The 57,671-nt window shown below is 39.2% G+C and carries 61 protein-coding genes and 1 riboswitch (2 of these 62 only partly in view); of the genes, 20 read left to right on the top strand and 41 right to left on the bottom strand.

All coding sequences use genetic code 11. The features are described 5' to 3' along the window. Positions 1 to 107: the 3' end of a hypothetical protein gene (locus V514_RS0113205; protein ID WP_029500395.1), read on the top strand. 334 nt of this gene lie to the left of the window's left edge; only the last 107 of its 441 coding nucleotides appear in the window; the start codon falls outside the window, past its left edge; its stop codon occupies positions 105 to 107. 149 nt (positions 108 to 256) lie between these two features. Here V514_RS0113205 and V514_RS0113200 read toward each other — a convergent pair whose 3' ends face one another. The 4 genes from V514_RS0113200 to V514_RS0113185 form a co-directional block, all read right to left on the bottom strand. Continuing rightward, a complete protein-coding gene (locus V514_RS0113200; RefSeq protein WP_029500394.1) occupies positions 257 to 550 on the bottom strand; it encodes a GAF domain-containing protein in 294 nt (97 codons plus the stop codon). Between the two features lie 23 nt (positions 551 to 573). Next, the gene (locus V514_RS0113195; protein WP_029500393.1) at positions 574 to 801 is read right to left on the bottom strand and encodes a hypothetical protein; all 228 of its coding nucleotides are present in this window, start codon (positions 799 to 801) and stop codon (positions 574 to 576) included. 284 nt (positions 802 to 1,085) lie between these two features. After that, the gene (locus tag V514_RS0113190; RefSeq protein ID WP_029500392.1) at positions 1,086 to 1,442 is read right to left on the bottom strand and encodes a CHASE3 domain-containing protein; all 357 of its coding nucleotides are present in this window, start codon (positions 1,440 to 1,442) and stop codon (positions 1,086 to 1,088) included. 72 nt (positions 1,443 to 1,514) lie between these two features. Further along, the gene (locus tag V514_RS0113185) at positions 1,515 to 2,309 is read right to left on the bottom strand and encodes a SigB/SigF/SigG family RNA polymerase sigma factor (RefSeq protein WP_029500391.1); all 795 of its coding nucleotides are present in this window, start codon (positions 2,307 to 2,309) and stop codon (positions 1,515 to 1,517) included. Between the two features lie 508 nt (positions 2,310 to 2,817). Between V514_RS0113185 and V514_RS0113180 the strand changes: the two genes are divergently transcribed. Beyond that, positions 2,818 to 3,945: an IS4 family transposase gene (locus V514_RS0113180; RefSeq protein ID WP_029499779.1), complete on the top strand. Its 1,128-nt coding sequence runs from the start codon at positions 2,818 to 2,820 to the stop codon at positions 3,943 to 3,945. Positions 3,946 to 4,018: 73 nt separating this feature from the next. On the opposite strand, the gene V514_RS0113175 is transcribed toward V514_RS0113180, so the two are convergent. The 10 genes from V514_RS0113175 to V514_RS0113125 form a co-directional block, all read right to left on the bottom strand. Next, the gene (locus V514_RS0113175; protein ID WP_029500390.1) at positions 4,019 to 4,270 is read right to left on the bottom strand and encodes a hypothetical protein; all 252 of its coding nucleotides are present in this window, start codon (positions 4,268 to 4,270) and stop codon (positions 4,019 to 4,021) included. A gap of 382 nt (positions 4,271 to 4,652) precedes the next feature. Next, complete coding sequence (mnhG, locus tag V514_RS0113165; protein ID WP_029500389.1) at positions 4,653 to 5,015, bottom strand: monovalent cation/H(+) antiporter subunit G; 363 nt, start codon at positions 5,013 to 5,015, stop codon at positions 4,653 to 4,655. Continuing rightward, on the bottom strand, positions 4,996 to 5,292 hold the full coding sequence (locus V514_RS0113160) for a Na(+)/H(+) antiporter subunit F1 (RefSeq protein ID WP_029500388.1): 297 nt from the start codon (positions 5,290 to 5,292) through the stop codon (positions 4,996 to 4,998). Before V514_RS0113160 ends, mnhG begins: the two co-directional genes overlap by 20 nt. After that, positions 5,289 to 5,768, bottom strand: coding sequence for a Na+/H+ antiporter subunit E (locus V514_RS0113155; RefSeq protein WP_029500387.1), 480 nt, complete (start codon positions 5,766 to 5,768; stop codon positions 5,289 to 5,291). The genes V514_RS0113160 and V514_RS0113155 overlap by 4 nt, the downstream gene beginning before the upstream one ends. Before the next feature lies 1 nt (position 5,769). Beyond that, the gene (locus V514_RS0113150) at positions 5,770 to 7,251 is read right to left on the bottom strand and encodes a Na+/H+ antiporter subunit D (RefSeq protein ID WP_029500386.1); all 1,482 of its coding nucleotides are present in this window, start codon (positions 7,249 to 7,251) and stop codon (positions 5,770 to 5,772) included. Then, entirely contained in the window at positions 7,244 to 7,591 is a 348-nt protein-coding gene (locus V514_RS0113145; RefSeq protein WP_029500385.1) for a Na(+)/H(+) antiporter subunit C, read from the bottom strand. The genes V514_RS0113150 and V514_RS0113145 overlap by 8 nt, the downstream gene beginning before the upstream one ends. Beyond that, a complete protein-coding gene (locus tag V514_RS0113140; protein ID WP_029500384.1) occupies positions 7,591 to 8,013 on the bottom strand; it encodes a Na(+)/H(+) antiporter subunit B in 423 nt (140 codons plus the stop codon). Before V514_RS0113140 ends, V514_RS0113145 begins: the two co-directional genes overlap by 1 nt. Beyond that, entirely contained in the window at positions 8,000 to 10,381 is a 2,382-nt protein-coding gene (locus V514_RS0113135; RefSeq protein ID WP_029500383.1) for a Na+/H+ antiporter subunit A, read from the bottom strand. The genes V514_RS0113140 and V514_RS0113135 overlap by 14 nt, the downstream gene beginning before the upstream one ends. Positions 10,382 to 10,565: 184 nt before the next feature. Further along, positions 10,566 to 11,543 (bottom strand): diaminopimelate dehydrogenase, encoded by a 978-nt coding sequence (locus tag V514_RS0113130; protein ID WP_029500382.1) that lies wholly within the window; start codon positions 11,541 to 11,543, stop codon positions 10,566 to 10,568. 182 nt (positions 11,544 to 11,725) lie between these two features. Continuing rightward, positions 11,726 to 11,986, bottom strand: a complete 261-nt coding sequence (locus V514_RS0113125) for a GlsB/YeaQ/YmgE family stress response membrane protein (RefSeq protein ID WP_029500381.1) — start codon at positions 11,984 to 11,986, stop codon at positions 11,726 to 11,728. Positions 11,987 to 12,147: 161 nt separating this feature from the next. On the opposite strand from V514_RS0113125, the gene V514_RS0113120 reads away from it, so the two are divergent. After that, on the top strand, positions 12,148 to 13,644 hold the full coding sequence (locus V514_RS0113120; RefSeq protein WP_029500380.1) for a PucR family transcriptional regulator: 1,497 nt from the start codon (positions 12,148 to 12,150) through the stop codon (positions 13,642 to 13,644). 93 nt (positions 13,645 to 13,737) lie between these two features. Further along, positions 13,738 to 14,706 (top strand): NAD(P)H-dependent flavin oxidoreductase, encoded by a 969-nt coding sequence (locus V514_RS0113115; protein ID WP_029500379.1) that lies wholly within the window; start codon positions 13,738 to 13,740, stop codon positions 14,704 to 14,706. A gap of 77 nt (positions 14,707 to 14,783) precedes the next feature. On the opposite strand, the gene V514_RS0113110 is transcribed toward V514_RS0113115, so the two are convergent. Further along, positions 14,784 to 15,983: an iron-containing alcohol dehydrogenase gene (locus V514_RS0113110; protein WP_029500378.1), complete on the bottom strand. Its 1,200-nt coding sequence runs from the start codon at positions 15,981 to 15,983 to the stop codon at positions 14,784 to 14,786. 160 nt (positions 15,984 to 16,143) lie between these two features. On the opposite strand from V514_RS0113110, the gene V514_RS0113105 reads away from it, so the two are divergent. After that, positions 16,144 to 17,637 carry a succinate CoA transferase gene (locus tag V514_RS0113105; RefSeq protein ID WP_029500377.1) on the top strand — a complete coding sequence of 498 codons (1,494 nt, stop codon included), beginning with the start codon at positions 16,144 to 16,146 and terminating at the stop codon, positions 17,635 to 17,637. Between the two features lie 52 nt (positions 17,638 to 17,689). Here V514_RS0113105 and V514_RS0113100 read toward each other — a convergent pair whose 3' ends face one another. From V514_RS0113100 to V514_RS0113085, 4 genes are all read right to left on the bottom strand, one after another. Further along, positions 17,690 to 20,233 carry a YfhO family protein gene (locus V514_RS0113100; protein WP_029500376.1) on the bottom strand — a complete coding sequence of 848 codons (2,544 nt, stop codon included), beginning with the start codon at positions 20,231 to 20,233 and terminating at the stop codon, positions 17,690 to 17,692. Further along, positions 20,217 to 20,597 (bottom strand): GtrA family protein, encoded by a 381-nt coding sequence (locus V514_RS0113095; protein ID WP_029500375.1) that lies wholly within the window; start codon positions 20,595 to 20,597, stop codon positions 20,217 to 20,219. Before V514_RS0113095 ends, V514_RS0113100 begins: the two co-directional genes overlap by 17 nt. A gap of 2 nt (positions 20,598 to 20,599) precedes the next feature. Beyond that, positions 20,600 to 21,586, bottom strand: a complete 987-nt coding sequence (locus V514_RS0113090; protein ID WP_029500374.1) for a glycosyltransferase family 2 protein — start codon at positions 21,584 to 21,586, stop codon at positions 20,600 to 20,602. Between the two features lie 231 nt (positions 21,587 to 21,817). After that, complete coding sequence (locus V514_RS0113085) at positions 21,818 to 23,092, bottom strand: GGDEF domain-containing phosphodiesterase (protein ID WP_029500373.1); 1,275 nt, start codon at positions 23,090 to 23,092, stop codon at positions 21,818 to 21,820. Positions 23,093 to 23,390: 298 nt separating this feature from the next. On the opposite strand from V514_RS0113085, the gene V514_RS0113080 reads away from it, so the two are divergent. Beyond that, a complete protein-coding gene (locus V514_RS0113080) occupies positions 23,391 to 24,473 on the top strand; it encodes a GGDEF domain-containing protein (protein WP_029500372.1) in 1,083 nt (360 codons plus the stop codon). Between the two features lie 116 nt (positions 24,474 to 24,589). Here V514_RS0113080 and V514_RS0113075 read toward each other — a convergent pair whose 3' ends face one another. The 3 genes from V514_RS0113075 to V514_RS0113065 are packed head-to-tail and all read right to left on the bottom strand — an operon-like array spanning position 24,590 to position 26,836. Continuing rightward, a complete protein-coding gene (locus V514_RS0113075) occupies positions 24,590 to 24,808 on the bottom strand; it encodes a hypothetical protein (protein WP_029500371.1) in 219 nt (72 codons plus the stop codon). Positions 24,809 to 24,848: 40 nt separating this feature from the next. After that, entirely contained in the window at positions 24,849 to 26,495 is a 1,647-nt protein-coding gene (locus tag V514_RS0113070; RefSeq protein WP_029500370.1) for a SulP family inorganic anion transporter, read from the bottom strand. Next, a complete protein-coding gene (locus V514_RS0113065) occupies positions 26,492 to 26,836 on the bottom strand; it encodes an ArsR/SmtB family transcription factor (RefSeq protein WP_029500369.1) in 345 nt (114 codons plus the stop codon). The genes V514_RS0113070 and V514_RS0113065 overlap by 4 nt, the downstream gene beginning before the upstream one ends. A gap of 179 nt (positions 26,837 to 27,015) precedes the next feature. Here V514_RS0113065 and V514_RS0113060 point away from each other — a divergent pair, with 179 nt between their 5' ends. Next, complete coding sequence (locus V514_RS0113060; protein ID WP_029500368.1) at positions 27,016 to 28,110, top strand: metallophosphoesterase; 1,095 nt, start codon at positions 27,016 to 27,018, stop codon at positions 28,108 to 28,110. A 56-nt stretch (positions 28,111 to 28,166) separates the two neighbouring features. On the opposite strand, the gene V514_RS0113055 is transcribed toward V514_RS0113060, so the two are convergent. Together V514_RS0113055 and trhO are read right to left on the bottom strand one after the other, a co-directional pair. Further along, positions 28,167 to 28,577 (bottom strand): acyl-CoA thioesterase, encoded by a 411-nt coding sequence (locus V514_RS0113055; RefSeq protein ID WP_029500367.1) that lies wholly within the window; start codon positions 28,575 to 28,577, stop codon positions 28,167 to 28,169. Positions 28,578 to 28,788: 211 nt separating this feature from the next. After that, positions 28,789 to 29,742: an oxygen-dependent tRNA uridine(34) hydroxylase TrhO gene (trhO, locus tag V514_RS0113050; RefSeq protein ID WP_029500366.1), complete on the bottom strand. Its 954-nt coding sequence runs from the start codon at positions 29,740 to 29,742 to the stop codon at positions 28,789 to 28,791. 339 nt (positions 29,743 to 30,081) lie between these two features. Here trhO and V514_RS0113045 point away from each other — a divergent pair, with 339 nt between their 5' ends. After that, the gene (locus V514_RS0113045; RefSeq protein ID WP_029500365.1) at positions 30,082 to 30,951 is read left to right on the top strand and encodes a hypothetical protein; all 870 of its coding nucleotides are present in this window, start codon (positions 30,082 to 30,084) and stop codon (positions 30,949 to 30,951) included. Positions 30,952 to 31,155: 204 nt separating this feature from the next. Here V514_RS0113045 and V514_RS0113040 read toward each other — a convergent pair whose 3' ends face one another. From V514_RS0113040 to V514_RS0113015, 6 genes are all read right to left on the bottom strand, one after another. Further along, positions 31,156 to 31,932: an acetoin reductase gene (locus V514_RS0113040; protein ID WP_029500364.1), complete on the bottom strand. Its 777-nt coding sequence runs from the start codon at positions 31,930 to 31,932 to the stop codon at positions 31,156 to 31,158. Positions 31,933 to 31,950: 18 nt separating this feature from the next. Beyond that, positions 31,951 to 33,132, bottom strand: coding sequence for a dihydrolipoamide acetyltransferase family protein (locus tag V514_RS0113035; protein ID WP_029500363.1), 1,182 nt, complete (start codon positions 33,130 to 33,132; stop codon positions 31,951 to 31,953). A 12-nt stretch (positions 33,133 to 33,144) separates the two neighbouring features. Continuing rightward, entirely contained in the window at positions 33,145 to 34,179 is a 1,035-nt protein-coding gene (locus V514_RS0113030; RefSeq protein WP_456073049.1) for an alpha-ketoacid dehydrogenase subunit beta, read from the bottom strand. A 12-nt stretch (positions 34,180 to 34,191) separates the two neighbouring features. After that, positions 34,192 to 35,160, bottom strand: coding sequence for a thiamine pyrophosphate-dependent dehydrogenase E1 component subunit alpha (locus V514_RS0113025; RefSeq protein WP_029500361.1), 969 nt, complete (start codon positions 35,158 to 35,160; stop codon positions 34,192 to 34,194). A gap of 18 nt (positions 35,161 to 35,178) precedes the next feature. Next, positions 35,179 to 36,537 (bottom strand): dihydrolipoyl dehydrogenase, encoded by a 1,359-nt coding sequence (gene lpdA, locus V514_RS0113020; RefSeq protein WP_035944822.1) that lies wholly within the window; start codon positions 36,535 to 36,537, stop codon positions 35,179 to 35,181. 121 nt (positions 36,538 to 36,658) lie between these two features. Further along, positions 36,659 to 38,458 (bottom strand): sigma-54-dependent Fis family transcriptional regulator, encoded by a 1,800-nt coding sequence (locus V514_RS0113015; RefSeq protein WP_029500359.1) that lies wholly within the window; start codon positions 38,456 to 38,458, stop codon positions 36,659 to 36,661. Positions 38,459 to 38,654: 196 nt separating this feature from the next. Here V514_RS0113015 and V514_RS0113010 point away from each other — a divergent pair, with 196 nt between their 5' ends. The 5 genes from V514_RS0113010 (at position 38,655) to V514_RS0112990 (ending at position 42,248) form a co-directional block, all read left to right on the top strand. After that, positions 38,655 to 39,113, top strand: a complete 459-nt coding sequence (locus V514_RS0113010; RefSeq protein WP_029500358.1) for a GNAT family N-acetyltransferase — start codon at positions 38,655 to 38,657, stop codon at positions 39,111 to 39,113. Between the two features lie 52 nt (positions 39,114 to 39,165). Further along, positions 39,166 to 39,213, top strand: a riboswitch (PreQ1 riboswitch). 80 nt (positions 39,214 to 39,293) lie between these two features. Next, positions 39,294 to 39,794, top strand: coding sequence for a preQ(1) synthase (gene queF / locus V514_RS0113005; RefSeq protein WP_029500357.1), 501 nt, complete (start codon positions 39,294 to 39,296; stop codon positions 39,792 to 39,794). Positions 39,795 to 39,884: 90 nt separating this feature from the next. Next, positions 39,885 to 40,547 carry a 7-cyano-7-deazaguanine synthase QueC gene (gene queC, locus V514_RS0113000; protein WP_029500356.1) on the top strand — a complete coding sequence of 221 codons (663 nt, stop codon included), beginning with the start codon at positions 39,885 to 39,887 and terminating at the stop codon, positions 40,545 to 40,547. Further along, entirely contained in the window at positions 40,547 to 41,080 is a 534-nt protein-coding gene (locus tag V514_RS0112995) for a VUT family protein (RefSeq protein WP_029500355.1), read from the top strand. The genes queC and V514_RS0112995 overlap by 1 nt, the downstream gene beginning before the upstream one ends. A 103-nt stretch (positions 41,081 to 41,183) precedes the next feature. Continuing rightward, the gene (locus V514_RS0112990; RefSeq protein WP_029500354.1) at positions 41,184 to 42,248 is read left to right on the top strand and encodes a serine hydrolase; all 1,065 of its coding nucleotides are present in this window, start codon (positions 41,184 to 41,186) and stop codon (positions 42,246 to 42,248) included. Between the two features lie 38 nt (positions 42,249 to 42,286). Here V514_RS0112990 and V514_RS0112985 read toward each other — a convergent pair whose 3' ends face one another. Genes V514_RS0112985 through V514_RS0112975 form a run of 3 tightly spaced genes read right to left on the bottom strand, consistent with a single transcriptional unit; the run spans position 42,287 to position 44,890 of the window. Then, the gene (locus V514_RS0112985) at positions 42,287 to 43,309 is read right to left on the bottom strand and encodes an aliphatic sulfonate ABC transporter substrate-binding protein (protein ID WP_029500353.1); all 1,023 of its coding nucleotides are present in this window, start codon (positions 43,307 to 43,309) and stop codon (positions 42,287 to 42,289) included. Between the two features lie 11 nt (positions 43,310 to 43,320). Further along, complete coding sequence (locus V514_RS0112980) at positions 43,321 to 44,076, bottom strand: ABC transporter permease (RefSeq protein WP_029500352.1); 756 nt, start codon at positions 44,074 to 44,076, stop codon at positions 43,321 to 43,323. Beyond that, positions 44,039 to 44,890, bottom strand: coding sequence for an ABC transporter ATP-binding protein (locus tag V514_RS0112975; protein WP_035944818.1), 852 nt, complete (start codon positions 44,888 to 44,890; stop codon positions 44,039 to 44,041). The genes V514_RS0112980 and V514_RS0112975 overlap by 38 nt, the downstream gene beginning before the upstream one ends. A 143-nt stretch (positions 44,891 to 45,033) precedes the next feature. Between V514_RS0112975 and V514_RS0112970 the strand changes: the two genes are divergently transcribed. Continuing rightward, the gene (locus V514_RS0112970; RefSeq protein WP_029500350.1) at positions 45,034 to 45,645 is read left to right on the top strand and encodes a Crp/Fnr family transcriptional regulator; all 612 of its coding nucleotides are present in this window, start codon (positions 45,034 to 45,036) and stop codon (positions 45,643 to 45,645) included. 258 nt (positions 45,646 to 45,903) lie between these two features. On the opposite strand, the gene V514_RS0112965 is transcribed toward V514_RS0112970, so the two are convergent. Then, the gene (locus V514_RS0112965) at positions 45,904 to 46,890 is read right to left on the bottom strand and encodes a VOC family protein (RefSeq protein WP_029500349.1); all 987 of its coding nucleotides are present in this window, start codon (positions 46,888 to 46,890) and stop codon (positions 45,904 to 45,906) included. 17 nt (positions 46,891 to 46,907) lie between these two features. On the opposite strand from V514_RS0112965, the gene V514_RS19270 reads away from it, so the two are divergent. Next, complete coding sequence (locus V514_RS19270; RefSeq protein ID WP_051392476.1) at positions 46,908 to 47,402, top strand: alpha/beta hydrolase; 495 nt, start codon at positions 46,908 to 46,910, stop codon at positions 47,400 to 47,402. Between the two features lie 83 nt (positions 47,403 to 47,485). After that, positions 47,486 to 48,526 (top strand): serine hydrolase, encoded by a 1,041-nt coding sequence (locus tag V514_RS0112955; RefSeq protein ID WP_029500348.1) that lies wholly within the window; start codon positions 47,486 to 47,488, stop codon positions 48,524 to 48,526. Between the two features lie 124 nt (positions 48,527 to 48,650). On the opposite strand, the gene V514_RS0112950 is transcribed toward V514_RS0112955, so the two are convergent. Beyond that, positions 48,651 to 48,890 (bottom strand): hypothetical protein, encoded by a 240-nt coding sequence (locus tag V514_RS0112950; RefSeq protein ID WP_235073360.1) that lies wholly within the window; start codon positions 48,888 to 48,890, stop codon positions 48,651 to 48,653. A gap of 30 nt (positions 48,891 to 48,920) precedes the next feature. After that, entirely contained in the window at positions 48,921 to 49,124 is a 204-nt protein-coding gene (locus tag V514_RS0112945; protein ID WP_029500346.1) for a DUF4017 family protein, read from the bottom strand. 95 nt (positions 49,125 to 49,219) lie between these two features. Here V514_RS0112945 and trxA point away from each other — a divergent pair, with 95 nt between their 5' ends. Next, positions 49,220 to 49,528: a thioredoxin gene (gene trxA / locus V514_RS0112940; RefSeq protein WP_029500345.1), complete on the top strand. Its 309-nt coding sequence runs from the start codon at positions 49,220 to 49,222 to the stop codon at positions 49,526 to 49,528. Positions 49,529 to 49,572: 44 nt separating this feature from the next. On the opposite strand, the gene V514_RS0112935 is transcribed toward trxA, so the two are convergent. Beyond that, entirely contained in the window at positions 49,573 to 50,043 is a 471-nt protein-coding gene (locus tag V514_RS0112935) for a hypothetical protein (RefSeq protein WP_029500344.1), read from the bottom strand. A 594-nt stretch (positions 50,044 to 50,637) separates the two neighbouring features. Here V514_RS0112935 and V514_RS19265 point away from each other — a divergent pair. After that, complete coding sequence (locus tag V514_RS19265) at positions 50,638 to 52,134, top strand: methyl-accepting chemotaxis protein (protein WP_029500343.1); 1,497 nt, start codon at positions 50,638 to 50,640, stop codon at positions 52,132 to 52,134. Positions 52,135 to 52,172: 38 nt separating this feature from the next. Here V514_RS19265 and V514_RS0112925 read toward each other — a convergent pair whose 3' ends face one another. Further along, positions 52,173 to 53,063, bottom strand: a complete 891-nt coding sequence (locus tag V514_RS0112925; protein ID WP_029500342.1) for a LysR family transcriptional regulator — start codon at positions 53,061 to 53,063, stop codon at positions 52,173 to 52,175. A gap of 248 nt (positions 53,064 to 53,311) precedes the next feature. On the opposite strand from V514_RS0112925, the gene V514_RS0112920 reads away from it, so the two are divergent. Next, positions 53,312 to 53,632: an SCP2 sterol-binding domain-containing protein gene (locus V514_RS0112920; protein ID WP_029500341.1), complete on the top strand. Its 321-nt coding sequence runs from the start codon at positions 53,312 to 53,314 to the stop codon at positions 53,630 to 53,632. 147 nt (positions 53,633 to 53,779) lie between these two features. Here the strand turns inward: V514_RS0112920 and V514_RS0112915 are convergent, their stop codons facing one another. Together V514_RS0112915 and V514_RS0112910 are read right to left on the bottom strand one after the other, a co-directional pair. Then, positions 53,780 to 54,940, bottom strand: a complete 1,161-nt coding sequence (locus V514_RS0112915; RefSeq protein ID WP_029500340.1) for an iron-containing alcohol dehydrogenase — start codon at positions 54,938 to 54,940, stop codon at positions 53,780 to 53,782. Between the two features lie 12 nt (positions 54,941 to 54,952). Then, positions 54,953 to 56,467 (bottom strand): CoA-acylating methylmalonate-semialdehyde dehydrogenase, encoded by a 1,515-nt coding sequence (locus tag V514_RS0112910; RefSeq protein WP_029500339.1) that lies wholly within the window; start codon positions 56,465 to 56,467, stop codon positions 54,953 to 54,955. Positions 56,468 to 56,632: 165 nt separating this feature from the next. Between V514_RS0112910 and V514_RS0112905 the strand changes: the two genes are divergently transcribed. Continuing rightward, positions 56,633 to 57,232, top strand: a complete 600-nt coding sequence (locus tag V514_RS0112905) for a TetR/AcrR family transcriptional regulator (RefSeq protein ID WP_029500338.1) — start codon at positions 56,633 to 56,635, stop codon at positions 57,230 to 57,232. A gap of 46 nt (positions 57,233 to 57,278) precedes the next feature. Here the strand turns inward: V514_RS0112905 and V514_RS0112900 are convergent, their stop codons facing one another. Next, on the bottom strand, positions 57,279 to 57,671 hold the 3' portion of the coding sequence (locus V514_RS0112900) for an amino acid ABC transporter permease (RefSeq protein WP_029500337.1). The gene runs 315 nt beyond the window's last position; 393 of the gene's 708 nt are visible here — the last part of the coding sequence; the start codon falls outside the window, past its right edge; its stop codon occupies positions 57,279 to 57,281.

Below are 57,671 nucleotides of genomic sequence, written 5' to 3'. Positions count from 1 at the left end.
ATTGCTACCTGTCAAAGCAAGCGTTATTAGCGGAAATTGAACGTGGACTTCAATTCGTACAACTATTAAAAACAGGCCAATATGCTATGTGGTCAACTGGCGTATAACAAATTAACAAAAAAGAGGCTGGGACAAAACAGTTCATTTTCTTTTTTAGCGTTCGCAACAAAAAACCGGAATTGCGCTTTAGCGCGGTTCCGGTTTTTCTTATGCTCATCTGAGATGGTGTTTTTACACTTATGTCCTAGCCTCTTTTTTAGTGTGATATTGAACGAGAATCATTTAAAAGTTGCACAATACGCATACGGCTTAATACGCTATTCACAGTCGCACCAAAAGTATCCACAGCATTTTGCATAAGCTGTAATTCCATTTTTGTAAATGTTGTTGTCGTTGCTAACTCTAATACGGCAATTGTTTCATTTTCAAAAAGAATGGGAATCAACTGCACCATGTTTGGAGGCATTTCACCTAGTCCTGTATTTATTACTTGATACTGTTCGAGCGCATCTAGCGACATCATTTTTTTGTCTAATGCACATTGCCCCATGAGTCCTTCACATAAAAAGCGCCCTATGAAGCTTTTGTTACATGCGACAATTCAGTTAAAAACAATTCGGACAAGCGCAAAATCCCATTAACACCTTGATAAGATTTTACGATTTGTGTTTCTTTCGTTTGGAGCCATATGCGTTTTTCAAAATCATCTAACAAATCGTTTGTCGCTTCACTTAACGCACGTATTTCATCATGCCCTTTTACACGCAACCTATCTTTGAAATTATTTTTTGAATGCACCATATGATTGAGCGCATTGATTGTGAGATATTTTTAGAAAGTATATTTGAGATCACAATAGCAACCACAATGGCGATTACTAGAAATGCGCCTAACATGACTACTATTCGTTTATTCATCTGATCCAAACGTTTCATCTCTGAAGTCACATCATTTTTTTCACACTCTTTCATTTGTTAAATTGCTGTAAGTGCAGCACTCTTATGCCTATCATTCAGCAGTGGCTGCATCTCTGCGTCACGTTGTTGCTTTGTTGTATTCATTGAAGGTTCGACAACTTGTATCAATCATTTTTCTATATTGCTGTTGATTGTACGAAGATGAGCTTGTTGTGTTTTACGATTATCCATACGCAAGTAAAGCTGTTGCCACATGTTTTCAAAGTCTTTTTTCGCTGCATTGTAAGTTGCAAGTTCACTTTCTTTCCCAGCTATCAACAAATTTTGCTGCGCACGTTCAATTGCCACAATATCATTTTCTAACATATCAATGAGTGTCTGAACTTGCATGTTTTTTGTGATTAGCTCATTTCGAGTTTCTTTTAAGGTATTCATGTGACTTCCTATTAAAATAAGAGCACTCACAAAGCATAGTAATAATGCCACATAACTCCCGTTAATTTTCATGCGTATCGTTGTTTTCATCAATGGTAACCTTCTTTCTACACATAGAAAAGACTTCCTAACTTTAAAAATTAGAAAGTCTCATGCGAACATTTAAGCTTTTTTTGAGAAATATTGTGCTGAATACATTCCATCGTGCACATGGATCATGTTTTTTAATTTCATTAAAATCTTTCGGCGCATACGCGAAATATGCATTTGAGATACGCCAAATTTATGAGCAACTTCCATTTGCGTCCAATTTTCAAAAAATAGCAACTCGACAATTTCTCGTTCTTGCGTCGATAAATACTGCAAGGATTGCTTTAACACTAAGTGATTTTCAAATTTCTCATAATTACTATCTACCACACCTTGATAATCGTAGTATGTAGATGGTGCTCCCACAGCTCCCGAATCTACAGTTGCTTCTAATGATAATGTATTGTAGCCGTTCATTAGCTCCATCGTTTCCAACACAATATCTTCTTTTACTTGTAAATGTTCTGCAATTTCATTTACATTTGGTGAACGTTGCAAATGTTCATTCAAATCATTGATTGCTCTATTGACATGCATATAAAATTCTTTAACGCGACGCGGAACATGAACATCCCATGTGCAATCTCGGAAATAACGTTTGATTTCTCCAGCAATTGTAGGAACCGCATAAGAAATAAATTTACGATCCACACTTAAATCAAATTTTTGAATCGCCTTCGTCAAGCCGACCATTCCTACTTGTACAACATCTTCACGCTCAGAAACTTTGCGCGAATATTTATTTACAATTGATAAAACTAGTGGTTTAAACCTTTCAACAAGCTTAGTTGCCGCTTCTTTATCATCATTCTGCGCAGCAAAAAGTAATGTTTGAACTTCCTTCTCATCAAATGTTTTCTTCTCCATGTATAAGTTCCTCCTAAATCTAGTTTGAACTCTCAACTTGAACCATACTAAGCTTTACCTCACACTATAAATGTCAAACATTTTTAAATAAAAGTTGTACTAATTATTCATCTCTATTAGTTACTTCGAAACGTTTATTTTTTTAAAAAAGGGTATAGTTATCATAGCATCCATATTTATACCTTATTTTAAATATATTTTTTCATCAAAAAAATTTTTTAGTTAAAAAATCATATAACACAGTATTCTTTTTTCTGAAAATCTATCTTCTTTGTATAGTATTTTATTTTTTAAATTAGACAAATTGAAGCAACGATACTTTGATTGAAAGGGTTATGATTTTTATGATAAATAAACCAAATTATTACTACACAATTGCACAAACTGAACAGAATTCGATTTTCACGTCTGTTGATTAACTAATTTTTACCAATAAAATGCAATAAAAAAGAGAGATTCCATGTAAAATGTAAGTTACCACACCAACATTTACGAGGAGGAATCTCTCATGGCTAAGAATACCACGATTTTCATGTTACTTCAAAACTTTATTTCACAGGAAGAAATCAACGAAATTCTTGTTGAATATGGTTTTGAAGATACAGCTCGTAAATGCGATGTACCTACACTTTTAGCTTATTTAGTTGGTGCAGCGGCTTTCGAATGGAAACGTTTACGTCACGCAGCGGATGTGGCTTCAGCACAGGGTTTGAAATCTGTGGATTATTCTACGCTTTCGAAACGCTTAGGCGAGCTGAATCACCATATTGTGAAGCGTATTTTTGACGTCATTGTTAGACGTTTAAACCGAGCGACACGACGAAAATTAAAGCTTAAAAAAGACTTACTAGCGATTGATTCGACAACGATTACCGTTGGAAAAACGCGTTTACCATGGGCTTTATATCATGGTGAGCGCTCAGGCATCAAGTTGCACGTTAGCTTCACAAATACGACTGAGATGCCCTTGAAAGTCGTGGAAACAACGGGCTTAAAACATGATGGTCCGATTGGCGTGAGCTTAGAGGACAAGCGTTTTATTCTCGTGGCAGATCGTGCTTATTTTTCAATGGATAAGGTCGATCGTTACGCGCAAACCGGACAAGATTTCGTCATTCGTTTGAAGGAAAATATTCATGTAAGTCGAAAGAAATCGTTAAAAAGAGCCCCTGTCGCAGGTTCCAATGTAGTCGCTGATTTTACATGTATCCTTGGTACAACGCAAAAACAAACCGTCGCACGCCATCGTATCGTAGAATTTACAGATTACGAAGGAGATGTTGTGCGTGTTGTGACAAATCTTCGCGATGTAACAGCAGAAGAAATCGCTGGCATGTATAAAGAGCGCTGGGCAATTGAATCGTTCTTTCGTTGGATCAAACAGAACTTAAATGTGCCTGTTTTATTTGGCACGACTGAAAATGCGGTGTATAGCCAACTATTTGCGGCGTTAATTGCCTACGTATTATTGAAATTTTTACAAACGGAAGGACACAAGAAAAAGCACTGTAAACGCCTGTCTTTCGCTGGTTTCACACGCCAGCTTCTTTGTGATACCCTGCCGATTGAATGGCGAATTGGATTGAAGGAAATAGTCGAATGCCACCGTGAACTTTATCAACTAGATATTGGGTGATTTTGGTTAATCAACACGTGTGTTCGATTTTTGAACTAGTTCCTGTACTTTGTCATCGCAACAACACGAAATGCTACTCTAAAGAATCTACATACTGTTTTGCTTCTACTAATGAAGCATTGGTTTGTTCGCGGACATATTTGATTGCTTTGATCTGTTGTTCCGCTGCTAATAACTTTTTCACATGTTTGATGGCATCCTCTGATAATGTTATTGGCTGGCTACCTAGACGTTTTTCAAGCTTGCTTACTTTTTCTTTTAACATGGCCACTTGTAAAAATGCAACAATCCCAAAAATAAATCCTAATAAACCGAATGCTTCCATTGTTAGACATCCTCTTTCCTTTTTATTATATAGACTGACGAGTTATAGTAATTTAAAATACTATCGCTATGCGTAAGAAATTTTTGTACACTATTATTTTTCTGTTAAAAAAGTGGGGTTATGATATGCAATTGCAAAAATGGTCAAAGCTTGTAGCAGCAAGCTTTGTCGGGATTTCGCTGACGTTTAGTGCAACGCTAGCATTTGAACACACTTAAACGGTGTCGGCAAAGACATTAAAAACTGGAAAACTTGTCAAATCGACCGATGGGGATACGGCAACATTTAACCATTTTTAATACAACATTATTCTTTTTCCCGTTTCATAACACGAAAAAACAAAAAAACAGCAATCGCCGTTCAAGCGACTGCTGTTTTTAAATTATTTCATTTGTTGCTTTTTGCGTTCATATTCTTCTTTTAAATCATCACGTACCGTACGTTCGGTCGGTTTGACACCTGAGAAATACGCAGCACGTGCCATAATATGCCCACCAATCGGTCCGGTAATAAAAATAAAAAGAATCCCTAAAATGATGCGTGAATTGTACGTGCCTTCGACTTGCCAAAAATAAATAAAGACGCCGATTAAAATAAATAGTACACCGAGTGTCGCACTTTTAGAAGCGGCATGGGCACGCGTATAAGCATCGGGAAATCGCATGAGCCCAACGGCCGTCATAATAATGAAAAAGGTCCCTAGTAACAGAGAGATTACGATGACGCTATTGATTAGAATTGTCACGGTCAATAATCTCCCCTTTCTCTAGGAATTTCGCAAAGGCAATCGTCCCAATAAACGATAAAATCGCGAGTAGTAAAATAATCTCAATGTAAAAACTTGTCTCAACAAAAATTGAAAATAGCCCGACAAGTGCAATAATGGCAACGCCGATTGCATCGAGTGCAATAACGCGGTCCGGTGCTGTTGGACCTTTCACAAGACGGTAAACGATACCGAGCATGGCCAGCCCAACTGCTATGATGCAAATGACGACAATAATTTGAATAAAGGTCATCATGTGCGCGTCACCTCCACAATCGCTTTTTCGAATGAATTTTTAATGGAATCAATCGCTTCATCAACATCTTCTAAATCAATTGCATGGATATACAATGTTTTGCCATCATCTGAGACATGAACTACAATCGTACCCGGCGTTAATGTAATCAAATTGGATAACAACGTAATTTCCCAATCGGCTGTGAGTTCAGTCGGATATGCAAAAAATGCTGGTGACATTGTAATATGCGGCTTCATCGCATGCTTTACAACGTCCACATTAGCGTTCCACAGCTCTTTTAAGAATAGGAAGAATAGCTTGATGACCGCCCATACACGATGTAAATAAAAGCGACTTTTAAACATATGACGCATCATATACAACATAAGAAGCCCTAATAAATAACCAATGATAAACCCTGTACCACTAAATGTATTCGATAAAAACATCCATACCAGTGCTAAAAAGACATTTAATAATATTTGTACCGCCATACTATTGTCCTCCCTTCACGGCATCGATGTAAATTTGTGGATTCGCAAGCGTTTCAGCAGCTTTTGCCATATATGGCATAACCGCATCTGCACCAACGCCATAAACAATCGTTAGCGCCACAAGTAACGCTGTTGGGATCCACAACTGCCAATAAACCGAGCGATTAATCGGTGTCGTTTCTTTTTCTTTGCCCCAGAAGGCATAGACAAAAATACGAATAACTGATAATAGGACAATTAAGCTTGATAATAAAATCCAAATACTTGAAGCCGTTTGCTCCGCTTCAAAACCACCTTTTACAAGCAACATCTTGCCGATAAAGCCACTTAATGGTGGAATGCCTGCAAGACTAAACGCGGCAATTAAATACAGCCAGCCAAGACTCGGATAGTGCTTCATCAGGCCACCCATTTTTTTCAAATTCGTTTGACCTGTAATGTAAATGATAATGCCTACTAAGAAGAATAGCGCTGCCTTAATTAACATATCATGAACAACGTAAAACATAGAGCCGAGTAAGCCGGTGTCATTGTATGTCGCGATGCCGTATAAAATAACACCAACTGCAATGACAATATTGTAAATAATAATCTTTTTAACGTCCCAAACAGCGAGCGCCCCAATACAGCCTACGACAATTGTCGCAACGCTTAAATAAAGCAATAACGTATGTGTAAAGGCAATATCGCCAACAAAGAATAATGTAAATGTACGCATAATCGCATACACACCTACTTTTGTTAGGAGCGCGCCGAATAACGCAAGTACAGGAAGCGGCGGCCCACTATATGAGCTTGGAAGCCAGAAGAACAGCGGGAAAATCGCTGCCTTTAAGCCAAAGACGACTAATAACATAATCGCGATGGCCGTTAAAATACCTGGCTGATTCACTTCACTTACTTTCTGTGCGATGTCCGCCATATTTAAGGTTCCGACTACTGAATAAAGCATCGCAACGGTAATAACAAAGAATGCCGATGATACAACGTTCACTAAAATGTATTTAATCGATTCGCGGAATTGAATTTTTTCGCCGCCAAGAACGCTCAGTAAATACGAAGCCATTAACAACACTTCAAAGAAGACGAACAAGTTGAAAATATCACCTGTTGTAAATGCACCGTTGACCCCTACTAACATGAGTAAAATACCTGGGTAGTAGAAAAACTGCTCACGGCCAACACCAATCGTGCGGTAACTATACCAAATCGCAAAGAGTGTAATAATCGATGATGTTAACACAAATAAAATCGACACCATATCAGAGACCATCGTAATCCCGTATGGTACAGGCCAGCTACCAAATGTCACCACTTGAATGCCATCGGTTGCTACTTTTTGTAATAACCATACACTAGCGCCAACGGTTAAGATGGCACCAATCATTGCCCCAATACGCTGAAACATCAGTTGTTTTGGCGCAAACATTAGGAGAATCGCAAAAGCGAATGGAATAATAATCGGTAATAATGGACTATTCATCGTGCTCTTCCCCTCTCATTTCATCAATATTATCTGTTTTTAATTCTTGATATGCACGGTATGCGAGCACAAGGAAAAATGCCGTCACACCAAAGCTAATCACAATCGCTGTTAAAATAAGCGCTTGTGGTAATGGATCTGCCATGCTGCTATTTGACACGCCATCTGCTAAAACAGGTGGAGCATCACTACCGAGGCCGCCCATCGTCAAAATAAGCATATGTGCACCATGACTCAGCAGCCCTGTCCCAATAATGATGCGCAATAAACTTTTCGATAAAATTAAGTAAATGGCTGCGAAGAATAAAAAGCCAATAACAAAGGCCATTAATATTTCCATTATTCGTCGCCTCCAATCGATTGAATAATAATCATCGTCACACCGACAACAACTAGGTACACACCGGTATCAAACAACATCGCCGTATGCAGCTCTGTCTTGCCTAATAGCGGCAATGTAAAGTAATCAAAGTAATGTGTGAAAAATGCCTCGCCAGCAAATGCTGAAATACAAGCTGTCAGCAATGCTAATGCTAGGCCACTCGCTGTTAAGACCATATAATTAATCGGCAATAAATTTTGTACGGTTTTCAAATCAAAGGTAATGAGTAAGAGCACGATAGCGCATGACATTAATAACCCGCCGACAAAACCACCACCTGGCGCAAAATGCCCCGCTAAAAATATGTGGATCGAGAAAAGGAAAATAATAAAGAATACCATTTGCGTCATCGTGCGCATAATGACATTATTTAGTTTCATTGTGGTGTTCCCCTTTCTTACGGCGTAATTTAATCATGCCGAAAATCGCCATACCTGCAAGCGCTAATACGGTAATTTCAAACAATGTATCAAAGCCACGATAATCGACTAAAATAACATTGACGATATTTCCGCCGCCCGCTTCTTTATAAACGGTTTCTTTATAATATTCACTAATGGATGGTAGTAACTTTTGTGAATGTGCAGCAAGCGCCATCAATGTCACCATGACACCTACTGCAGCGGCAATAACAAAGTTACCAAGTTTAAATGGTAAACGGGCTTCATGACGACTGAGCTTCGGCAAATGATAGAACGCTAATAAAAATAGTGCTACCGATACCGTTTCAATCGACAATTGTGTCAATGCTAAGTCAGGTGCATTGAATAAGACGAAGAACATCGCCACTGAATAGCCCACGACGCCAAGCGCAATAATCGCTGTTAAGCGGGTTCGCGCAAATAGTACCGTAAATGTACCGACAACGAGCACGACGACAAGCGCAATATCAAACGGCCCAATCTTACTAACATTGTCCGTACTAAAGGCATAACCATCTTTTATAAATAACGTTGATAATACAATGACAACAATGGCCGCAAACATATAAATAAAGTACATACGAATAGAACCGGTCATATATAGCTTCGACAACTTTGTCATATCCTCATCGGCAAGACGCATCATACGGCGATACAATTGATTTAATGAGAACCATTCTGGAACAATCGTATAAATTTTACGCCAATGCTTGACAGTCATAAATAGCGCAAAGCCAACTGCAATGACCCCAAGCGTCATCCACAATTCTGGCACAAATCCATGCCACGCTTGAAGATGAATATCGACATCGCTTACAGCAACGAATAAATTCGGTTGAATCGCAAGCACAGCTGGTTTAATAAGCGCATCTGTAATAACATTTGGAATGAAGAACATAATGACGACAAATGACGCTAAAATAATTGGCGAAATTAACATACCAATTGGTGCTTCGTGTGGTTTTTTCGGTAATTCTTGTTGTTTTCCAAAGAAAATACCTGTCACGAAGTATAAGCAATACACAAATGTAAAGATACTCGCTATCCATGCAGCCACTGGAATTAAAGTAGCGATGGATGCGAATGAAAAGTCTTGCGCATTTAACATCGTTGTGAAAAATAACTCTTTTGAGAGGAAACCATTAAATGGTGGTAAACCCGCCATCGATAAGCTCCCAATCATTGCGACCGTAAAGCTAATCGGCATTATAGACATTAAACCGCCTAGTTTGCGAATATCGCGCGTGCCTGTTTCATGATCAATAATGCCGGCAATCATAAACAGTGCACCTTTAAAGGTCGAGTGATTAATTAAATGAAATAGCGCCGCAAAACCAGCAAATTTAAAGACGTTTTCTACGCCATCTTCAACATGATAACTCATCGCTGCAACGCCGAGCATCGACATAATCATCCCAAGCTGACTCACCGTAGAGAACGCCAAAATACCTTTCAAATCGCGCTGCTTTGTAGCAAAGAACGAACCCCAGAACAACGTAATAAGCCCTAATACGACAATCAACCAAATCCACGTCGTATTGTATGCAAAAATAGGTGTGAAGCGGGCAACTAAATAAATTCCTGCTTTAACCATTGTTGCAGAGTGTAAATACGCACTAACCGGTGTTGGTGCTTCCATCGCATCGGGTAACCAAATGTAAAATGGAAACTGTGCAGACTTCGTTAATGCACCGAGTAAAACAAGAACAGCCGCTAATGTGAAATATGGACTTTCTTGAATGACGCTTGTTTGGAGCATCATTTCGGAAATTGATAGCGTACCGGTAATATTTGCGAGGATTAAAAAACCACCAAGCATCAGTAAACCACCAAATACGGTAATCATCATTGATTTCAATGCGCCAAAGCGTGAGCCATCGCGCGTAAACCAATAACCAATTAATAAGAACGAAGAAATCGATGTTAACTCCCAAAATAAATAGAGACTAATGACGTTGTCCGATTGTACAACGCCAAGCATCGCCGTCATAAAGAGCAATAAATAAATATAAAAATTATGTAATTGCTCCTTCGTTTTGTCTAAATAAAAAATGGAATAGAGTACGACTAATGCGCCAATACCTGAAATAAGAATTGAAAATAACAATCCTAATCCATCAAGTGATGAATCAATTTTAAGTTGCAAATCTGCAACCCAAGTCCACGATGCATAACTTGCTCGCTCGCCAATTTTTGACACATAATAGCTCACAAGTACAACTGGCACAATGAATACGAACCAACCTGTATGTAGTTTGATTTTCTTAAAAAGTAGTGGCATGAATAACGCTGCTAACACCGGTAAAAAAATCATCCATAACTGCATATGAACGCCTCCTTTTTCTTTTTTCTATAAATACCCTTTTTTAACAAAATATAAAATGGACGCAAAAAAGAAGCCTGCCACAAAAGGGCATAGATTCCCTTCTGTGACAGACTCCTCCTAAAACGAACTTTTAATTTTTTCTAGTATAGCATGCATTTTTACGAAAATGCAACCTATCATCTTTTTACAGTAATTCTTTACGTAACTCAGCGCCCGATTTTGGTGAAATCGCACTAACTGGAATATCTAATACTGATTTTGCACCAAATTGTCCTTTTTCTGCTAAACGGTAAGCAGCACGCGCATATGCTACTAAAACGCTTGATGTGAAATAAGGATTGCTTTCTAATTTCAAATTAAATTCAACAATTTGTTTATGACCTTCTTTTGATTGACCACTACGAATAACAAAACCGCCATGTGGCATTCCTGTATGATCTTTCGCAAATTCATCAGCTGAAATGAAGTTTACCGTTGTATCGTAATCTGAGAAGTAATTTGGCATTGTTACAATTTCTTGCTCGATTGTTGCTGTGTCAGCACCTTCTGCAGCAACAACGTAGCATACGCGTGTATGTTTTTCACGTGTTGACAGCTCTGGTGCCTCACCGTTACGCACGCGTTCTACAGCAGCCGGCACTGGTAACGTATATTGTACGGCTTTTGCAACACCTGCAATACGGCGAACCGCATCTGAGTGGCCTTGGCTTAGACCGTCGCCCCAAAATGTATATGTATCTCCTTGTGGTAGTACTGCTTCACCTAGCGCGCGATTTAATGAGAATAAACCAGGGTCCCAGCCAACCGAAATAATTGATACCGTATCTGATGTTGTATTAACTGCATCAACGCTAGCGAAAAATTCCGGAATTTTTGCGTGTGTATCAAAGCTATCAATTGTGTTAAACCATTTAGCAAAGTGCGGTACTTGTTCTGGTAAATCTGTTGCTGAGCCACCGCATAAAATCATCACATCGATTTTTCCAATAAATTGTTCGACATCATCTACATGATGTACCGCCGCGTCTCCCGCGATTGCTAATGTTGCTGGATCACGGCGTGTAAATACCGCTACTAACTCCATATCTGTATTTTGTGCAATGGCGCCTTCAACACCGCGTCCTAGATTTCCGTACCCGACAATACCCATTTTTATAGTCATAAAATAAATCCTCCTAAGTATTCGTTGTTAAATAAATTGTACATTAAATTTAAAAAATTCCAATTATTATGATGAATTCGAGCGAGATTTGTATAAAAAACTTGCTATCTGCTAAAATAACACGAAGAAAAAGCGAAAAGCGCATAGTGATGCGCTTTTCACTTGCTAGTTATTTCATTATATTAGGCACTTGCTTTACCCATTATACGCATAATAAAGCCAACAATTAAAATTAATAAAATGGTGCCTAGTAACGTCGGTAAAATATAGAAGTCACTAATTTTCGGACCCCAGTGACCTAATAGCGAGCCTCCAATCCAGGCGCCAATAATCCCAGCAATAATGTTTCCAATTACTCCGCCTGGAATATCTTTACCCATAATAAGTCCTCCGAGCCATCCTAAAATACCGCCGATAATAATATACCAAAGAAAGCTTAACATTATAGCATCTCCTTTCACTCATTTTTTCCCTACATTTAGATTACACTTTAGTAGTCTTCTCTTTTCTATTCCCCGTTCAATAGCTTTCTAACACAATTCACAACCCTTTTTTCGCAATTAATCATAAATCTAGCTATACTATCTAAAAAGGGGTGCTTCCGATGCAAACACAAAAACTTGTCGAACGTGTCGCAAAACAGCTACGTGATGCCTCTCGTCAGCTCATTCATCTTCCACCAGATGAAGCTTTCCAATACATAGCGGATGCCTGCCGTAAAGAATTGCCGATTGATTTTTCGGCAATCGCAATGGCTGACAATAACCAATACGTTCTAAAATCGTGGAGTGGTGAGCCACATCCTATTTCAACTACTTTTCCGTTAACAATTGCTGATTGCGCACCGCTTCTCACAAAAGAAGTCGTAACTCATTTACACAACATCAAGGAATGTTCCTTATTTCAGCTAATGAAAAATACAAATATTCGTTCATGGTTTACGGTGCCTTTCAAAATAGATGACACACGCTTTGGTTTTTGTTTAATCGGTTATTTAACGCCAATAGAGCTCATTCCAGATATGGGTGACGTTTTTAATGAATTCGGCAAAGATGTCGGTGTATCCATGCTTTATCAGCACGAAAAAAATGATAAACAACAGCTTGAACAGCTATTACGTTACCAGCAGCTATTGCTTCATGAAACGTTAATTGGGGACGCTTTCGATGGTTTAACCGCAAAAATCAGTACATTGCTTCACAATTCCGTTGTGCTTTTTGACCGCTTCCATCATATCTTATCAGAAGCTTGGCTAGAGGATGCGCAGTCCTATGATGCATTGACAGAACAACATCCAATCCATGTAGGTCAGGAGGTATTTGGTTATCTCGCCTTATTACATCAATCCCCGCCAACGCATTATGTTCAATTATCAATTGAAGTCGCTAAAAATATTTATGCTATCCAATTTATGAAGCAAAAAATAGCCTTTGAAGCATATGAAAAGAAAAAAGAGCAATTACTCGATTTATTGCTGCAGTCCCTTGTAAATGAGCAAATGGTTCGTACACAAGCCAATTTATTAAACATTGATTTGACACCGCCTTTTTATATCGCAGTTGTCGACACTACGACAAATGTACTTGAAAAAGCCACATCATTTGAACAACATTTAACGACCATTCACTATGGCGAGCAAGTTGTCTTATTATTTAAAGAGCCCGACTATGCTCAAGCACTTTATAAACTAATTGCGCAACATGCACCTACAAAAATGCTCTCTAGTCGGCCGCTTCACAAACTACAAAATGTACGGGTAGAATTGTTGAAGCTAAAGCACGCCATACCCTTTATTGAACATGCGGCTGTCGATTATGCCCAATTAGGGGTAATTCCATTATTACAAGAAATCACACATTATGAGCATTTTGTGGATGAGCAGCTTGGTCCATTAAATACGCTGCTACTAGAAACGCTAAAAAGCTATTTAGCACATAATGGTAATGCTTCTGAAACGGCACAAGCATTATTTATTCATCGCAGCACGCTACTGTACCGCGTTGAAAAAATCGAGACGTTGCTACAATGCTCTCTACAACACAATGAAACGCGCTTCACACTACAATTAGCGTTGAAATTAAAAGAACTCCACAAATTGTAGTATTTCATGATTGTTCATTCCTACAGTTTGTAGATGTTTTCTGTAAAAAAAATACAGTATAGTAGAAGTATCTAAAAAATGGAGGCGGTTCGTATGACAACAATTTCAAATTTACGTTTACCTGTATTTGGTTCACCAATGTTTATTATTAGCACACCAAAGTTAGTGATTGAACAATGTAAAGCAGGGATTGTCGGCTCGATGCCTGCACTCAATGCTCGCCCAAAAGAATTACTAGACGAATGGCTTGCTGAAATCACCGAGGAACTAGCACGCTACAATGCACAAAATCCAGAAAACCCGGCAGCACCCTTTGCGATTAATCAAATTGTCCATCATACAAATGATCGTTTAGAGCATGACATGGAGCTATGCGTCAAATATAAAGTGCCGATTATTATTTCATCGCTTGGCGCGCGCAAAGAAGTATTTGATGCAGCACATAGCTATGGCGGCCTCTGCTTCCACGATGTCATTAACAATACATTTGCGAAAAAGGCGATTGAAAAAGGGGCTGACGGCTTAATCGCCGTTGCGGCTGGCGCAGGAGGTCATGCTGGTTCATTGAGTCCATTCGCGCTTGTTCAAGAAATTCGCGAGTGGTTTGACGGCCCGTTGGCACTATCTGGCTCAATTGCGACAGGTCAATCCATTTTAGCTGCGCAAGCAATGGGCGCCGACTTTGCGTATATTGGTTCACCGTTTATTGCGACAGAAGAAGCGAATGCTGTTGAAGCGTATAAGCAAATGATTGTTGATAGTAAGGCAGATGATATTGTCTATAGCAATCTCTTTACCGGTGTACATGGCAATTATTTAAAACCTTCCATTGAAACTGCCGGCTTAGATCCGAATAATTTAGCTGAAAGTGACCCATCAAAAATGAGCTTTGGTGGCGATAGCGGCGTCAAGGCTTGGAAAGATATTTGGGGCAGTGGTCAAGGCATTGGAGCAGTTAAAGAAATTCAACCTGTCCATGCCTATGTCGAGCAATTGTACAAAGAATATATTGCCGCACAACAACAATTAGCTATAAAAACAGCTAGCTTGATTCGTCAATAACATAGTAAAAAAGGAGAAATCACGTGTTTGTGATTTCTCCTTTTTAGCATGTTCAAACGCATGTATTACTAATACTGTTATGCTTTTATCGATTGGTAAATATAATGCATTTCATTGTCATTCATAATTTTTGGAACAGGGTATAAAGGATTCGCTTCTGCAAGGGCGCGCTTCACCATTTTAGGAATATCGTTATTTTGAATACCTGTTAAGTTAGTTGGAATATTCATTTTTTCGTTTAATTGTTGGATAGCCACAATAAATTTTTGAGCGCGTAAGGCGTCACTGTCATGTTCCTCTCCAATGTGTACAAGCGTTGCTAATCGTGCTAATGGTACATGAACTGCTTCACCGTAAAAAGTTAACAGATGTGGCAACAATACTGCATTGGCTAGGCCGTGTGGAATACCATAAAATCCGCCAAGCGTATGCGCAATTGCATGAACATTGCCAACAAAAGCGCGCGTAAAAGAGAATCCCGCAATGTATGAAGCGCGCTGCATATTTGCACGCGCTGTTAGATTTTCTGGGTGTAAATAGCTTTCATATAAATTCGAAAAAATGAGCTGTACCGCTTCTTCACTCGCTTGAATCGTTGCCGACGTATTACTTTTACCAATATACGCTTCTACTGCATGTGTTAAAGCATCCATTCCAGTAGTAGCCGTAATAAATGATGGTAATTTAACTGTTAGCAGTGGATCAAGTACCGCAACATGTGGCACTAAAACCGGGTCCATTAAGGCATATTTCTCATGCGTATTACTATCTGAAATAACTGCCGCAACAGTCGCTTCACTTCCTGTACCCGCTGTCGTTGGAATCGCAAAAAAAGGTGGCATTTCTTTGCGTATTTTTAATAGTCCTTTCATTTGTGGAATCGTTTTATTTGGGCGAGCGACGCGTGCTGCTACACCTTTTGCACAATCCATCGGTGAGCCGCCACCAAATGCAACGATGCCTTCACACAGATTCGCTTTATAAAGACGATAGGCCTGTTCAATATTTTCAATCGTCGGATTTGGAACCGTACCATCATATACTGTAACAGCAATCTCTGCTTGAGCTAGCTGTTCTAAAAAAGGTTCTGCCAGACCTGATGCTCGTAGACCTTTGTCTGTTACTACAAGCACACGCTGCGCCTGTTGCTTTATGCGAGTCGGTAAATCTTCTAAGCAATTAATCCCTTCTAAGCGTTCCGGTTCCCGGTAAGTCATCGCTTTTGAAACAACTTTAAAGCCTTGTTGAAATGTACGACAATACACTTTATGTAACATAGGCTATCATCCCCTAACATTTTTCCTTTAATTTTAATACATATAAGACAAAATTTCACACATAAATGCGCATTTTCATGTATGATATAGATATTAAGTTATTCAATTGCGATTGGGCCGCCTAGGGATGAATCTTTGTGATTGGAAGGGGAAGTTGCAGATGGAAAATCGTATTCGCTATGCCGCATTACAAGATAAGGTTGTCTCAGCAGAAGAGGCAGCATCATGGATTAATGATGGTTCACTCGTGGGGATGAGTGGCTTTACACGTGCTGGAGATGCCAAAATTGTGCCACTTGCACTTGTTGAACGCGCAAAAAATGAAAATTTCCAAATTGATGTATTTACCGGTGCATCACTTGGCCCAGAAGTCGATGAAAAAATGGCGGCGGCTGGCATTATACGCAAACGTGCACCATATCAAGGGGACCGAGTAATTCGTAATCTCATCAACACAGGGGACGTCCTCTACATGGACGCGCATTTATCTCAAAATGCAGAATTAGTTCGTACAGGAATTGTTGGACCAATTGATTATTTAATTGTTGAAGCTGTTGCTATTACTGAAGAAGGGCATATCGTACCAACAACTTCTGTTGGGAACTCCGCAATTTTAGCACAGTATGCACAAAATATTATCGTTGAGCTCAATGTTGCACATCCAGTTGATTTAGAAGGCTTGCACGATATTTATATTCCTGGTGACCAAGGCCATCGCGACCCCATCCCAATGACGCATATCGAACAGCGTCTTGGGACAACAGCGATTCCCGTTGATCCTGCTAAAATTAAAGGAATTGTCATTTCTGAAACGACAGATGCACCATCACTCATCGTACAACCTGATGAAGAAACAGCCCAAATTGCCGAACATTTATTAAACTTCTTGCGTGATGAAATTAAAGCTGGACGCCTAACAGAACGCTTAGCACCACTCCAATCTGGTGTCGGCTCTGTTGCCAATGCCGTCTTAAATGGGTTCTTAAACTCTGAATTCCACGATTTAGAAGTATATTCTGAAGTATTACAAGATGCAGTATTTGAGTTGATTGATGCAGGTAAAGTTCGCTTTGCATCTGCCACATCGATTACGTTAAGTAAAGAATGTGGTGACAACGTTTATGGCAACTTGGATCGTTATAAAGAAAAACTCGTATTACGACCTCAAGAAATCTCGAATCACCCAGAAATCATTCGCCGTTTAGGATTGATTTCGGTCAATACTGCACTTGAAGTAGATATTTATGGTAATGTCAATTCCACACACGTATCGGGCGTCAAAATGATGAACGGTATCGGTGGCTCTGGTGACTTTGCACGTAATGCTCGTCTCGGCATCTTCGTAACAAAATCGTATGCAAAAGGTGGCGCGATTTCATCGATTGTACCAATGGTGTCACACGTTGACCATACTGAGCATGACGTTGATGTTATCGTAACAGAACAAGGTATTGCAGATTTACGTGGTTTAGCGCCAAAAGAGCGTGCACAGCAAATTCTCGAACATTGTGCACATCCAGAATACAAAGCACAACTACAAAATTATTATGATCGTGCCGTTGAAAAAACAGGCAATGCCCACACACCTCATCTATTAGAAGAAGCATTATCATGGCATACTCGCCTAGCTACAAACAAAACAATGAAGCAATAAACTGATAAAAAGCCGGAATCGCATCGCAATTCCGGCTTTTCTTATGGTTAAATTAATGTTTTTTACGATAGATTCGTATCGCAATGAGTACAATTAAAGACATGAGCGATAGCCACACAACATATGGCCAATATGGTGGATAATACGTTAATTCGACAGTCTGTTTTCCTTGTTTTAAAGGAATCCCGACAAAAGCATAGTTCATTTTTTCAACCGCTACTTTTTTGCCATTGATTTTGGCACGCCACCCTTTATCATATGGAATCGATGTCACGAGCACATCCCCTTGCTCTGCGGTCACATCGCCAAACGCTTTCCCGTTATCCCAACTCATATTTGCTGTATTTGTACGGTGCAATGCTTGATCCAACGCCGTATAATCTTCCCCATAAATCGCCAAATTCTTTATCTGATAATGTCCTTTTGGCAGCGTCATTCTCACTTTTGAGCTCGCATCAATAGCAATCGTTACATCGTTAAAGCCTGTTCGATAAATAGAATTTGATTTTTTGCGTGTTGTTTTATAGTCATTGACTTGTAATGTAAAACCTGTTTTATGTTGAATTCCTTCTATATTCATTTGAACGTAGAGTGTTTTAATATGCTGCGGTATATCAAGTGTCAGTTGAACGTGCCCTGTTGCTTCATCAATCATCAGCTTGTCTTGTTGCCACATTCCGCCTTCTACAACAGTGTCACGAATAGGAATTTTTGCTACTACTGGTGCTTCCAGTATGCCTGATTCACGAATTGCTCCGTTTAACATCGCGTGTTCCTTTGCTAATGTAGGTGCTTGATTCAGCGCCTGTTCATCATAAATCGTATTCGCCACACGGAAAACCGGCAATAAATTCGTATTTTCATACGCGCGGTAATGAGTGGTTTCCTTTGCGAGATGATAGCCAAATGGTGCCGCTTGATTATCGTTTGCTCGCATGTAAAATTGCACTTGTTCAAGAGCCATTAAATTCGTACGATTACCAAGCGTCCCGTAACGACTAACACTTTCGCGCCCCATATCAATTTGCAAGTCGCGTAAATAAAAATGCAATAAATCGCCATTTAAAATGCTTGAATAAACACTTGTTCCTTTAAAATCTTGTACCATTGGCGTATTATTACGCGTTGGTACAAGCCAATCAATTCGATTGTCGGTAGATGTAAGTTGTTGCTGCATCCAGCGTACAAGATTTTGCTGTTCATGCGTGTAGTAGTTTTCTGAATAAATAAAATCTTCTGTTGCCATACCATCCCCACGCTTCGTTAAACTCGCACTAAAAATATTCGCCTCGATTACTGTAAACAATAAAATACTAATAGCGAGCCATTTTAAAGCCCATTTTCGATAATAGAAAAAGATGAAAAAGGCAAGCCAAATCAATGTGGTGACAATAAGCCCCGTTGATACGCCATAATTTGGCGATAGCCATTTAAAAATAAAAAGTCCTGCAATAAAAAAAAGTGCAACAACAAGCGGCAAACGTTTAAAATGCCAATAACTCGCACTATTTAATGCAACGGCTAACATCGCACCAAAACTTAAAATAATAATGGATTCCCAACGTTGTTGCGGCGCAGAAAACCCGTTAAACATACTGCCAACATAAGGAATGAAATGCGCCACAATACCAATCATCGATACTATCGCAAAGAAGCGGAACAAGCGATGCTGATAAAGTTCTTTTACAAAAAATAACAAAAAGATAAATGCCGGCACCCATAAGACGCGCGGGTCCGTTAAAATATCATCATTAATATAAAAAAGTTTAATTGGATCCTTATAAGGTGGTCTAACATTATTTAAAAAGCTATATGCCGCTGGAATAAATGCGATACTAGCGATGCCAAATGCGAGTAACCCGCCACCTATGTAACGCCAAAGTTGCCCTTTTTTTGTTTGCTCATGCTCGGTAAAATAATAAAACAGGCGTGCTACTGCATAAATGCCACCAATGAGTAACGTCATATACGATAAATAAAAGTTGCTAATCATCACTAACGCAATCGCTACGACAAAGAGCAATGACGATTCCTTGCGAATAATTTTTTCAATTCCTAATAATAGTAGCGGTACCCAAAACAACGAGTCTGTTAAAATATCCCAATAAATTTCATGGCGGAAAAAGAATGGGCTTAATGCGTAAAAAACTGCCCCAACATACGCCCCTTTTGGCATATTTGTTATTTTGCGTAAAAATAAAAAGGCAACGTAGCATACCGCCGTTTGCTTCACAATGCTCATTGGAATAACAAGTGCTGCCCAATAGCCAAAATCAGGCGTAAATGAGAACAATTGACTTGCAAGCCATGTCATAAGCACCCATGGTAAGAAAAATAAGTTCGTTGTAAAATAATAGGCTAGCGAACTAAAAAAGTCGCCACCTAAGCCAAAATCAGTAGCATAAAAAAAATCGCCTGCCGTATATTTATCATAAATAAATTGTTTGAATGGTAGCATTTGTGATAATCCATCATTGATGCCCTTCATGACAATGCCTTGTTGCCATGCAATGATAAAAAATAAATGCGCCATGATAGAAAAAACCATCATACTCAATAGCACGATGACTACAGCGCCCTTACGTTTTTGAAACACGAATAATCCTCCTCGTCACAACAAAAGTAATTGGCACGCTAATGATTACCGTTGCAATCGGTGCAAAATAAGGCGATAAATGGAGCCAATCGACAAAGAGATAGATGCACACCGTTTGGATAACAATATTCGTTAACTGCGTCAATGGAAATAATAAAAATGATTTCCATGATGGTTTCTCGCTATACGTAAAATAAACATTCATAAAATAGGAACCAATCATACTAATAATCGTTGCCGCAATATGACTCACCAAATAGGGCCATCCTATAAGCGAATAAAACAGCACATACCATCCATAGTAATGTGCTGTATTCACAACGCCGACGATAATAAATTTTATATATTCATTTCGTGTATTCATTGTTAACTACTCTTTTTCTGTTTTAGTTGAAGTTTTCGCGGTTCAAAATTGACAATTTTTAACGAGCGATTGACATTGGCCTCGCCAACAATATAATGAGGACGGCGTTTTACTTCATTATAAATATGACCAATATACTCCCCAATAACGCCGAGGCTAACGAGTTGTAACCCCCCAAGAATGAGCACCGCAGAAATGGTTGTAAAGTATCCGGGTACTTCAATACCTTGAATAAAAATACTACCAAGCATGACAGCAATATATGCTACGCCACCTAACATGAATAGAATACCTAAATATAGACAGATTCGTAGCGGTTTTGTATTAAATGATAAGACACCATCAATAGCATATGACAATAACATCCCAAAGGACCATTTTGTCTCCCCATGCTGACGTTCAACATTTTTATAATAAATATTTTTCTTTGATAGACCAATCCATTCAAACAAACCTTTTGAAAAACGATTATTTTCACTTAATGATAGCAATGCTTCGACAGCTTTGCGACTTAATAATCGGAAGTCCCCAGCACCATTTTCCAATTCAACAGAGCTCATTTTATTAATTAGACGATAAAATAAATTTGTAATGCCTCGATGAACCGCACTTTCACCTTGGCGATCTCGGCAAGCAATAACTTGGTGATAGCCTGCTTCGTAGCCAGCTATCATATCCCGTATAAGCGTAGGTGGATGCTGTAAATCACTGTCCATTAACATGACAGCATCTCCTTCTGCATGTTGCAACCCCGCATAAATTGCCGCTTCCTTACCAAAGTTCCGTGAAAATGAAATATACTTCACATGACAATCTCTTGCTTGCACTTCTTTAATTTTCGCTAACGTATGATCTGCACTTCCGTCATCAATGTAAATGATTTCGTAATCGTACGGCATTTGCTGCACTTCTTTGTAAATCGCTTCGTAAATTTTCGGCACATTCTCTTCTTCATTGAACGCCGGTAAAATAAACGAAATCGTTGACATGATTATGTCCCCCTTTAGTAAGAATCTAGTATACCTTTGCCTAAAAAGCTCATTTTTAAACTTTCTCTAAATTCCGATAATAAAAATATTTGTAGTTCCTTTCAAGTAAATAAACGTTACCTACACAATCCCACCTTACCATTTTTGCCATCATTTACCTTTCATTCCTATATATATCACGTTTTAAATAAAAAAAAGTTCCATCATTTATGACGGAACATCATATATTTACTATTCAATGGCGTTTGTCAAAACAAGCGTTAAATCATCCACTGGTATTGCTGGCGAAAAATAATAGCCTTGCACAACATCCACACAAAGCTTCGAAATTTCTTGTAGTTGCGCACTCGTTTCAATGCCTTCTACAACAATTGCAATTTTTAACACATGTGCCAAATCTACAATTGATTTTAAAATTTCTTTCGTAATTAAACACTCTGCAATATTTTCACTAAAGGCCTTATCAATTTTAATACTTGTAATAATAGGTCCTAACTCTTTCAAATAAAAAATATTTGAATAACCTGTTCCAAAATCATCAAGTGCAATCGACACTTGGCGTTCTGCAATCACTTGTAATATTTCTTTCATTTGTTCTAAATTTTTTGCCTTATGTATTTCTGTAATTTCGATTTCCAATTGCTGTGGTGCAATGTTCGTTATTTTGATGATCTCATTTAGCAATGTAATGAAATTTTCATCGATATATTTAGGGGAAATGTTTACCGCAACTTTTAAATGTTGGCCTTTTTGTTGAAAATCTTTAATTTGTTTAGCAGCCGTTAAAAAAATCCATTCATTCAGTGCTGGCATTAATGCAAGCTCTTCCGCAAACTGTAATATTTTGTCTGGAGAAATAAAGCCATAATCTTCATCATACCAACGTAATAAAGCTTCTACACTATCGATTGTTCCCGTTTGTAGATTCACCTGGGGCTGATAATATAACATTAAGTCATTTTGGATAATCGCTTTCGCTAACCTACTTTTTAATTCTGTCTTTTCATGTAACGTGATTTTCATATTACTTTCAAACATACTAACATGATTTATGTTCGCATTTTTAACTGCAATTTTAGCTAAGTGAATTAATTCTTGTGCGTTGTTAGCGTGTATATCATAAATCGCTACGCCTATTTTCAATTCGTATATATTGCACTTACCAGCTACGCCAATATCGCTAAATGTTCGTAAAATTTGTTGAAGCAATTCACAATAGTGCGCTTGTGACGACAATAATAAAAATCGCATGCCATCATACCGAAACAATTGACCTTTATTGCCCGTAATCGTTGTTACAACTTGCATGAAATTTTTTATACATTCATTACCTAACTCATACCCATAATAATCATTGATTTCTTTTAGATTAGAAAACTCAATCATCATATACGTATCAAACTGTTTATTCTCTTGAGAAAATCGATAAATTTCAGTTAATTTCTCATCCGTTTCTAACGGATTTTTCTCTTCTTTCTCTACTTTTTCTAAATAACTTGAATGCATTTACTGAACCTCCCTACAATACATGAAACACATGACTTTAATACTAGGTAGTGCCATTTACTAATAATTCTAGCGGTCTTTATAAGAGAAAAAAGTAACTTATATTTATATAAAGTTACCTTCATATAAAACTGTAACATATTTATTATATCTATTTTTTATTTTTTTGTGTTATTATTTTACTATTCATTTATATTTTTTATAGATAATTCGTAGTTTCATCAGAAATATAATCACGTTTCACCTACCAATTATACTATTTTTCATTTGCCTAAAGGGACTTTAAGGGGTTTTTCTTATGATTTCAAGTTTAATCATTAATTTGTGCATTGCTTTTACACTATCTTATTTACTAATAAGTATAACATTTAGAAAAATAGCTACAACGCATCGCTATATATATGCTGGGATTGGCTGGAGTCTCGTGAGTATTGTGTTAATGGAATTTCATGTGCAATTAACGACGACGGTATTTATGGATTTACGACATTTGCCATTCATTATACTTTGTCTATATTATGATAGAAAAAGTTTATTTATCATTACACCGTTAGTAGCATTTTCACGATTTTTATTTGGCATAAATGATAGTTCTATCATTGCCTTTTATGGTACTTGGATACTTGGATTATTTTTATATTTTGTGATGCCTTACGTAACAAAATATATTGAAAATCAACTATTAAAATTACTAATCATCAATTTTTTAAGCAGCCTATTAGTGTGCGGTATTTTATGTGTTAATTTATATGCGTATAACGCCGAAACACTGACAATTGTAAAAAGTGTCACTGTTTTTTTAATTGGTAATTTATTGGCAAGCATCTTATTTTCGTTGCTTATTCAAGATGTCATTAGCACCTTTACTAAAAAAACAAAATATTTACATGACAGTCTTACAGATTCTCTAACAGGTCTTAAAAATTATCGTTTTTGGGAGATGTACACGACGCAGTTAAAGCGCAAAACTTTATTGGTTCATCCGCTTTGCTGTGTCATGATCGACTTGGATTTTTTCAAAAAAATTAATGATACATATGGTCATGATTATGGTGATACGGTCTTAAAAAAGTTTAGTTATTTATTAAAAGAACACGCTCAACAAAATAATATTGAATTATATTGCCGCGTTGGTGGCGAAGAATTTGCGTTGTTAACGACAAATAAATCATCTGAAGAAATATTACAATTTTTAAATCAGTTATCGCAAGAACTTGGCGACATTAAATTTATTAATAATTTGCATCTCACTTGTTCTATTGGCGTTTGTTTTTCGTCATCTGAAAATAACGACATTAATACGTTGAAGATGACTGCTGATATGGCTTTATATGCAAGCAAACGTAATGGCCGAAATCAAATTTCTGTTTACTACGTATAACAAGGTCAACTACATGCGGATATTCTTTTAATATATTTTCAAACAAAATTAAACCATCTTTTTCCGGTATAATGCCGAAAGAAGATGGTTTAATTTCGATTGCTTCATACATATTCTTAAATTGCTGGTTCAAGCCCAAACCATTTTTCCATAAACTTTACAGAAATAATCCAATAAATTCTTTTTTCGCCATCACGCTGATATCGTTTAACCATTTTCTCGTCTAACGCACGTTCAATGATCACTTTATTCGATAATTTTTGATTCAATTTATAATCCGTAATTTGCCATCGGTCTACCGCTTCTCTAAACGTTAAATACCGATCAATTCCCATATCCATTTACCCCTTTCCCCAACTAGATTTATACACATAATTAGGATTTTAATGCAGCGTCAACAGCATCTGTTACTTGTTTAAAAATCTGCCGATTACCAACTACATCCACGATATCGGTATGTGCTAAATCTTTTTCTAACGACTTTGTAATACCTGTCAGCATAACTGTAATATTATTTTCGATTGCATAAGTAATCATTTCTTTAAATGTTGCTTCTGCTGACAAATCAATGAACGGAACTTTGTTCATTTTAAGAATCACCACTTTGGGTTGTTCTTTATAAACCGTTAGAAGCTGCTTTTCTAGCTTCTGTGTGGCTAAGAAAAACAATGGACCTTCTAATGTTAAAATGCTAATTTTAGCATCATTGCGAAGTTGCGTTAACATTTCTGCTGATAGTTTATCATCATCTGTTTCATGATGAGGTAACATTTTGGAAACCGTTAAAGCATTCCCCATTCTTTTAGCAAATAATAAAATCCCTAAACCGATTCCAACCGCTACGGCAGTCGTTAAACTTGTAAATACCGTCAGTAAAAAAGTCGTTACTAAGACGATTGTTTCACTATCTTTACGTTTTGCAATTCGGAAAAATTGTTTTTGTTCACTCATATTCCACGCGACAATCATCAAAATGGGCGCCATACTTGCAAGTGGAATAAGCGCTGCATACGGCGCAAATACGACTAATACAAGCAACACAAAGACACTGTGCACAATACCAGATATTGGAGACACTGCACCGCTTCTTATATTGGTGGCAGTTCGAGCAATCGCACCTGTTGCCGGTATTCCTCCAAAGAGCGGCGTTACGATATTTGCAACACCTTGACCAAATAACTCTCGATTACTATGATGTTTTGTTTTCGTCATTTCATCTGCGACAACCGCTGATAAAAGAGATTCAATAGCACCTAATAACGCAATGACAATGGCCGGCCCTATTAAGCGTTGTAGACGCTCCATTGTTATTTCTGGGACATGAAAACTTGGTAATTCACTAGAAATTTCTCCATAAACGCTACCAATAGTAGGCAATTGGTTTTCAAAAAATAATACGACAACAATTGTTGAGATGAGAATCCCTGCAAGTGTAGATGGAATTTTTGGAGCATATTTTGAAATTATAATAATTATCGCGAAGCTTAATAATGCAATGCACACATTCAATAAATTTGTACTCGTGATATGGTGCAAAATTTCTGCTACATTGTCGACAACTTGTTCATGTTTTTTTAAATCTGTTAATCCTAAAAAGTTTGGAATTTGTCCAATAAAAATAATTACAGCGATACCTGTTGTGAAGCCTAAGATGACGGGTTTAGGTATAAATTTAATTAAGTTGCCTAATTTGAAAAAGCTCATAATGCAGAGCAAAATACCCGCAAGTAGCCCCGCTAATAATAAATCCGCATAACCATATACTAGTACAATACCTAATAATACCGGGACAAATGCGCCAGTCGGTCCACCAATTTGATATTTAGAACCGCCAAATAATGCAATCATTATTCCAGCGATACATGCCGTGTAAATACCGTATTCAGGCTTAACTCCTGAAGCAATCGCAAAAGACATGGCTAAAGGAATAGCGACAATACCAACGATAATCCCTGCTAAACTATCTTGTTGTAATTTTTTAAAAGAATAATTATGAAAACGATTTAGAAAAAATTTATTCATTGTGATGAGCTCTTTTCTTGTTCATCAAACCCTTCTAACATCGACATCGTATTGATAAGATGATTATTAAAAATTTCCTTTGCTACAAGCAATAAATCCGCAATCATTGGATCACTCAAAGAATATACGACAAATTTTCCTTTTTTCGTTCCCGTCACAATGTTTTTAGAACGCAAAATACTTAATTGTTGCGAGACACTCGACCCTTCTTTATTTACTAGTTCACGAATCTCATTGACGTTTTTTTCACCTTCTGAAAGAATTTCTAAAATTCTAATGCGCAAAGGATGCGCTAATGCTTTAAAAAAGTCTGTTTTAAATTGATGTACGTCATTTCCCAATTCATCACCTCATTAACATATTCAAATATTTGAATATGTTAATTATAAGCAATGCGCCTACAAAGTCAAGTTGTCCTATTAGCCGATTTTTCTTCATCAATGAGGGGTTATTTCAGACAACCTTCTATAATATTTGCTATATTGAAAAGACCATTAAAAGAAAGTTTGAGGTATTTCGTATGAATTTTGCATTGGCACTTATTGTCTTTCTAATTATCATGCTATCTCTCGCGTATTATATCTACGTTTTAATCCGCCGAGCACTGCATGTCTTTTTCCCACAAAAAAGCGTCAAACGTCTGCGTATTACAGCGATTATTTTAGCCATTCTTGTCATGGTGCCAACATTTAACTTCTTTAGCTCCTGGCTTATTATTGTCTTGCACATTGCGTCATTCGCGATTGTTTGCGACATCTTATATTTACTAACACGCAAATGGCTTCCAAAAAAAGTAGCAACACTGCATCATATTACGCTCATTCCACTTCTCGCAACGGCTTGTATAATTAGCTATGGTTACTACAATATTCATCACCCTATAAAAACAACCTATACGATTGAAACGTCAAAAGCGATTCCTGCAGTTGGTTATAAAATTGCCTTCATTTCGGATTTGCATACGGGCCTAACACTATATCGTAAAGGACTTGAAAAATATGCCCGCGAAATCGAGCAGCAAAAGCCTGATATCGTCTTACTCGGTGGCGACCTCGTTGATGAGCATACAACGTTAGATGAATTGCAGATGGCATTTGATGTACTTGGCACGATTGATAGTCGCTTCGGCACGTATTTTGTCTATGGCAATCACGATGAATCGAATTATACGAACGATAAAAATTATTCAAAAAAACAACTTGACGCTGCGATAACACGTAATAATATTCATATTTTAGATGATACTGTTACGCCAATCGATAAGCACTTTACGTTGATTGGTCGCCGTGATTTATCGCTCGCACCGCGTAAAAGTGCTGCTGAACTAATGAAAAAAGTTGATAAAACTGATTTTTCACTTATGCTAGATCACCAGCCTGTTGAAACAACTGAAAACAATCAATTAGGCGTCGATTTAATGATGTCTGGGCATACGCATGCGGGACAAATTTGGCCTGCTGGATATGTTATTGAGTTAATGGGGAACGTGAGCTATGGTGAAAAGAAATGGTCAAATATGCAACAAATCGTTTCCTCTGGTATTGCCGGGTGGGGATATCCAATACGCACTGAACATCATTCTGAATATGTCATCGTCACCGTTAAACCACAATAAAGAGGCTGGAATAATTCCAGCCTCTTTTATCATCTTCAAGCCTATTCATAAAATGGTTAAACCTTGTCTTTAAATGGATTTGCTAAACGTGCTGGCATTCTTGTAACACGTTTTTTCGCTACGTCGTAAAAACAACCTTTTTGTATGCCGGTACAATGAATACGGTCGCCACTAGAAATTTCAAACGCCATCTCCCAACTAGAGCCACCAACTGCTGTCATCCAGCAACGCCCAATCGGATGGTCATAAATCGTCACGGGCTCCTTATAAGCTGCCTCTGTGTTCATAATGATTGGCGAAATTTGTTCTTCCATTAATTCTTTATATGGAAAATTAGCATCCAAATAAGCCATACGCAAATCTTCAAACCAACGAATGTAAACAATATTACTCACAATACCCATCGCATCAATATCATATACATTTACACGAAAATCAAGTTCAGCTACTAATGTTTTTTTCATCATATCCTCCTCGTACAACATCTGATTAACGCAGAAAACGACCTATTTTAAATTATCGTAAAATGACGATAATTCTTGGCCAATCACAAACATAGTTTATCATAATTTTTTCATACAAGTCATTTTATACATAGCTAATTATGTTTACGTGTAAACATGTATATTATTAAACAAAAGAGGTTAGGGAATATCTCCCTAACCTCTCATATATAACTTATTTTACTGTTTCAGCTTCTAATGCTTCAATCGCTGCCGTCACTTGTTCTTCTGAAAGATTGTGACGCACGATATAACGGTTGCGCTCATGTTTTGTACATTCGATTGTACAACCACCTAAGTGCTTCGCTTCATTTTCTGCTGATGCTAAAATTTGTTTATTACATTCTGGATTTGCACAGTTAATGTAACGTTCACAAGGTGTATCATCAAAATGATCTCGTCCAATCACAACATGCTCAACATGATTGATTGGAACCGTTAAACGCTCATCAAACACATACATTTGGCCATCCCAAAGTTGGCCTTTTGTTGTTTCATCTTTCCCATATGTTGCAACGCCACCGTGAAGTTGACCAACGTCACCAAAACCTTCACGCTTCATCCAACCTGAGAATTTTTCACAACGAATACCGCCTGTGCAATACGTTAACACGTTTTTACCTTCAAATAAATGACGATTTTCGCGTACCCACTCAGGTGTATCACGGAAAGTCTCAACATCTGGACGAATTGCCCCGCGGAAATGCCCCACATCATATTCATATGTGTTACGCACATCAAGTACGACTGTATCTTCTCGTTTCATTTCTTCTAAAAAGTCTTCTGGTGATAAATGACGACCTGTTAATTCAAGCGGATTTACATCTTCGCCTAATCCTAAGTTTACAAGTTCAGGACGAGGACGCACGTGCATTTTTTTGAATGCATGTGTTTCTGATTCGTCAATTTTGAAAACAATACCATTAAATACTGGATCTGCTTTCATCATTTCCATATAAGCATCTGTTTGTTCAACTGTACCTGAAACTGTACCGTTGATTCCTTCTGTTGCAACTAAAATACGACCTTTTAAGCCGATTTCTTTACAAGCTGCTAAATGTTGTTGTGAGAATGCCGCAGGATCCTCAATTGTTGTGTAATGATAATACAATAAAACGCGATAATTCATAAAATTTCTTCCACCTATCTGATATATTTGCAGGATATAATTAGGTATTAAGTACTGCACAGTGATTTTCTTAAAAAATGCACTGTATTACTAATTTTACGTCTTTTAACGCAGAAAAGCAAAGAAAAAAAGGCGAATCTATCTTTTTTTCACGCACAGTGAGAAAAAATCGTACAAAAATCAAGAACTAGCAAGTATCATACATAATTTAAAATGCCAGTAGTCTTTTTTATTTAAAAACTAAATATTTTTTTACATCTTTTTACTCTTACTGAATTTACTGCTTGAATGATAGAATTTTATTATATTTGGTAATTTTTAGAGAAGAGGGGTTCTATTATGAAAAAATGGGTTGGAACAGCGCTACTTGCTACAGCGCTTGTCACATCAACAATTGCGCCGTTCAGTGTGGACACAACAGCGCAAGCAGCTACTAAAAATCAAACATCTGTGCAATATAAAGCACTAAAAACAACAGCTATTTATGATTCTACAGCGTTAAATACAGTAGCGGTTAAAGTTCCTAAAGGACAATACATACACGTTGTCAAAACCTTAAAAATCAAAGGTACGACATACTACAAAGTTAAATTTACAAATTACAATGCCGATTTGGAAGATTTATTATGGGGCGAACAAGATGATACACGCGTCTATTCGGGTTATGTAAAAGCAAGTCATTTCAAAGGTGTTACACATACATATGGCGCCTATAAAAAACTAAATGATAATCGTGATTACAGTATTGTTCCGCAATACTTCGCAACGAAAAACTATAACTTGCGCGAAGATTATCGCTTTGGCACTGTGCAAAGCGAAAACAATGTAGTTGCGAAAGGTGAACGTCTTATTATTTTAGGAAAACGTATAATTGATGGAAAAACATATGTAAAAGTAAGCGATGCAGCATACCATGCTTACATTGGCTACATTCCGGAAACATTATTGAAAAAAGTATCAATTAATTCTACTAAAACATACAGCAAAAATATCCAAAAAACACCTTATGTGACAGCCAGTGAAACAGAAGTCTTCACAAGTTATGGTCCTTCTATCGATTTAGACTATACAACAGACCCGTTAGAAAGAGGAGCTGTTGTTTATATGCAAAAAGAAGTGACGTATAAAGGGAAAGTATATGTGTATATAAAAATTAAAGATTCACATGAATATGGCTGGGTGCGTGGCTATAAATTAGTAAAGAAATAAATATTTCGGCGTTTAATTAACATAAGAAACGAATTCGTTTAATGTTACTAACTATCGATAAATGTTGAATAGCTGTGGTTTGGCTATTACGCGAGACTTCATAAAGCTCTTTTCGTTTCCAATTATGCAATGTTTCCTCTATTAATGAAACGTAAAAATCCGTGCTAGCCATATGTGCTGACACGGATTTTTATTATGAATAAACTAACGATAGACAAGTCCACCATCTGTAATAATCGCTTGCCCCGTAATATAATCTGCTTTGTCCGATGCAAGGAAGGTTACAAGATTCCCTACATCTTCTGGAATTTGGTAACGACCTAGTGAAATACCTTCTGAAAATTTTTCAAAAGCTTCACCAATTTGCAGTGTACCTTCACTATGACGAACCATTTCTTTATCAATACGATCCCACATTTTCGTTTTTGCCACGCCTGGACAATAGGCGTTAACTGTAATATCATGTTTTGCTAATTCTTTTGAGGAGGCGTGCGTAAATGAACGTACTGCATGTTTAGAAGCTGAATAAGTTGATAACATCTCATATGATTCATGACCCGCAATACTACATGCATTAATAATTTTTCCTTTTGTCCCTTGCTTGATAAATTGCTGGGCCGCTGCTTGTGTACCGAAAACAACGCCATTCACATTAATCGCAAAGACTCGATTTAATTCTGTTTCATCAATTTCTAAAAAAGGTGTAACCGCATCAATACCCGCATTATTGACGAAAACATCAAGTTGTCCAAATGCTTCTACTGCTCTTTCGACGACATGAAATTGATCTGCACGTTTTGCTACATCTCCTGCTACCCCGATAACATCAGCGCCTTGTTCTTGTAATTCTTTAACTGTTTTATTCAATAACGCTTCACTAATATCATGTAAAACAACGCGAAAGCCATCTTGAATAAGTTGTTCTGCAATCCCTCTACCTAGCCCTCCAGCAGAACCCGTAATAATAGCAACTTTTGACATTTAAATGCCTCCTTTCATTTAAAAGATTAATTTATAAGGATTTTCTAAATTCTCACAAATCGTTTGTAAAAACTCACCAGCCGGCGCACCATCTACAACTTGATGATCAAATGTTAAGCTTAGTGGTAATTCTTGCTGTTCTTTCACTTTACCTTTTTTATTAAAGACTAACTTCGCGGTCATTGCGCCAACACCTAAAATACCGACTTCTGGTGTATTTAAAATCGGTGTAAAATATTCCACGCCAGCCTGTCCAAGATTCGAAATTGTAAATGTTGAACCACTTAATAACTCACTACTAAGCGTATTATTACGTGCTCCTGCTGTTACATTTTGCAAATTCTCTGCTAGCTCTGTTAGCGATTGATTTGTAGCATCGCGCATCACAGGCACAATCAGTCCCGCGTCTACTGCGACTGCCATGCCAAGATGAATCACTTCTTGCTTAATATGTTCACCGTTTGCATAGGCTGCATTCATTTCAGGATGCTCCTTCAATGCAAGTACAACTGCACGCGCCAGCAGTACATTAATGCTAAGTGCTGCCTTGCCATCCTCGCCTAATTTTTTCTTCATTTTCTCGCGGAATTTCATGAGCGCCGTCATATTCGCTTTACGATGTAACGTTACTTGTGCTGTCTCATGAAGACTTGCATGCATCCGTTTTGCAATGACTTTACGCATACCACTTAATCCCTCGCCCGCATTCATCGTAGCCTGAGTTGGTGCTGCGACAGTTGGCACATAGTTTTCGACGTCACGACGCGTAATACGCCCATTCCCACCGGTGCCAGGAATTTGCGTATAGTCATAGCCTCGCTCTGCTGCAATTTTACGTGCAATTGGCGTAATGAAAATGCGCACACCTTCTTTTCGTGCTGGTGCTTGTGCCGACTTCGTAACTTCTGGCGCGTGTTCTTTCTCTATAGGAGCAGCTGCTTCTTCTATGCTCGGCATCTGCTCGCCTGCTTCACCAATATAGCCAATCGGCTCCTTACATAATTGTTCTCCTGCTTCTTCAGTCACAATTTGGAGAACCCCCGCCTCTGGTGCTTCGACATCATGCGTTAATTTCTCCGAGCTAATTGTCGCGATGACCTCACCTTTTTCAACGGAATCTCCTGGTTGTTTATACCATGTATCAACAGTACCTTCTGTCATTGTTAAGCCAAGTTTTGGCATTAAAATTGCTGTTGCCATACGATCACCACCCTACGATTTTTTTAAATCTTCAATTAATTCACTCGCTACATCTAACACTTTGTCTTTATTTGGTAAATATAACTGTTCTAAATTTGTCGCAAATGGTACGGGTGTATTTGGTGCGCAGACACATTTAATAGGTCCATCTAAGTAATCAAATGCCTTATTTGCAACAACAGCTGAAATATCGGTTGCCGTATTATTATGTGGATTCGCCTCATCAATAATAATTAAACGTCCTGTTTTCTTTACGGAGCTAATGATGGTTTCTTGGTCCCACGGAGCGGCAGTGACAAGGTCAATGACTTCCACGCTAATGCCTTCTTTTTCAAGTGTATCGGCTACTTCATTTGCAACATAGAGCATTTTTCCGATAGTCACGATTGTTAAGTCGCTACCCTCGCGCTTTACTTTAGCTTTGCCGATTTCGACTGTGTAATAATCCTCTGGCACTTCATCTTTAATGCCATATAACGTTTTATCTTCTGAGAAAATGACGATATTATCATCTTCAATTGCCGCATTTAACAGCCCTTTTGCATCGTATGGATTTGATGGGACAACGACTTTAATCCCTGGAATAGAGCCTAACATGCCGTAGTATGAGCCTGAATGCTGTGCTGCTGCCGACGCACCAGCACCATGACATGTACGCACTGTCATTGGGATTTTTGCCTTACCGCCGAACATATAACGCATTTTCGAGCCTTGCGCGAGTAATGTATCGAAACAGAAGCCGATAAAGTCATTAAACATTAATTCTGGCACCGGACGTAATCCTGTCGCTGCAGCACCGACTGCGGCACCCATATAGCCCATTTCAGAAATCGGTGTATCAATGACGCGCTCGCGACCATGTTTTTCGACAAGCCCTTTCGTCACGCCGAATACGCCACCCCATGCACCTTCATTGCCTAAATGATCGATTGTTGCACCACCTGCGATATCTTCACCGAGTAAAATCACGTTGTTATCACGATCCATTGATTGGTCCAAAGCCTCATTAATCGCCTGCATAAATGTAATTTTTCTTGTCATGTCCATTCACTCCTTTTATTAGTCTACGTATACATCTTCTAGTAATGCTTCTGGGCGTGGCACCGGGCTGTCCTCCGCAAATTGAATGGCCGCTGCCACATCTTGCCGTGATTTTTCTTCAATGTCATCTGCCTGCTTTACTGTTAATAAACGCTCATCAATGGCTTGCTTACGGAATAACTCAATGCAATCGGTATCCGCATGTTCTTTTTCAGGACCTTCTTTTGCTTTATACTTTTGCTCATCGCCTTCAAAGTGACCATATTTACGATACGTGAAGCACTCAATTAATGTCGGACCTTCGCCTTTACGCGCTCGCTCCACCGCTTCTCCTGCGGCATCATACACTTCTTGCAAATTCATCCCATCAACTTTTACGCCCGGAATATCATACGCTGCCGCACGCTGCGCAATCGTTTTTGATGCAGAAGAATAAGATTGAGGTGTCGATTCCGCAAACATATTATTTTCACAAACAAAAACTACTGGAAGTTTCCAAATTGCTGCCATATTAATGCCTTCGTGGAAACCACCCTCATTTGCGGCACCATCGCCGAAGAAACAGACAACAACACTATCGGTTTTTAAGTATTGGTTGCGAAGTCCTGCACCTACCGCAATCGGGAACCCACCACCAACCATGCCATTTGCGCCAAGCATACCTTTATCGATGTCGGCAATATGCATCGAGCCACCCTTTCCTTTACATAATCCTGTTTCCTTTCCGTAAATTTCTGCCATCATGCCATTTAAATCACAGCCCTTGGCAATACAGTGCCCATGTCCGCGGTGCGTACTCGTAATATAATCTGCGTCTGTTAAATGCGCACAAACGCCAGTTGCAACCGCTTCTTCTCCTGCATATAAATGGACGAATCCTGGAATCTCTCCACTCGTGAAAATGCGATGTACTTCATCCTCAAAATTGCGAATATCATTCATTTTTTCATAAATCCATGCCGCTTTTTGTTTTGTCAATTTTTTCATCGTAATTCCTCCTTGTCATTATCCGTGTATTGCTTGTGAAATAAGACTATTTGCCACTTCGCCGGTCAGCTCTGATAAACTTGGATGACCAAATGCCAAATCAGCTAGTTCATCTACACAACCTTCTGCTTTTTTAACGGCGATAATCGTATGAATCATCTCGGTCGCATGCGCTCCAACGATAACTGCCCCTAAAATTTCATTGTATGTCGTTTCAGAAATAATTTTGACGAAACCCTCAGTTTCATTCGTCGCAATGGCCTTTCCAATCATGCTAAACGGCATACTGCTGACGCGAACATCATAGCCATTATTTTTTGCTTCTTCCTCACTTAATCCAAAGCTTGCCACTTCTGGCGTCGTATAAATGCAGCGCGGGATCAGTGTTTGCTGGAGTGGCGCCGGATTTTCCCCTGCCATATGTGCGACAGCATGCAAGCCTTCTGCACTCGCTGCATGAGCTAACATGTAGCCACCAATCGCATCCCCAATCGCATAAACACCTGGCATTGATGTTTCATAGTTAGCATTGACCTCAATAAAGCGCTCCGACTTTAAGCTAAGCTGTTCGGCAAGTGTCAAATTTGCCTTGCGCCCTGTTGCAACAAGTAATTCATCAAAAGTAAAGGTACCGACAGATGTTTGCACGTCCTTTGCTGAGATTTGATTGATTTGTACATTTGTATGCACGTTACAATCGAGTGCTTGCAATTTCTTTTTCAGTAAGGTGCGCACTGCTTGTTCTTCCGTTAATAAAATATCGGGTGCTACTTCTAATAGCGTCACGGCTACTCCAAGCGGTGCCATCGCAAAGGCAAGCTCGACAGCAATCACACCGCCACCGATAATAACGAGCTTGTCAGGTAGTGTCGTCATATCAAAAAACGTATCGGTCGTATGATACGGTGCTTGCTCAATTCCTGAAATCGGCGGGACAAACGGCGTACTCCCCGTCGCTAGCAAGATTTTGTCCGCCGTAAGATGTGTCGCGCCAACTTGAATCATTTTGTCGCGCGTCACTGTTGCCTCTCCTTCAAAGTAAGCGATTTCATTTTTCTTAAATAAATGATGAATACCACCTTGTAGCGATGCGACGACGCCATCTTTTCGCGCAACCAATTGTTCAAAATGAATAGCTCCAAGCGTATGCTCAATCCCAAATGCTTGTGCCTCTTTCATCGATAAAAGCCACTCTGCATGTTTCAAATACGCTTTTGATGGTATACAGCCGACATTGAGACATGTACCGCCGATGCTCTTTTTCTCGACGACGGCCACGCGCATCCCTATTTGTGCGGCCTTGATTGCTGCGACATACCCTCCTGGACCTGCGCCAATGACGACTAAATCATAATGCTTCACTGCTACCCCCTCCATTCTTTTGCCTACACCTTTCTTTATGCAAAAAGTATGCCAACTTCAAAAATGCCGTCATAGCGGCACTTTTTATTGATGCAAATAAAAAAACGCAACAAATTGTTGCGTTTTTGTCTCACAGTCACTTTAAATTGTAGCGTTTCATTTTGCGATACAGTGTACTACGCGCAATACCTAGCGCAGCGGCAGCTTTCGAAATGTGGTAATGATGCTGTTCAAGCACCTCTCGTAGCGCTCGCTCTTCCTCAGACATTGGCGCTACATTTTGTTGCAAACGCTTTCTTTTTACTCGTTCGATAGCACCCACTTCGATTGTTTGCTGCAATTGTTCAGTCGTTGGCTCGGTATGTTCATAATATAGATAGAGTCGTTCTAAAAAATTATTTAATTCGCGAATATTGCCATACCAATCATATTGCTGTGCCACCTCATAAGCGGTTGCTAACCAATACGGGTACCAATTTTGTTTCATACAAAAATCTTGCATAAAGACGAAAATGTCTTCTTTACGCTCCCGTAGTGGTGGAATCGTTAGTGGGCACACATACAAGCGGTAAAATAAATCCATACGGAACCGTCCCTCCGCCACTTCATCACGCAAATCGCGATTACTTGCCGTGACAATGCGGAATGATACGCGTTCGATTTTTGTGCTACCAATGCGCGTCACTTCTTGGTTTTCAAGGACACGTAATAGTGCAGCCTGCATCCGTTTTGACATACTATCTACTTCATCTAAAAATAGTGTGCCCCCATGTGCCTCCGCAAGCTTACCTTTATAGCCTTTCGCATTAGCACCGGTAAAAGCCCCTGGTGCATAGCCAAACAACTCGCTCTCTAATAAGCTTTCGCTAATCGCACCGCAGTTAATCGCTACGAGTGGACCATTCGCAGCAGCGCTATTATCATGCAGCGTTTTTGCGATGACTTCCTTACCGCTGCCGGATTCACCGTAAACATGTACCGGTAATGTACTCGTTGCTACTTTTTCTACTTGTACCATAAAGTCCCGATACGCCGCGTTTTTCGATGGAATGCCTTGATAAAAAAACTGTTTCGTTTTTGCTTCATGCTGCACAATCGGGTAAAAATAACCGATGATTTGCTGTTCGAAAAAGATGGGTTGCGGCAATGCCTGTAGCACATGCTCACGCAACAATGTATCAACGGCTTGTCCTTGCCACTGCGCTTCATCGATGAAAAGCTGCTCAGAAATTTTAACGATGCGCTCAAATTCATCACAAATAATGCCTGGTTGCGTCATATGGTATGCATAATCTACTAATTGTTTATGCTGTTCCAAGTAACGCGTCTTTAATTTAGCAGAAATAGTTGTTGTCAGTAATTTCATAAAGGCAGTTACTTCCTGCGTAGCTGCCGAATCATTTAAGTGAGAAGAAATATCAAGCACAGCGCATACTTCGTCGAATTCATCATAAATCGCCGCTGCAGTACAAGCCCATGCATGAGAGCCCACTGCATAATGATCATAGCCCGTGAGCGACATAACCGCACCCGTTTGAATAGCAAGTGAAATTGCATTTGTACCAACATCCTGCTCATGCCAGCGATGCCCCTCTAAAAATGACATCGCATTCGCAATACGTTTCGCTCCCTCATGACCGTCCCGCCACAATATGTATCCATTTGCATCAGTCAAAATAAAAACTGGTAAGCGTAAATTAAAGTGCGCCTCATATATACGTAGCTCCTGCTGTACAAGCGCAATAAGACGCTCATTTTTTCGTTGCTGCTCTCGCAAAAGTGCCGGCGTTAACACAGTTTTGCTTTTTTGAGCGTATGGATCAACCTTTAATGCTCGGCACTGGAGCCAAGACGCTGCTACTTCTTGTGAGAGAATTGTTAAATCAACTGAATTTTGTGCAATAAAACCTTTCCAGACATGCTCTTTTACATTCATCGAAAGCCCTCCTCATACGCGATTCACCAATGGCAAAAGGATAAGTAGTGTGTCCTTTATTTTACTAAATATGACGGGGGAAAGAAATTGAAAAGGCGTCATTTTAATAAAATTGACGATTCCTTATAACATACGATAATATTTTCAGCAACGCACGTGCCAATACTTGTACACTATTTAAAAAGGAGCTGTTCATATGCTATACCGCCTTGCAACGCCACAAGATATTCCGACATTAATCGAGCTTCGAAAGCGACAATTAATTGATGAAGGGAGTATTCCCGATACAATCATTAATAAAGAATTGACCGCTTTTTTTGAGCATCACTTGTCAGATGGCTCGCTTATTCAATGGATTGTAGAGGAGCAAGACACGATTATCGCTACAGCGGGCGTCGTCTTTTATGCTTTTCCACCAAGCTATACAAATCCGAGCGGCATGAAAGGTTATATTACGAATGTTTATACGCATAGTGCTTTTCGTGGTCAAGGCCTCGCTAGTGCATTGCTTGATAAATTAGTTGATGAGGCGAAAAAACGCCACATTCATGTCTTACTGTTAGAGGCATCTACTATGGGAAAACCAGTTTATATAAAATATGGTTTTGTAGAAATGGATACATGGATGGTTTATCGTACAAATCTTTCTTTTTAAAGAAAACATTGTTTATTGTATCCATGTATGGTAAATTAAAGTCACAAAGCTATAAGAAGAGGTTCATAGCACGAAACCCTCTATAAAAAACTATGGGATTATATGACTGTTATGCCGTATCCAATAGTGGATACGGCTTTTTTCATGTTTTCTCTTCTTCTAGCGGAAGGAGGAATTAAAATGTCTCATCGAACAGATGACCAAGGGCTGAGCGATTTAACATTGCTCGGTAACCAACACACACAATATGCTTTTAACTATGCCCCAGAGGTATTAGAAGCGGTAGATAATCTTCATGCGGGTCGTGATTTTTTCGTCAAATTCAATTGCCCTGAATTTACGAGCCTATGCCCGATGACAAAGCAGCCTGATTTTGCGACGATTTATATTTCATATATTCCCGACAAAAAAATGGTTGAAAGTAAATCACTAAAGCTTTATTTATTTAGTTTCCGTAATCATGGAGATTTCCACGAAGATTGCATGAATAAAATTATGGATGATTTAATTAAACTGTTAGACCCTCGCTACATTGAAGTATGGGGTAAATTTACGCCGCGTGGTGGCTTATCTATCGATCCATGGTGTAACTACGGCCGCCCTGGTACAAAATATGAAGACATGGCAATGCACCGTTTAATGAATCATGATATGTACCCTGAAAAAGTTGATAATCGATAATGTATAGATGTTCTTAGCGACCATCTTAAAAAAACTAAGAGAGAGCGATACTCTGTTAGAGTGTCGCTTTTTCCATTGAGGAGCTTATTTATGGAAAAACAACACAAGGCACTCGTCGTATTTAGCGGCGGTCAAGATAGTACAACCTGTCTTTTTTGGGCATTGGAACGTTTCAAAGAAGTAGCTGTTGTGACATTTAATTATGGACAACGCCATGCGCTTGAAATTGACTGTGCGCAAAAAATTGCTGAAGAACAAGGCGTTAAGCAATATATTTTAGATATGAATTTATTAAATCAATTAGCACCAAATGCGTTAACACGCGATGATATTGAAGTAGCAGCAGGTGAAGATGGCGATTTACCGAACACTTTTGTGCCGGGCCGCAATTTAGTGTTTTTCTCATTTGCTGGCATTTTGGCGCGACAAATTGGCGCACAACATATTATTACAGGTGTCAGTGAAGCAGATTTTAGTGGGTACCCAGATTGCCGCGATAATTTTATTAAATCATTAAATGTAACGATTAATTTAGCGATGGATGAGCAACTTCTGCTTCATACACCGCTTATGTGGCTTAATAAAGCAGGCGTTTGGGCGCTTGCCGATCAGCTTGGTGTCCTAAATTATGTCCGTGAAAAAACATTAACATGCTACAATGGCATCCCATCAGATGGTTGCGGCGAATGTCCGGCATGTTTATTGCGTCAGCGCGGCCTTGAGCGATATTTAGCGAAGAAGGTGGAAGCATGATTCGCGTATTGTTCTATTTAGTATGTATCGTCACCGCCAATGTTGTCACCGCGTCACTCGCCCCGTTTCAATTTGGCGTATTTATCGTCCCGATGGGTACATTTTTCATTGGTGCAACATTCATTTTGCGCGACCTCGTCCAAAATAAATATGGCCGCAAAAAAACGTATTTATTTATTGCGATTGCATTGTTGTTATCTGCCATTGTATCAGCAGCACTTGGAGACACCCTATTAATCGTCGCCGCTTCTGCATTATCGTTCCTATTATCAGAAACAGCAGATACCGAAATCTACTCACGCTTAAAATTACCGATGGCATGGCGCGTTTTTTATAGCGGTATTGTCGGTGGCGTACTCGACTCCGCGGTATTTGTCATTATTGGCTTAAGTCCACTCGGTGCTAATATATTACCTTGGGAAGCAGTACCGGCAGCGATTGTTGGTCAAATTATCGTCAAAACGGTACTCCAATTAATCGGCGCGCTCATCTTAAACCAAATTCCAGCAGTACGCGCACGCGGTATTGCTTAATATGTGGGGTTGGCATTTGCCAACCTCTTTTTCGTTAAAATAGCTTTTATACGCCCATTTCCACTCACTTCCCGTATAATAGAACTATGAAGGAGTTGTTTTTATGGCAATTGCAATCGCTATTATCATTTTTTCTATCTTTATCGCCGTACTATTAATGCGTGGCCCTAGCCCGCGTTTTTTAGTCAACTATATAAAGAAACATCGTGAGAACGGAAACGTGTCATTACACATTAAGTTTGAAGAAAAAGATTGGGTACGCGTCAATGAAAGCCACCAACTGCCCCTTGCTAGCACCGTAAAATGGCTTGTCGCCACAGAATTTGCACGCCAAGCTTCGGTGGGCATGATTAATCCAAAAAAAGAAATTCCCGTGACAGCAATGGAGAATTATTATTTACCACATCTTGATGGCGGCGCGCACTCTGCATGGTTATCACAACTTGAAGGGGTTGTCGTATCACTTGAAGATGTAGCTACAGGCATGATGCGCCATAGCTCCAATGCGAATACCGATTATTTAATCGACTTGCTTGGCTTAAATAATATTAATAAACTCGCAAAAGATTTAGGTCTCTCAGAACATGCAGCACTTTATCCTTTATCGGCATCACAATATTTCCCGTATGTCTATATGATCGAACATCACCTCACACCTAATGAAGGCGCAGCAGCTCTGCGGCAGCTCGATACAGCGTCTTATGAAGCAGGTATTCTAAGCGCACATGAGCAGTTAAAACAAACGTTGCTGACTGCTGAACAGCGCAAAGAAATATTAAGCTATTTACCGCTTGATGTACAGCGCGTCTGGTCGGACCGTTTGCCAAAAGCGACGACTACAGATTATGTCAAATTAATGGAATTACTCAATACACGCGCGATTTATGATGATGCTTTTTATGACGTTCTTGATCCAATTATTGATACTGCAAAAGTTAATCCACGTCGCTACAAGCAATATGCTGAAAAAGGTGGCTCGACTGCATGGGTGCTCACGATGGCCATGTACGCGACAAAGGTCAATGATACAACGATGCAGCTCGCCTTTTTCGCAAATACTGAGTCGTTAAAAGAACAACGTAAGCTCCAACGTACGATTCACCGCTTCATCGGCAAATTTGTGACCGATGCACGCTTCCGCGAATATGTGCGTGACGAATTGAAATAGAAAAAAGGAATCGCGCGTGTGGCGATTCCTTTTTTGTATTATTTTGTCGCTTCTTTTAAGTAGCTTAAATTCACTAAGCCGTTAATATCATCTTTTGAAATGTAGCCAGCTTCTTTCGAGATTGTCGCCATTTCTTGTAGTACTTCCTCATTGACTGCTGTTGTTGGCGTTAAACGTTTGAATGATTCTGTTACTTCTTCTTTTGATAATTCTTTACCCGTAATATCTTTGATGTGTTTTAAAAATAAATCGATTGCTTGCTCTGGATTTTTGTTAATAAAATCAACGGCCTCTGCATGTGCTTTTAACAATTTCGTTGTCGTTTCAGGATTCGCTTTTGTGAAATCCGTTTGCGCCACAACGACCGTATTTGTTGATTCTTTCCCCCATGCAAAGTCATCTGGTCCTAATAGTAATTTCGCATCTGCTTTATTTTCGATATTCACACCCCATGGTTCTTGCGTTGCAGCTGCATCTACTTGCTTTTGTACGAAAAGAGCTGCTGTATCGGCTGGTGCTTGCTTCACGGTATTCACATCGCCACCATTTGTTTTTACTTTTAAGCCAGCATCTTGTAACGCTTTCATCAATGCAATATCTTGTGTACTACCAAATGTCGGAATTGCAACTGTTTTACCTGCTAAATCTTTTACAGAATCGATACCGGCATCCTTACGCACAACAAGTACTGCTCCGCCGTTAACTGCTCCTGAAATAATTTCATGCTTTGGTGATTTCATATAACTTGTTAATGCAGGTGTCGGACCAACTGTACCGACATCAATAGCATCTGTTGACATAGCTTCCATAAAAGCAGAACCATCGTTAAACGTATTTGTTGTAATTTTTACATCATTACCTAATTGCTCGCTGTAAAAACCTTTTTCAAGTGCCACAATCGTCGCAATATGTGTCATATTGGGGAAATAACCAATGCGTACTTCGTTCACACTATCTTGTGGTTCTGCTGCCCCTTTATTATCTTCACTACCACATGCCGCTAATACGACTGCGAGTAATGCTACGACTGTAAATAGCCAAAATTTGTTGAATGTTTTCATATTTTCTCCTCCTATTTCACAACTTGAATGCCGCGTTTACGCAACACAAGACGTTCTAATTTCACAAAGACAAAATTGTCAATAATTGTACCAATCACGCCAATGATGATCATGATAGCAAACACTAAATCCATCGACTGTAGTGAACGCCCCATATCAAGCAACGTTCCTAATCCACCACTACCGCCAAGTAATTCCCCGGCTAATACAGCTCGCCATGCAAGCGCCCATGCGACGCGAAGTCCGGCAATAAATTGTGGTACACTCGCTGGAAAAATAACGGTACGGAATAAATGAAAGCCTTTTGAGCCCATCGTGCGCGCCACACGAATATTTAATGGCGGCACACTTTTAAAGGCGGTACTTAATGTAATCGATAACGATAACGTCGCGCCTAAAATGATAATGAACAGCACAGATTCTACACCTAGGCCAAACCATAGAATCGCTAGCGGGAACCAGACAATATTCGGCACAGACTGCAATGTCGATACGAAAAAGCCTAATGTATCATCAATCAGCTCAGATTTATAAATTAGAAAACCGATAATCGTTCCTAAAATAACGGCAATAACAAAACCAACGATTAGACGACCGAGCGATTGCCCCGTTGCTTCAAGTAATTGCCCATCGATTAAACCGTTAATCAACGTTTTCATAACCGTTACGCCACCAGGTTCATTTGGAATAATAAGTGGCGGCCACATAAATGCCGGGAAAATTTCAAATTTAGATATCGCTTCCCATATGGCTATCAGAATTGCCATGAAGCTGATCCTTCTTAAAGTCGTAATCATCGCCAAATTCCTCCTTCAACACTTTCTCCATCTCTAGCTGTAACTCTGAAAGAATGCGGCCTTCTAAATCGACAAGAACACTATCTGTTGCTTGTCGCGGGCGCGAAGCTTGCACTGTATACTCGCGCTTCACACCACCAGGACGCGTTTTCATGAGTAAAATTCGATCTGATAAGATGACCGCTTCACGGATATTATGTGTCACAAAAATAATCGTTTTTTTCGTTTCGCGCCATAATGACTCAAGTTCCTTATGTAATACCATACGCGTCTGTTCGTCCAGCGCCGCAAAAGGCTCATCCATCAATAAAATTTCCGGGTCCATCACGAGCGCGCGTGCAATCGCCACACGTTGCTTCATTCCTCCTGATAACTCATGTGGCTGTGCATGCGCAAATTTTGCTAAATGGACTTTTTGAAGCCACTTCATTGCGCGAGCTTTCGCCTCTTCTTTCGGTACTTTTTTAATAAGCAAACCATACATCACATTGTCGAGTACGCTCATCCACGGGAATAAACCCGATTCTTGGAAGACAACGATACGGTCATTTCCAGGTCCTTTTATCGGCTTTCCATTCACTGTAATGTCTCCAGATGTTTGTTTATCAAGTCCCGCAATAATGTTTAATAACGTCGATTTCCCACAGCCAGAAGGTCCGAGTAGCGATAAAAACTCGCCTTTTGGAATGGTTAAGTTGACTTGGTCTAGCGCAATAACAGGTTCCTGACCTTTATGTTCGAATGATTTATGCAAATCAGTCAATTGAATATGTGGTTCTAACATCTTGCCACCTCCTACTATAAAACTTATAATACCTATTAAGTTAGTATGTTTTATATGATTTTAAAACAAAAATTCAAACAATTCTGTCACTTAGGTGACGAAACAACAAAAATAACGGTAATATATAGAAAAGGGGGATTTTTATGCAAGAAGTAATTGCTTACATACGACAACATGGACAAAAAAACACGCTACCAAAGGGGCGTCATATTTTTCAAATGGCCGAGCGTGCAACACATATTTATTATTTAACGGCGGGATGGATTAAAATTGGGCAGGAAGCGGAGGATGGGCAAGATATTACATTGTCTATTCGTAAAGCGGGGGATTTATATGGTCTTGCTGAAATTTTAGCGAATACAACAACCAGGATTCGCTACGCGATGAGCTTAACAGAAGTTGAGTTTTATACGATTACAAAGGAGCAGTTAGAACAGTTATTACAACAACGTCCTGTACTATGGAAGCCATTAAGTGAAATGATGGCCCGCCGCTTAATGGAAACGCAAAATTTTATGCGTGTGATTACCAATTTACAAGTACCCGAACGTTTAGCTTGGTTTTTACGTCAATTTATTACCTATAAAAACGGTCGGACTTTTGTTGAATTACCGATGACACATGAAGAATTATCCAATCTTATTGGTTGTAGCCGTCAAAAAGTAACTGCAAACTTAAATGCATGGCGGAAAGCGCACTATATAACGTATGAGCGCGGGAAAATTGAAATATTAGATGAAGATTTTTTGGTATAAGCTAAAAAAAGAGAAATTTTTGATACATCATCGAAAACATGAAAAAACACGTTCAAAGTTAAAATCTTTGAACGTGTTTTGCGCTTTCATTATGCCGTTGTTGTATTGTCCGACTGTACATGATTTTCCGATAAGTCATTTAACGAAGGTTCCCATACGACCATTTATATGGCCCGTGCTAAAACGGGTGATGAAGATATGTGGCATTTTCGCTTAGACAACGACAAAGCCTTACCAGCGCTTTATACAAATATTTTTTTAAAGCTTACTTTCAATAAAGCTTCGACGATTTTCTAAAAATGGGGGTAAATAAAGTGGAATTGCCGCAAAATCTGACGTATCCATAGCTGTTTTTTGGAAGTCTGTTTGCTCGGTTGCGACTTCAATTAATAAATTGTTCGGCTCACGGTAATAAAGTGATTGGAAAAATTCTCGGTTTTTAATGCCTGAATAGCGGAAGTTCTTATTAATAATGAACTCTTCTACTGCTAGAAGTTCACTATAATCACGGGCATTGAGCGCAATATGTTGAATGCCGCCAACCCCCATTTGTTCTAAATTACGCGTACGATCCTCATATAAATGAAGTGTTTGACCAAATAGCGCATCATCGCGACCAAGCACCGTGACACGATAGCCGTTATCATCAAATCGCTTTAGTTCAGTCACATCAAACATTTTTTCAAAGGCACGCACCGATGCTTTTGCATAACGCACACGACAATGGACGGCATCAATACCTAAAATCGCATGTTCTAGTGGAATATCTGCCGTTTCGCGTGGGAAATAAAGGTCTTGTTTCTTAACCGGTGTAATACCTAGTAGTACCCCATCTGGATCTTCGAAACGTAAAATTTTTGAACCATCATAATCTTCAATTTCACAATTGAACACATCATGTTCACGTAATCGTTTTTCCCAAAAGATTAGTGATTGTTCTGAAGGTACCGCAAAAATTGTACGTTCTAATGAGTTCGTGCCATAGACTTTTGTCGGACCACTTTTCATTTCAAATACACTAAATTCGGTTCCTGGGCGGCCTGTCGTATCACCAAAAAATAAATGATACATTTCCATATCGTCTTGGTTTACTGTTTTTAATAGTAATTCCATTCCAAGTAATTTATCATAAAATTCAAATGAACGTTGGACGTCTCGGTTAATCACTGAGACATGATGAATAATTGACTTGTCATAGTGCACTTCCTTTAATTTAATTGATAGGAGTTTTTCGTTATGAATCATTTTACCATAGAAGGTACATGCAAATTGCCGGGGATATTGAGCCGAATGCGCACATATTATCTTTTTTAGGAGATGTTGATGAGGGCGCAAATCGGCGATTCTTTCAGCCATTAAAAGCGGGCAAATTAGATCGCACTGATTTTGATGCACGCATTGACGCATTTTTAGCGGATTGGCCAAAGCTGCACCCAGCACAAACAGAGCACATGACATTTATGGGGTTTTCAAACGGTGCGAATTTTATTTTAGGTTTGCTTGAGAAAGAACCCGCTATTGCAGACCGCATTGTGCTACTTCATCCATCGAATTTGGATTATACGTTTACGAAAGGCAGCGATGCACAAATCGTGTTAACAAGCGGGGCAATGGATACATTATCCCTACCTGGTGATACGTTAAAATTATCAAAACAGCTTGAAGCGGTATTTCCACGTACAACGCTAAAACTGTTAGATGGCGCTCATGGCATGACTGAGCAGGAAATCACGTATTTACAAGACACATTACGGTAACAACTAGCCTCCTTTATCGGAGGTTTTTTAAAGCTTACAGCGGTATAATAAAAACGATGTCTACATAAGGAGTGAATTATGACATGTTATTAATTCTCGGATTAATCGTGTTTGTCGTTCTTTTTGCGCTCATGGGACTCATGTCGCTATCGCAAAAGAAAATGTTAACGCCCGAATCCGTTCTCACATTTACGAAAGAAAGCCCATCGAAAGTATCGTTTGCGATGCATTACAATGGGAAAAGTATTGGTGCTGTGAATCAGCTACAAGCAGCACCATTAGTCAATTCAAGCAATTTAATCATCGCCATTGAATATGCACGCCAAGCTGCAGAAGGTGTCATTGATGCCGAACAACTCGTGTCATTCGATGATATTGAAGCGTTCCACATTCCAAAATTAGAGGGTGACTTGCACCGCGAATGGCTCGCGCAAATGAAACAAGCACGCTATAAAAAAGACGTGCCGCTTCGCGAAGTTGCTAAAGGGATGCTGCAATACAATTCATTTGCGAATGCCGATTACTTAATGCATGTGCTTGGTGTTACGGAAATTAATGAACAACTGCGCAAATTAAAAATGACGAAGCATGACCCTATCTATCCGACAGCAAGCGCATTATATGTCGAAGACCAGCATGCTCCGTTAAATGATTACCGCAAGCAAGCAACAGCCATTCATGCCTCATTACTTCAAACGCCAAAAGCAGCACAACAAAAAACGGCGGCGAAGAAACATGCCGCACTGAAAACATGGGCTGAACGCTTACCAAAATCATCGGCGAAAGACTATGTATCACTTGTGAAAAAAATAAACAATGGTACTTTCTTTACGAAAGAGCTTTATGTGTATTTAACACCGCTAATGGATGGCTTATTGACTGCGCCAAAAGCAAAAGAACACGCTGAACACGGCGCACAATTTTTAAGTATGACGGCATCTGCAGTCAACGGTATCGTTTATGCGACGGACGCTGCAGGAAACCGCTTAGAAATGGCGATTTTCCTCTACAATTTAACGCCGCAAGAACAAATGAAACTATCAATGAGTCTCAATAATTTCTTCGATCAAATTGTAACAGATCCGGTATTCCGCGAACGCATTAAAATGCAAGCCAATCAATAAATGACAAAATACTTCCAAACGGTTAATCGTTTGGAAGTATTTTTAGTTTGTGCTAATAGTTTTCTCAAACAAGCTTTAGCCCTATAAAAAGGAGCATCGACTTGTTAGACGATGCTCCTTTATTTTAATGGTCATGTTTATATTTTTTTGAACTAGAAGACGTGTTTTTTGTTTTTTCACGGTTTTCTAATTTTTCATCTTTTACTTTCTCGTTTAATTCTTCCATAGGAATTGGGTCCACATGTTTCATTTGTTCATCTTTATCGAATAAGCTTTCTGTGTCAGAATTAACTTGATCAGGGCTATCCATACGTTTAAAATCAGTATCTTTTTTCTTATCATCTTTTTTCATGTGATCTGCCATGATGAATGACCTCCTTTTAAATTAAACCTTTTAATTATTTTTCCGACTATTTTTTCGATGATTAAAAAACCAAATAAATAGAAATGCAAAGAAAAAAATCGGTAGAGCTAAACCTTGGCCTGCTAATAATTGCGCAGCAAAGCCCTCATCTGTCTCGCGAGTAGTTGATCTCGTTAGAAAAACACCTAGTGCTACTAAATATAAGACAATTGGTATCCATAATAATTTCATCATGTAGATTTCCTCCCTTATAAAGTAGTTAACCTATTTACAACTATTTAAACAGCTGACATGCTAAAATAAAAGAGATATCAAAGGAGGAATTTGTTATGTCACTAATTAATGCGACAGATCAAACTTTTTATGACGAGACGAAAACCGGCCTTGTACTCGTTGATTTTTGGGCAACATGGTGTGGTCCTTGTAAAATGCTTGCACCTGTATTAGAAGAATTAGCTGAAGAAATCGATGTGCCGATTGTAAAACTAGAAGTAGAAGAAAATCCTGCAACAGCTGGCGAATACGACATTATGTCTGTGCCTACATTATTATTAATGAAAGATGGCGACGTCATTGCGAAAACAGGCGGTTTCCAACCAAAAGAAGCTTTAACCGACTTCATTAATAGCTATCGTTAAAAAAACAGGAGTCGCGTGTGCGGCTCCTGTTTTTTAGCATTTCTTTACAAAACATATTTAATCGATGTTGTGCCATATGTTAATAATTCGTTCACCATCGCATTTTCAACTTTGAGTTGCAACACATGATTTGCGAGCAACTCATGTTGCACTCGCTCCGCTTCCTCATTGTCCACTCGAAACTCCAGCATGCTTAAAATTAACTGAATGATGTCATCATGGTTCGGTGGCGAATCCCATAAATTTTGTACATACCCTCGCTCCTGCCACTTTATTTGCTGAACTGCTTTCATAATGTCTGGCATCGGTGCATATAAGTCGTGTATTTCATAATAATAATGATTGCCCTGTAAACGTTCAAAATGTGCACGCTCAGACGTTTTCCACAAAAAAGAAAAAGTCGTTGCATTTGTACAAAACTCCTCAATTAATTGCATCCAAATGGTTTTTAATTGCGTAAAAGAACAACTATGTAAATGCGTTTGTACACTAGAAAAAGAAATATTGCGTTGCATTTAAGTGTCCTCCTTTAACAGATTTTTTCTCTATAATAGCAACAAAGACGCCTCCCCACATGGAAAAGGCGCCGTTGTTTTGTGATAGAGGTTTGGTATGCGGTAAGGGATTTACCGTGTAACAAATTGCATTGGACGTTTTTGCTTAGGCTAGCACCAGCGCCCAACTGGTTAGGCATTTCAAATAGGGATTTGACTAGCAAAGGATTATAGAAAATGTTTCCGCTGCATTTCCTAGTAAAGCCTATTGATTTTTCTCCATTAAAAAATCTTTTCCACTAGTTCTTAACCATTTTAACTCTTTTTTTCTACTTTGTGTAGCTTTTTTCTAATTTTTGTACCGTATGACATATATTTCTCATCTCATGTAATGCTAATTCCTTATGAATGGCAGTTCAATCATTGAAATTTTAATTTAAAATGATGAACATACGGCCATTAAATTGGAAAATTAGTTTAAAGAAAGTAACTACACGAAACCACCCTTTAAGACCCATTCAAGCGTTATGCATTGAAAATTTTTGAAACTTTTATTGTTTTTTATGTCAAAATATAGTAAATTAATCATAAATATACTTGGAAAAGAGGGGTAATATGTTCTCATTTTTACAAACACCATCAAAAGGAAGTTCCTCTCCGTTTTTAGCAGCAATCGAAACGTTCGCTGAACAAATCGACACTGGGCCTATCCAACCGTTCGCTGTCGAAAACCTCTCCCCTAAAGAACAACAACTCATCGAAACATTAACTGCACACTACACCTATGCTACAAAGCGAATTGAACAAGCAGATCAATTATTTTCAACGATTTGTCGTGTAGCTAACACCGGTTATTGGGTCGTTGACGTAGCACATGGCGAGTTGCATGATTCACATAATGTGACGTATGCGAGCGATGAATTAAAAGCGCTGTTAAAAATGTCCGGCAATGATTTTTCAATTATGCAATTTGTCCACGCTGAAGATCAAGCGCGCGTTTCAAATGCGCTGGCACAGGCAATCCAAACGGCCGCACCACGCATCGAACAGCAATGTCGCCTTGTCACAACATTTAATGATATTCTCCATGCCGACTGTCAAATTCAATTTGTTTATGAACAAGGGAAGTTACTGCAATGTTATGGTGTTGTACACGATTTAACAGAACAATTAACTGCACAGCAACGCATTGAACACCAGCTCGAAAAATACGCTTTAATTACCGATGTCATGTATGAATCGCCGTGGAATGTAAATGTGGGCAATCCACATAATTTATCCGACGCGCAAAATACAGTGTGGTTTTCAGAGCAATTTTTGACGGCATTTGGTTATACCGAAGTGACGCAACCTCAAACGTATAAAGATTTTGCAAACCTTGTGCATCCTACTGATCGCGATGGCACAACCCCTCTTTTCAAAACTTGTTTAAACGACGCAAAACGTACAGGAAAAGCGCAATGTGAGTTATTATACCGCGTGCGTAATTATCATGGTCATTACATTGCGATGAGTAATCGCGTCATTGTAACGTGTGATGAAGAAGGTACGATTCAACGCATTGTTGGTGTCATGCGCGATATTACGTTAGAAAGTCAGGAAAAGGAACGTTCAGAGCATATGAAAGCCGGTATTCAGCAATTAAATGCCAGCATCGATGAAATGACGTCCGCCATGCAAGATATGCAAAATCATGTTGGGGAGCTGACAAATGCACAACAACAATCCGCCACAGCTGCCAACGACGCTCATCAAAGTGCCGATAATACAAAAGATATTTCGACGATGATCCGTGGCATTGCGGATGAAACAAATTTATTAGGCTTAAATGCGGCGATTGAATCAGCGCGCGCAGGTGAGCATGGCAAAGGCTTTGCGGTTGTCGCCGAGCAAGTGCGAAAATTAGCTTTAAACAGCGCTCATGCGACAGAAGATATCGAGCAAAGTTTAACGGATTTAAAAGGGCAAATTGATACGATTTTAACGCATATGACGCATATTAATGAGCTTGTTTCAACGCAAAAATCATTAAGTGATTCTGTCACAACCGCTGTTGAGCATATTCAAGAAATGAGTACACAGCTAGCTGAAGTAGCGACATTAAACGACTAAAAAGAGGCGGACTGCATTTAAGCAATCCGCCTCTTTTTTTACCGTTCATGAAAATCTTTAAAATAATGCACAAGCTGTTCTTTCATTTCGCGTACAACAGCCGTTTCGACAACGTCCTTATTTGAACAAATCCCAATTTGACGCTCGGCCTTTTTTCCTTCAATTGGAATTTGAATAAGGTCATTAAACGTCAGATGCGTTAGCTTTGGTAAAAAAGAAATACCTAAGTTAGCAGCGACGAAACTTGCAATTGTTTGAACTTCTTCACCTTCAAAGCTAATCGTCACTTCAATACCCGCTTCTTTTAGCAAATCATTTGATAAATGGCGCAATGCAAAGCCTTCTTTTAATAAAATAAACGTTTCATGCTTTAATTCTTTGACGGTCAGCATTTCACGATTCGCTAATGGATGTGTGCGCGGCAATGTCACAAATAGCTCTTCTGTTAACAGCGGTTGCCACTCGATATTTTTTTCGGTCGCAACAGGTGTCGTCACGCATAAATCGATAATGCCTTGCGCCAACAAATTTTTTAACGCCTGTGAATTATTTTGTACTAGCTTGACGCGGACGTTTGGATGCATCTCTTTAAACTCCTTCATAAAGAGCGATAAATACGTCGCGCCAACTGTATGAAGAAAACCAAGTGTCACCTCACCCGTTTCAACACCTCTCATCTCTGACAAACGCGTTTTTACAGTGTCCATTTCTAAAATAATATGGTTGGTACTTTCTAAAAATAATTCACCAAATTTATTTAAGCGAATGGAGCGTCCGTTGCGATCAAATAACGCCACGCCCATTTCTTCCTCAATTCGCATAATCGCTCGGCTCAATGCAGGTTGCGACACCGAAAGCTTCTCTGCTGCTCGCGTCATATGTTCCATCTCTGCTAAAACTTTAAAATAATGAAAATGATGCCATTCCATTATCGCGTCACCCCTTATGTAACTTGCGCATGATTTTTATCATTCCGCATCATTATACGCTATTAAAATGCTTCCATTTTAATATTTAGCTTAAATCAGTACGAACGGTTCATAGTTCCTCTATTTTTAGCATTAGATTAGAAATATTGAACGAATCTTTTCAATGGCTTATGCGGTCATTTTTTAAACGAGAAATTGTAAATTTTTAGAATTTACTTTATGATAAAAGAAAATGCGGAGGTGTTGTCATGTCAAACCAGGCAATTGATACGTTTCTTTCGAAAATTCACGACGATTCAGCAGGTTTAAAGGGCTACAATGCACGGATTCAATTTAATTTTACCGATACCGAGGATACAGCGCTCGTTTCATTTGATGGAAATGGCGCTCATATCGCCACAGATGCACAAGCACCCGATTGTACGGTGACGATTTCAACGGAAAATTTTAAGCAGCTCACAACCGGACAAATGAATCCACAAACAGCGTTCTTGATGGGCAAGCTAAAATCTAAAGGTGATATGAGTCATCTACTACGTTTAAGTAGTATTTTAGCTTATTATAAATAACAAAAGAGGCTGGGACAAAACAGTTCATTTTCTTTTTTTAGCGTTCGCCACAAAAAACCGGAACCGCGCCACAGCGCGATTCCGGTTTTTCTTATGCTCATCTGAGAGAGTGTTGTTACACGTATGTCCCAGCCTCTTTTTTCTCGCCTAAAATGTATAATGATATACTTGCTTATATAATGCTACAAGCTCCAACTCTGTCGGAATACGTGGATTATTTGCCGGACTGCCACTTGCTATCGCATCAACGACCATCTTTGGAATGGCGTCATAAAATGCCGCTTCGTCAATGCCGTAGCCCTTTAAATTTGGAATGTCTAAACTGCGACATAATGCCTTCACCGCTTGGATGACTTCCTCTGCTAGTTCCACATCGCTTAAATACTTTGTTTGCTCAATGAAAAATGGCGCCATTTTAGCAAGCTGTGGAATGCAGGCTTCCTTCGAAAATTCAAGCACAGCTGGCAAGAGCATCGCATTTGAAATGCCATGAGGTACGTGAAACAGCGCACCAATTGGACGCGACATCCCATGTACGAGCGCGACGGATGCATTTGAAAACGCCATACCCGCCTGTAGCGAGCCGAGTGACATCGCCTCGCGCGACGCTAAATTGTGGCCATCTTTATAGGCGGATAATAAATTAGCGGTAATCAATTCAATGGCTGATAACGCCAATTGATTTGAAAATGGATGTGCCTTACGCGATAATAAACTTTCAATGGCATGACTCATTGCATCAACACCTGTCGCAGCAGTAATGTGGCGCGGTGATGATACTGTTAGCTCGGCATCTACAAGTGCCACTTCAGGCATAAACGCAGCATCTTTAATCATCATCTTAATATTTTCGGCCGTATTTGTAATGACCGTCACATCGGTCGCTTCACTGCCCGTCCCTGCCGTTGTTGGAATCGCAATATGCGGCAGTGGCTGCTCAGTAATCGGCATCGCCCCGTGCATATAATCCCCAATATAACCGCGATTTGTGGCAACGACTGCTATCGCTTTTGCCGTATCAATACAACTTCCTCCGCCAATCGATACAATGACATCGCACTGATGCTCACGCAGTAATGCCACGCCTTCATCTACGTAAACATCGAGTGGTTCTGACGTCACACCCGTATAAGCAACGGAATCGATTTTTAAATACGCCGCACATTGTGAGACAACACCTAAATGCTCCATAATCGGATCGCTAATAATTAATGCTTTCGTTCCGAGCTTTTGCGCATGGTCACCGAGTGAAGCGAATGCGCCATTACCGTAAACAATTTTTGCTGGAGAATGTACGGTATATACCATGTAAATTCCCCCTTAATCATTGCTTGGAAACGCAAACGTAGAAGCCATTTGCGAACCTGCTTCTGGCCAGCGTTCCGACACAGTTTTTGTTTTTGTAAAGAAGCGTGCCTGATCGGGGCCAAACATATGCCCTTCACCAAAGCGCGAATCTTTAAAACCAGCAAAATTGTGGTAGCCTACCGGAATCGGAATCGGTACATTGACGCCAACCATTCCCACATCAATTTCCGTTGTAAACTTGCGTGATGCATAGCCATCATTCGTAAAAATCGTTACACCATTCCCTAGTTCATGCTCATTAATTAACGCAATCGCTTCGTCTAACGTATCGACGCGGACAATATTACGAACCGGTCCAAAAATCTCCTGCTCATAAACATCCATGCCCGGTTTTACGTGGTCAAATAACGTTGGGCCAATAAAGAAGCCCTTTGATTCGTTCACAATCGCCAGCTCGCGGCCATCGCAAACGATGTCGACACCTTCTGCTTGACCTTTTTCAATTGCCGCAAACATCATGTCTTTCGCTTGCGCTGAAATAACTGGACCAAAATCCGTATCCACTTGCTCATAAGAACCTACTTTTAACGCTACCACTTTTTCTTTTAAAATCGTAACTAGGCGCTCCGCTGTTTCATGTCCGACTGGCATAATCGTTGATAATGCCATACAGCGCTGAGATGCCGCACCGTATGCTGCACCCATAAAGGCTTCTGCAACTTGCTCTAAATCTGCATCGGGCATGACAACCATATTGTTTTTCCCACCGCCAAGTGCTGTAACACGCTTGCCGTATTTTGCGCCGGTTTCATAAATATATTTCGCAACGGATGTCGAGCCAACAAACGAAATGGCCTTCACTGCTTTGTGTTCTAACAATTCATTAACGGCCTCTTTATCGCCATTCACAACCGTCCAAATACCAGCTGGAAGACCTGCTTTTTTCCATAGCTCACTAACAAATAACGCTGTCATCGGTACTTTTTCAGAAGCTTTTAAAATCACTGCATTACCAACTGCAATCGCCATCGCTGTTTGTGCGAGTGGGACCATGATTGGGAAATTAAACGGTGAAATCGCAGCGACAACGCCGAGCGGATACTTTGCTGAATACGCGTTGATGTTGCCCCCGACATTGACCGAATATTCCCCTTTCACTAAATGCGGAGCACCAATTGCTAGGTCAACAGATTCAATGCCACGCGTAATTTCACCTTTAGCATCTTCAATTGTCTTGCCACTTTCGCGACAAATAATCGCTACTAATTCATCGAGATGCGCTGTTAATAAATTGCGGAAATTTAATACAATTTGTGCACGCTTTGCGACCGATACATCGCGCCACGCTGGAAATGCTGCTTGTGCTTGTGTAATTGCCTCACGCGTTTCTGCGGCTGTTGCTAGTGGCACTTGTGCGATGACTTCTCCGGTTGTCGGATTAAAGACTTCACCAAATCGCCCACTTTGCCCTTCTACGCGCTCACCACCAATAAAATGTGTTAATGTTTGAATTCCTGTTGCTTCCATACCATTCGCCTCCCTAAATTTTAAAAAATTCTGAAAATACACTAGAAAAAAAGACTTTTTTCTCGTATGCTTATTTCACTGACCTCGGTCACTTAAATCATAAACGATAGAAAATTCATTCGTCAACGATAATTTTTTTGTTTTTTAGAGAAAAGGAGTGATTTTTTGATAACAGAACGACAAAAAAAGGCGCTAGAAACGCGTCAGAAGCTACTTGATACGGCATTAAAACTTTTTGCAAAAAGAGGTTTTGAACATGTCTCAATTTCACAAATCACGACAACTTGCGGCGTTTCAAAAGGTACTTTTTACACACATTTCGCGACAAAATATGATATTGTTCTTGAAAAATTTCATGAATTTGACACGCATTATATCGATGCAGCGAAAAAAATTGATGCAACATTAAATCCCGCTGATAAAATTTTAGCGCTTTATGATGAGCAAATGCATTATTTAGTGAACGTCGTCGGTAAAGATATTATGCGCACCGTTTATACAGCTGCGATGACGAATCAAGTCGAGCATGTGCATTACTTAATTCATCCACAACGTACTATTTTTGAGCTCATTCGTATGTATTTACAGGAAGGTGTGGAACAAGGCATTTTTCGTGAAGATATTGTCTTTGAAAATATTGAAAAAATGGTGCAACGAGCCATGCGCGCCAATGTTTATGATTGGCTCATTCATACCGAGGATTTTGATTTGAAGTCAGAGATGCATTTATTTACAAAAACCTTATTAGATGGTATGCGAAAATAACAATTCAAAAAACCACTCCCGACAACATTGGAAGTGGTTTTTCACATTAAGCTAATTTATAGCGCGTCAAATGCTGTTCATAGCGTTTCAAGCCGTACTCAACGGTGCTACATAATAATAAGTATATGATGAAAATAACAACATACGCTTCTAAATAATTATAGCCTGCATTGGCAGCTACTTTTACATTTAACGTAATTTCAGGTAGTGACAGCGCATAACCAAGTGACGTTGCTTTAATTAAATTAATCACATTATTCGTAATGTTTGGCATCGCAGCTACTAGCATTTGTGGAATAATAATTTGACGGTAGGCTTGGAAAGTCGTCATGCCAACCGCATAGGCCGCTTCGATTTGTCCTTTATCAACGGTACCGAGCGCCGAGCGAAATACTTCGATAAGCAGCGCCGTTGTACTGAACGTAAAAATAATAAAGGC

The organism is Kurthia huakuii LAM0618 (assembly GCF_000505545.1).
Classification (GTDB): domain Bacteria; phylum Bacillota; class Bacilli; order Bacillales_A; family Planococcaceae; genus Kurthia; species Kurthia huakuii.
This window is presented reverse-complemented; position numbering and strand designations above follow the sequence as displayed.

Coding starts and splice junctions, on each gene's coding strand:
- V514_RS0113200 (WP_029500394.1), bottom strand. CDS start 550: ATGGGGCAATGTGCATTAGACAAAAAAATGATGTCGCTAGATGCGCTC.
- V514_RS0113195 (WP_029500393.1), bottom strand. CDS start 801: ATGGTGCATTCAAAAAATAATTTCAAAGATAGGTTGCGTGTAAAAGGG.
- V514_RS0113190 (WP_029500392.1), bottom strand. CDS start 1,442: ATGAAAACAACGATACGCATGAAAATTAACGGGAGTTATGTGGCATTA.
- V514_RS0113185 (WP_029500391.1), bottom strand. CDS start 2,309: ATGGAGAAGAAAACATTTGATGAGAAGGAAGTTCAAACATTACTTTTT.
- V514_RS0113180 (WP_029499779.1), top strand. CDS start 2,818: ATGGCTAAGAATACCACGATTTTCATGTTACTTCAAAACTTTATTTCA.
- V514_RS0113175 (WP_029500390.1), bottom strand. CDS start 4,270: ATGGAAGCATTCGGTTTATTAGGATTTATTTTTGGGATTGTTGCATTT.
- V514_RS0113160 (WP_029500388.1), bottom strand. CDS start 5,292: ATGATGACCTTTATTCAAATTATTGTCGTCATTTGCATCATAGCAGTT.
- V514_RS0113155 (WP_029500387.1), bottom strand. CDS start 5,768: ATGGCGGTACAAATATTATTAAATGTCTTTTTAGCACTGGTATGGATG.
- V514_RS0113150 (WP_029500386.1), bottom strand. CDS start 7,251: ATGAATAGTCCATTATTACCGATTATTATTCCATTCGCTTTTGCGATT.
- V514_RS0113145 (WP_029500385.1), bottom strand. CDS start 7,591: ATGGAAATATTAATGGCCTTTGTTATTGGCTTTTTATTCTTCGCAGCC.
- V514_RS0113140 (WP_029500384.1), bottom strand. CDS start 8,013: ATGAAACTAAATAATGTCATTATGCGCACGATGACGCAAATGGTATTC.
- V514_RS0113135 (WP_029500383.1), bottom strand. CDS start 10,381: ATGCAGTTATGGATGATTTTTTTACCGGTGTTAGCAGCGTTATTCATG.
- V514_RS0113130 (WP_029500382.1), bottom strand. CDS start 11,543: ATGACTATAAAAATGGGTATTGTCGGGTACGGAAATCTAGGACGCGGT.
- V514_RS0113125 (WP_029500381.1), bottom strand. CDS start 11,986: ATGTTAAGCTTTCTTTGGTATATTATTATCGGCGGTATTTTAGGATGG.
- V514_RS0113120 (WP_029500380.1), top strand. CDS start 12,148: ATGCAAACACAAAAACTTGTCGAACGTGTCGCAAAACAGCTACGTGAT.
- V514_RS0113115 (WP_029500379.1), top strand. CDS start 13,738: ATGACAACAATTTCAAATTTACGTTTACCTGTATTTGGTTCACCAATG.
- V514_RS0113110 (WP_029500378.1), bottom strand. CDS start 15,983: ATGTTACATAAAGTGTATTGTCGTACATTTCAACAAGGCTTTAAAGTT.
- V514_RS0113105 (WP_029500377.1), top strand. CDS start 16,144: ATGGAAAATCGTATTCGCTATGCCGCATTACAAGATAAGGTTGTCTCA.
- V514_RS0113095 (WP_029500375.1), bottom strand. CDS start 20,597: ATGAATACACGAAATGAATATATAAAATTTATTATCGTCGGCGTTGTG.
- V514_RS0113090 (WP_029500374.1), bottom strand. CDS start 21,586: ATGTCAACGATTTCGTTTATTTTACCGGCGTTCAATGAAGAAGAGAAT.
- V514_RS0113085 (WP_029500373.1), bottom strand. CDS start 23,092: ATGCATTCAAGTTATTTAGAAAAAGTAGAGAAAGAAGAGAAAAATCCG.
- V514_RS0113080 (WP_029500372.1), top strand. CDS start 23,391: ATGATTTCAAGTTTAATCATTAATTTGTGCATTGCTTTTACACTATCT.
- V514_RS0113075 (WP_029500371.1), bottom strand. CDS start 24,808: ATGGGAATTGATCGGTATTTAACGTTTAGAGAAGCGGTAGACCGATGG.
- V514_RS0113070 (WP_029500370.1), bottom strand. CDS start 26,495: ATGAATAAATTTTTTCTAAATCGTTTTCATAATTATTCTTTTAAAAAA.
- V514_RS0113060 (WP_029500368.1), top strand. CDS start 27,016: ATGAATTTTGCATTGGCACTTATTGTCTTTCTAATTATCATGCTATCT.
- V514_RS0113055 (WP_029500367.1), bottom strand. CDS start 28,577: ATGATGAAAAAAACATTAGTAGCTGAACTTGATTTTCGTGTAAATGTA.
- trhO (WP_029500366.1), bottom strand. CDS start 29,742: ATGAATTATCGCGTTTTATTGTATTATCATTACACAACAATTGAGGAT.
- V514_RS0113045 (WP_029500365.1), top strand. CDS start 30,082: ATGAAAAAATGGGTTGGAACAGCGCTACTTGCTACAGCGCTTGTCACA.
- V514_RS0113040 (WP_029500364.1), bottom strand. CDS start 31,932: ATGTCAAAAGTTGCTATTATTACGGGTTCTGCTGGAGGGCTAGGTAGA.
- V514_RS0113035 (WP_029500363.1), bottom strand. CDS start 33,132: ATGGCAACAGCAATTTTAATGCCAAAACTTGGCTTAACAATGACAGAA.
- V514_RS0113030 (WP_456073049.1), bottom strand. CDS start 34,179: ATGGACATGACAAGAAAAATTACATTTATGCAGGCGATTAATGAGGCT.
- V514_RS0113025 (WP_029500361.1), bottom strand. CDS start 35,160: ATGAAAAAATTGACAAAACAAAAAGCGGCATGGATTTATGAAAAAATG.
- lpdA (WP_035944822.1), bottom strand. CDS start 36,537: ATGGAGGGGGTAGCAGTGAAGCATTATGATTTAGTCGTCATTGGCGCA.
- V514_RS0113015 (WP_029500359.1), bottom strand. CDS start 38,458: ATGAATGTAAAAGAGCATGTCTGGAAAGGTTTTATTGCACAAAATTCA.
- V514_RS0113010 (WP_029500358.1), top strand. CDS start 38,655: ATGCTATACCGCCTTGCAACGCCACAAGATATTCCGACATTAATCGAG.
- queF (WP_029500357.1), top strand. CDS start 39,294: ATGTCTCATCGAACAGATGACCAAGGGCTGAGCGATTTAACATTGCTC.
- queC (WP_029500356.1), top strand. CDS start 39,885: ATGGAAAAACAACACAAGGCACTCGTCGTATTTAGCGGCGGTCAAGAT.
- V514_RS0112990 (WP_029500354.1), top strand. CDS start 41,184: ATGGCAATTGCAATCGCTATTATCATTTTTTCTATCTTTATCGCCGTA.
- V514_RS0112985 (WP_029500353.1), bottom strand. CDS start 43,309: ATGAAAACATTCAACAAATTTTGGCTATTTACAGTCGTAGCATTACTC.
- V514_RS0112980 (WP_029500352.1), bottom strand. CDS start 44,076: ATGGCAATTCTGATAGCCATATGGGAAGCGATATCTAAATTTGAAATT.
- V514_RS0112975 (WP_035944818.1), bottom strand. CDS start 44,890: ATGTTAGAACCACATATTCAATTGACTGATTTGCATAAATCATTCGAA.
- V514_RS0112970 (WP_029500350.1), top strand. CDS start 45,034: ATGCAAGAAGTAATTGCTTACATACGACAACATGGACAAAAAAACACG.
- V514_RS0112965 (WP_029500349.1), bottom strand. CDS start 46,890: ATGATTCATAACGAAAAACTCCTATCAATTAAATTAAAGGAAGTGCAC.
- V514_RS19270 (WP_051392476.1), top strand. CDS start 46,908: ATGCAAATTGCCGGGGATATTGAGCCGAATGCGCACATATTATCTTTT.
- V514_RS0112955 (WP_029500348.1), top strand. CDS start 47,486: ATGTTATTAATTCTCGGATTAATCGTGTTTGTCGTTCTTTTTGCGCTC.
- V514_RS0112950 (WP_235073360.1), bottom strand. CDS start 48,890: ATGGCAGATCACATGAAAAAAGATGATAAGAAAAAAGATACTGATTTT.
- V514_RS0112945 (WP_029500346.1), bottom strand. CDS start 49,124: ATGATGAAATTATTATGGATACCAATTGTCTTATATTTAGTAGCACTA.
- trxA (WP_029500345.1), top strand. CDS start 49,220: ATGTCACTAATTAATGCGACAGATCAAACTTTTTATGACGAGACGAAA.
- V514_RS0112935 (WP_029500344.1), bottom strand. CDS start 50,043: ATGCAACGCAATATTTCTTTTTCTAGTGTACAAACGCATTTACATAGT.
- V514_RS19265 (WP_029500343.1), top strand. CDS start 50,638: ATGTTCTCATTTTTACAAACACCATCAAAAGGAAGTTCCTCTCCGTTT.
- V514_RS0112925 (WP_029500342.1), bottom strand. CDS start 53,063: ATGGAATGGCATCATTTTCATTATTTTAAAGTTTTAGCAGAGATGGAA.
- V514_RS0112920 (WP_029500341.1), top strand. CDS start 53,312: ATGTCAAACCAGGCAATTGATACGTTTCTTTCGAAAATTCACGACGAT.
- V514_RS0112915 (WP_029500340.1), bottom strand. CDS start 54,940: ATGGTATATACCGTACATTCTCCAGCAAAAATTGTTTACGGTAATGGC.
- V514_RS0112910 (WP_029500339.1), bottom strand. CDS start 56,467: ATGGAAGCAACAGGAATTCAAACATTAACACATTTTATTGGTGGTGAG.